Origin of the sequence: Gilvibacter sediminis (genome assembly GCF_028561565.1) — a bacterium.
Classification (GTDB): Bacteria; Bacteroidota; Bacteroidia; order Flavobacteriales; family Flavobacteriaceae; genus Gilvibacter; species Gilvibacter sediminis.
Map to the genome: position 1 here is coordinate 173,015 of NZ_JAQQTE010000001.1, position 55,580 is coordinate 228,594.

The window sequence follows — 55,580 nt, forward strand, 5'->3', positions numbered from 1 at the left end:
TTTTAAGCATCGAAATTACCGGCACAATCCCCGTGGTGATAAACATCACACAAAACAAGGCGATCATTTTGGTTTCCATCTGTTTGACTAGCGCGAAGATTATCAATACAATCCAGGCTGCAATGATTCCTATTGCAACAGATAATTTGCTTTTATTTTGATTATTCCATTTCATTTTCTTCTTCATTTAATAGTTGTAATTGAGTCTTGATTATGTCTTTTGAGTTGAAATAACTTGGATTCATACTTCTGTTGAACCTTCTAAACCCTTTTGTTTTTGATAGATAGAAAATTGCTATTCCACCTACTACCCAAAAGATCAATAAAGGCCACTTTTCTATAAGCTCACTCAGTGTCCTTCCCTTTATCCCCAGACCTAATAAGAAACCTCCGGCATAAGCAGTAGTAATGATCCAAGAAAAGTAGTTACACTGAAACGCATTAATAGCAGCATCGTATCTAATTATATCTTGCAGAGCTCCTTTTATATCTTGATTGAGATTAGGCGCTTTTAAGGTGCTCCGCGCGTAAACTAAAGAACTTATCATTGAAAGATAGCACAGAACCACCAAGCCTACTGCCAATAGCGTTATGGTATTAGGCACCATAAAATACACAACAATGAAGGCAACGAAAAATATACAGTTGAGGATAATTGCACGTTTAGAGTTGCCTAGAACACGAAGCATGGGAGCTTCAGTCTTTTTTCTGATATCGGCTTTTAATGATGAGGAGGTATAACTCAATTCTGAGCTATCCCAACTCGCATTGTCAAGCAATGTTTTTAAATCCATACTCAGCTAATTTTTTACGTAATCGACTCACTTTCACTCTCGTATTTACAGCGGAAAGTCCTATCAATTTTGAAATTTCTTTTTGGTTGTAGCCTTCTATCAAAAGCAACACAATCGATTTTTCAACAGGCTGCAATAGTCTTAAAATGGCATCCAATAATTCTTGCCCCTGTAATTTTGATATGGTCTGCTCGTTGTAATTTGTTTCTTCTAAAGGGACATAGTGTTGTTTTTTGTTTTTGCGCAGTCTTGCAAAGGCAACGTTTAACCCAATGCGATACAACCAAGTGGAAAACTTCGAACGACCTTCAAAAGACGGATAAGACTTCCAAGCTTCAACAAGGATGTCTTGTTTTAGATCTTTTTTAGATTCAGCGTCATCAGCATAGAGGTATAAAATCTTATTGATCACCCCTTGATGCTCTTGTATTAGCTGAATATAGTCTTGTTCTTGGGTCCTATCCATTTAGAGTAATCTAACACCATGTAGGTTGTAAAATAAAGCTGAAGTGTTACAGACCGAATTATTTTTTTTCAACCCGTACATATTGAATGCATCAAAATTACCCACAACAATCAATATTGACTACTTTTGCGCCCTAAATCAAGCTGTTATGGAGTTCAACACTAAAGAGATCTTTACCGCAACCATGGTTTTATTTGCGGTTATTGATATTATTGGAAACATCCCCATTGTCATCTCCTTAAGAGAACGTGCGGGACATATTCATTCAGAAAAAGCCTCTATCATTGCCGCTGCAGTGATGGTGCTGTTTTTATTCTTGGGTGAAAGCATTTTAAAGCTCATTGGGATCAACGTAAACGAATTTGCTGTTGCTGGTGCTTTTATCCTTTTCTTTATTGCTTTGGAGATGATCTTGGGCGTTACCCTTTTTAAAGATGACGGGAGTACGCCAGAACTAGCCTCCATATTCCCACTGGCTTTCCCAATGTTGGCCGGACCTGGAAGTTTGACCACTTTACTATCATTACGCGCCGAATATCATATAGAGAATATCATCATTGCCATTGTTATTAATGTCATTGTGATCTATGCGGTTTTAAAAACCTCTGCCCGTCTCCAACGCTTCTTAGGAAAAAACGGAATTGGTATTATAAGAAAGGTTTTTGGCGTAATTTTGCTAGCGATTGCGGTGAAGCTATTCACCTCTAACATTCAAGAATTATTTGCGTAAAGCACAAGCAATGAAAATACTGATCTACATCTTAATGGCTGGCGCACTGGTGCTGATGATCTACAACGCGACTCAACTCAATTTTGACGCCTTGTTGGAAGGAGAAAGCAAAACTGCCATTTCCTTGATCTTGGCAGGATTGAGCTGTATTATTTTACTGCTGATATTACTTCTCTCTAAAAAGATCGAAGAGAAGAAAAAAGACTCCTAGTTCTCTACAGGGGTTAAATCTGCACGCTCTATATCTAAGACGCGCTGAATCATGGCGTCTTCTGAATTCGCCACCTGTCTTGCCTGATTGCTGCCGTATAGCTGATCTGCAAGCGTTTGCTTGATGGCCAACTTGAGGATGTCAAAGTGAGAGGCCAAATCAAGGTTCGGTGATTTGAAGCGTTCGTTATAGTTGATAAAGGCATTGGCCAATTCATCAGACACCTCGTATTCATTCATAAAGGTGTCAAAATCCATCTGGTCAAAATCCGCTCGCGAATTTTCCAGTTGCTCAAAGACAAAGTAGTTCATATATCCGGTGGACATGACATATTCCAAGGTTTCATTGGCTATACTGGTGTCTTTTGGCACAAAGACATCCGGAGTAATTCCACCGCCTCCGTAAACTACACGTCCTTCTGGAGTGACAAACTTAAGCGAATCAGAAACCTTTATACTGTCTGCAGAGCGCAACTCGCCGTTTCTGTATCGGTTTTGGTATTCGCTAAAATAATCGTCCAAGCCTTTGGCGTATGAACGTTGAATGGAGCGACCCGTTGGGGTGTAATAACGCGCAATGGTCAAACGAACAGCACTACCATCTCCCAGAGCCATTTCTCGTTGCACTAAGCCCTTTCCGTAAGAACGGCGCCCAACAATGGTTCCGTGATCATTGTCTTGCAAGGCTCCTGCAACGATCTCTGAAGCCGAGGCTGAATTCTCATTCATCAAAACATAGACCTTGCCCTTTTCAAAATCTCCTCTGCCAGTGGCAAAGGTTAGGTCTTCATCACCTTTTTTGTTCTTGGTGATGAGCATGAGTTTGTCGTCCTCTAAAAACTCATCCAATATCTTATTGGCAGCATTGATATAGCCGCCCGGGTTGTTTCTCAGATCGAGGATCAAAGTCTCCATGCCTTCATCCAAGAGATCATCCATAGCCTCTTTAAACTCGTCATAAGTAGTATCGGCAAAACGGTTTATTTTGACGTAACCGGTAACCTCATCGATCAAATAAGAAGCTTCTACACTTACTAGTGGCACTTCTTTACGTCTCACGTTGAACTCTAAGAGCTCGGGTTCGCCACGGCGGTAAATGCTGAGTTTTACTTTGGAATTTCTATTTCCTTTTAAAAAGGAAACAATGCTGTCTCTGGAGATCTCAGCTCCGTCCAACACTTGATCATCTGCAGCTACGATGCGATCGCCTCCGCGAATTCCTGCTTCATAGGCAGGACCTCCTTCTATAGGATTTATAATGGCGATAGTATCGTTGTAGACGTAAAAATTCACCCCAATACCCACAAAATTTCCGCGCATATCGTTAGCAGCATCTTCATAGGCATCCACAGGAATGTAAACCGAATGTGGATCCAGGTTTTCTAGTATTCCGTTTACCGTGACATCAACAATACTGTCCGTATTGACTTGGTCCACGTATTCGTAGTCTATATAATCAATAAGTCTGTTGAGCTTATCCTTTTTAGAATTCTTAGCAAAGATCTGTTCGCCTCCATCCTGAAAATTCAGTTTGGCGCCAATAAAAGTACCCACAGCCAAACAGCTGCCAATGATAAGCGGTAAATAGATCTTTATACGATTCATGAAAGTTCGTCTAATGAAGAAACCTGCGAAATGTCAACACCGGCACGCTCTAAAAACTCCAAACCGCTGGTATCTTTATAAGCGTGGTGGTATACCAAACGCGTAATTCCAGCCTGATGGATGAGCTTGCTGCATTCCTTACAAGGCGAAAGGGTAATGTACAAGGTAGCTCCCTTGCAGCTCTGCGTGCTCCCGGCAACCTTAGAGATGGCGTTAGCCTCAGCGTGCAAGACATACCATTTGGTGTAGCCTTCCTCATCCTCGCAAAAGTTTTCAAAACCTGTTGGGGTTCCGTTGTAACCGTCTGAGATGATCATCTTGTCTTTGACAATCAAGGCCCCAACCTGCTTGCGCTTGCAATACGACAGCTTGGCCCATTCATAGGCCATGCGCAAATAAGCGACATCGTACTTGTGTTGTTTTGCAGATTTATTCATAGTCAAGGCAATATAGCCAATTCAAAACGAAGATAATTGAACTCCGCTCCTCTATTAAACTGTAGCTTGTTAATCTTATTACAAAGTTTGTCAAAAAAGTGCCAAATCAGCTTTAGAAAGGCCACGTATCTGCAAGCATAGGCAAGAGCAATCCAATGGCGATACAACAAAGCGCAATGGTCCAATCTCTGGCGCTCGCTTTGAGTATGTTCTTAGCGACAAAACCAACGATCAAGGCGATCAGCACAATCACCAACTGCGCCAATTCAATTCCCAAGGCAAATTCAAAGAGTGGCAGGGCCGCGCTTTCATCCAAACTTCTAAAGAAATTGGCAAAGCCAAGTCCGTGTATCAATCCGAAGAAAAGCGTCATGAGATAAGTCCCATAGACAGACAACTCCTTAGCGCCCTTGCGCGTATTTAATAGGTGATAAATAGCCGTAGCCAAAATGGTCACAGGGATCAAAAACTCCACCGCTGTTGGTGACACCGTTACCCAGCCAAAGGTGGCGGCAACCAAAGAGATCATATGCCCAAGAGTGAAGGTGGTGACCAAGCCCACTACCTTTTTCCAATCTGTAAATTCATAGACGGAAACCAAAACTACCAGAAACAAGAGGTGGTCAGGGCCTCCCCAGTCCAATACGTGATTGAAACCCAGATTCAGATATAGCCAAAAATCAGACATGGATGACGTTTTTGGTAAAGTTACCACAAATGCGCCAAGCTACCCTGTACATTATACCTTCTTTAAGACAAAAACAACACTAACATAAAGCTTGTAGAACACGCTGGGCAAGAGGACAATATCGCTTGAATCATAAATGATTAATTTTTAGTAACTTAGGTTAAAATCAACTATGAAACTAAAACTACTCTTCTTTTTGGGCCTAATGGGCCTGTCTCAAATGCAGGCTCAAGATCCTATCCTTTTTGAATACGATTGGTATTTACTATCTACCCGAGTGGATGGAGAAACTTATTTTCCACCCAGCAATAGCGAAGTGAATTTTGTGCCTTTTTACCTAAATGATACGGCAGACCCAAGCGATATGCTGACCTATGTTTGTAATGCATTAGTGGCTGATAGCGTCACCTATACCGATCCTTACGATATTACTTTCAATTCTCTGGCCATGACCTTGATTGATTGTACCATACCGGAGAATGGGATCTTTGAATTCAACTATTTCAATTTCTTCTTTCAAAATGAAGGAGTATCCCTAGAATATGCGATTGGGATCATTGATTTTCCTGCTGACGACGAACTTTGGACCCTCACCATCTATAATGATGATGGAGATTATGTGGATTATCTATCCAAAATTTTAAGTGTGGATGATTTTACCTTGGATGCGGTAAGCTTATACCCGGTGCCTGCAAAAGAAACGCTGTATGTTACCAATCCAAAGGGCTTGGAGCTATCTATTGAAGTCTATGACGTGACTGGAAAGCGGATTCAATCTGGGCGTTTTACAAACAACAGTTTCCAAATTGATGAATTAGCGGCTGGCGTCTATTTTGCAACGCTAAGCGATGGACAAGCCACCACGGTAAAGCGCTTCATCAAACAATAATTAGAAGTACTGCTGTAACTCCTTTTTAAAATAAGCAGCGCTTGATGCTGCACTGGTTGTGGAATTTAAGGTAAAGTTGCCGCCTTGTTCTATATAGAAATATTCCAGGCCAGAAGCCACAGGATCGGGAAGAATTTCATGATAGTTGATAGAGCCATTGCCCAGTTCTGTATAATCTCTGCTTACTTTGTGCATGTCTTTTAAATGCCACATCACGTAGCGGCCCGGATATTTGGCCACCAACTCTTTGGGTGTGGTCTTGCCTTGATGCATCACCCAGTACATGTCCATTTGGAATTTTACTTGCTCGGGATCGGTTCTATCGGCAATAATATCATAACCTGTTTCTCCGTTGCCCAGATCGGCAAATTCATAGCCGTGGTTGTGAAAGGCAAAGCCCATGGAGGTTTCACTGATCTGTTGCCCAATAACTTTTAGCTTTTTAGCCAGCAAACTGTAGCCGTCTCTGTTGCGATAAGCCTCCTCAATAAAAGGCCAAGTAATGTATTTATTGTCCATAACAGAGGCGGCACTAATGCAGGCATCAACATAACGGCGTAGGGCATCATCAGGAGCTTCCATAAAGGCAGAAAGCCCATAATGACCGCTGCTTACGGTCAAATCCAGATCATTTAGAATCGCTTTGAAATCCTGAGGCGAGTAGCCGTAGATCTTGTTGGCATCCGCATCAAAACCATAAGTCTCAAAGTCTTCATATCCCATGACCTTGAGCGCTTGAAGCGTTTCAATGGGTTTGTCTACCATTTGATCTCGAATAGAATAGACCTGATACCCGAGTTTGTATTTGTGCTGATCACCAAAACCTGCACAACTCCATGGCAGCATAGCAGCAGCACTCGCTGTGGCACTGAGTTTTATAAATTCTTTGCGATTCATGTTTTAAAGTTAGTTGAATTTTAAACAACTCACACAATGACAGAATTGCTTTCCAAAAGCACTTCATAAAACTTCGGAATCAAAGAATAAAAAGAACAATAGAGGTGTGTTTAGAGCGTATTAGACCTCTTCCAAGAGTGCGACGGCATCTTGTTTACCTTCTAAGTAATGAGCCAGATGATATTGATCCAAGCGTTCTAGGATACGGGTTAAAGAAGTACTTTCTGTTTCTGAGAGCGGTTTGCTTAAAAGTGTCGCGGCAGGCGCAACCATGCCGTAGGCCTTGAAAGTCTCTCCCAAACCGAAAGGTGTTAATTCTAAAAGGGTGCTTCTTCCGTCCGTGGGATGCGGTTTTTGTTCAATAAGACCATTGCGCAACAAACGTCTTATGACCTCCATGCCAAACGACTTCTCGCAGACCATTTCTCTGATCAAATCCATTTTAGACAAAGGACCTCTTCTGTGGAGTGCTGCCGAAAAAGCAAAATCCATATCCGTAGTGAATTTGGAATCCTGAAGCGCGTTTTTCAGATAACCGTGGGTATATCTATATATGCGACAGACATGTATAAGCGTATTCTCTGCAGAATTACGTCCGTAGGTGATCTTGCCTTGTTCTTGTGTAGCTGCCTCGTGATTTTTTTTGAGTTCGTCCAGAAACAATCCAAAGTCGAGATCATCGGTTTTTGACTCCAATTTAAAGGCAATGGCTTGGTCTACCAAGTGCTTGATTAATGCTTCAATAGTCATATTTAAGTTTAGTTTAACACTACTTAATTCAAATATAGAACAAAATCACACTAATTTCGTAAAAATTTTGCTAAATAAACCAATCAATATCCTATGAAAAAGAAATTGATCTTACTGCTTTTACTGTTGCCTACAGCACTATTTGCACAAACCAGTGGAGAAGTATTTGGAACTGTAATTGATGAGAAAAACATCCCCATCCTCGGTGCATCGGTATTGCTGGAAGGAACCAGTCAAGGAGCACAAACCGATATAGATGGCAAATATCGGATCACAGACATTACACCAGGAAGCTACAACCTTGTGGTAAGCTACCTTGGATTTGAGACTCAAACACGGTACAATATTTTAGTCAAATCCAAAGGAAATCAGGCCTATGATTTTAAGCTCGTTGAGGCTGCAGAGTCTTTAGAAACCGTAGTGATCTCTAATGACAACCGAATAAGTCGTCCCAGAGAAACGCCTTTGAGCACCCAAACGCTATCGGCAGTTGAAATTGCAACCTATCCCGGAAGTAACAATGATGTGGTACAAGTAGCTCAAACCCTCCCTGGGGTCTCCCCTTCTATTGGCGGCTTTAGAAATGACCTTATTATTCGCGGAGGGGCTCCTAATGAAACGGTTTATTATTTAGACGGAATGGAAATCCCCAACATCAACCACTTCAGTACCCAAGGAAGTGCAGGTGGGCCCGTAGGCATGGTGAACGTTTCCTTTATAAGTGATGTGACCCTTTCCACCTCAGCTTTTGCCGCTCAATATGACAATCCGCTATCTGGAGTTTTACAATTCAACCAGCGTAACGGAAATTCAAGAGACTTTAGTGGGAACTTTCGCGTGAGTGCAAGTGAAGCTGCACTTACGCTTGAAGGACCTTTGTTCAGCGGTGAAAATGAAGAATCGAACACCACGTTCATAGCCTCTGTTAGACGTTCCTATTTGGAATTCTTATTTGAAGTGATTGGATTGCCTTTTAGACCCAATTATTGGGATTATCAGTACAAACTGAATCATAAAATAGACGCCTACAACTCCATAAGCCTTTTAGGATTGGGGTCCATTGATGATTTTTCTGTGGAAGCACCTGAGGAGTTTGATGAAGCACAGCAAGCAGCCCTTGAGCAAGCGCCTTTCATCAATCAACGCACCAATGCCATCGGTATCACTTGGAAGAACAGACTCAAGAACGGCAGCGGATTTATGCAAACCACCCTGAGCAATAACACCCTCAATAACGAGTTCACGCGTTTTGAAGATCCTGAGAATGAATCTGGGGTGCTCTTTAATAACGACGCCATTGAAAGCGAGACCAAATTGCGGTATGAGCTTACTAAGTTCTACGGAGATTGGAAGATCAAAACAGGAGCCAATGTCCAATATTCGCGTTATGAGAACAACACGATAAATCAGTTAGACAACAATATATTCAGTACGGAGATCGACTTTGCCAAATACGGCTTTTTTGCCAATGCGACCCGCTCTTTTTTGAATGACAAGCTTGATCTCTCCTTTGGTTTTAGAATGGATGATGACAGTTTTACTACAGAAGAAAGTCTGCTGTCTACCTTCTCCCCACGCCTTTCTCTGTCTTATGAATTTACAGACAACTGGAAGATCAACGCCACCGCTGGACGCTACTATAAATTACCTCCCTACACCATCTTGGGTTTTAGAGATAATGAAGGGAATTTACTCAACCAAAATGTTGATTATACCCAAAGTGATCATTTCGTACTTGGGCTTCAGCATTATTTATCGCCATCTGCCAATATTTCTTTAGAAGGTTTCTACAAGCGCTATGAGGATTATCCTGTGTCTGTTCTTGATGGTGTTTCCTTAGCCAACAAGGGAGGAGATTTTGAAGTTTTGGGAAATGAAGAAATAGCTACGGTAGGTAGAGGTCGTGCTTACGGATTGGAGCTGCAATTCCAACAGAAATTGTCTAATAACTTCTACGGAATCTTTGCCTACACCTTCTTTTACAGCGAGTTTACCGGCTTTGATCGCGATGAATTCTTACCCTCCGTTTGGGACAGTCGTCACCTTATTTCCTTTACGGGAGGTTATAAGTTGGCTCGTAATTGGGAGATCAGTGCGCGGTATCGTTTTGCCGGCCGAACGCCTTTTGTACCCGTGGATCAAGCGGCTACTTTGGATGCATATCCTGAGGTTGTGTTAGACTATTCCCGCTTGGGTGAGGAAAAATTAGAGATCTTCAGCCAACTCGATATTCGCATAGACAAGAAATGGAACTTTGAAAAATTCTCATTCAATGTCTTTGCCGAAGTACAGAATGCTTTGGGACAAGACATTCCGCAACCCACAGAATTTGGTTTGGCTAGAGATGCCGATGGAAATATTCAAAACCCAAGACAGTTGTCTGCTATAGAACAAAACACAGGGCAACTCATTCCCAGTATTGGAATTGTTTTGGACTTTTAATCAATCCATACTCGGACAAATAGCCTCGGTCCAAATGGCGTATCCCTTTGGGTTCATATGCAGACTGTCTCCAATGAATATCTGCGGTTTGGGTCTGCCTGCATCGTTGAGCATCGAATTCCAAACATCGATATAACCTACCTGCTCCTGCTGCTCAGCGTAATCAGAAAGCAGCTTGTTTACCGCCAGATATCCTGTTTCAAATTGCCAGCGAGCAGGACTTGGTTTGGTACCAATGATGTAGATCTCAGTTTCAGGCAAGCTGCTTCGGATCTTCCCCACAATCTGACTCATGGTCTTTAAAATGGTCTCTGGCGTCTTTCCGGAATTGATGTCGTTATCGCCTTCATAGATGAACACCTTTACGGGTTTGAATCGCAGAACAGCAGCATCTAAGTGATAGAGCAAATCACTGGCTTCAGAGCCTCCAAAACCGGTGTTAATGATCTTTTCATCGGCGCAATCTTTTTGCACCGTCCCCCAAAAACGCACGCTGGAACTTCCGGTAATGACAATCAGATCTCCATCAGGGATCTCCATTTTACTAAAGCCGTTGATCACAAATTGAAAGCGGTTTGGATCTTGGGCCTTGAGGTCAATCAATGCGCTAAAAAGCAGCATTAAGGTAAACAGCCATTTTAAACTTTTCATAAGACTAGTCTTGTTTTATAAATACCACATTTTTTACGCGTCCAGATTCTAATTTAAAGGCAGTTATGTTGGGTGAACCTTGAAAGACCACCGTTGCTCCTGAACCACTAAAGGTATGGTTGTCAATTTGTTTTAAAGAGATGGGGTCATTGTCACCAATGCTAACTTGTAAGGCATCATCTACCGCAGTTACCGCGTAGCGAACATCCAATTCTTCACTGTAGTAGCTACCCTTGTAGGCGGTAAGATCTACTCCAGAAAAGTCCTTAACCACCTTTCGCTTGGTAATGGTCAACTCACCGGGTTGCTGCACCTCAAGCGTATTGGTCTTTCCATCTTTCAAGTCTTTGAAAGTGAACTTGAAGTTATCGTTACCCGGAATTCCATAAGAGTTCCCGCTGGTCTTGGCAATATTATATGAGGCGCCGTTCCACTTTTGTGTGAGGTTTAAGGAATCATTTTTAATAGCGATCTCTAATTCCACTCCAGCCTCTATTTCATAAGTACCTACCATTTGCTCCATTTCAAAGATCACCGCTGGGATCGCCGTTTCTACCTCTGCAACAGCATCGGGTTCGGGTTCTTTCAAAACATCTTTTAAGAGGATATCCGCAACGGCATCTGCCATGCTCCAAGGACTGGCATCGGCTCGGTTTGCAAATACGGCAATGGACAAATTGTGCTCCGGGAACCGGACCAATTCGGCTCTAAAACCTACAAAAGCGCCACCGTGACGAATCGCTTTAACCCCTTTGTAATCCTCAATAAAAACACCGAGAGCATAATCAATGGTCTCGCCATTGTTTAGCACGCCTTGGGTGGTCATTTTCTCCCAAAAGTCAGCAGGCAAAACGGCCGCGTTGTAGTATTCGTCGTCCCACTTTTTAATATCATTGATAGAAGTAAAGATTCCGCCATCACCGATCATATCCAAAGTGGTCATGCTGATCATAAATGCTCCACTGGAATGCGGGGCATAACCAGAGGCCCTGTTTTTCACGACCCTGTTGTGATAATTATGAAAGTGGGTATCGCGCATTTCCAAAGGCCTGAAAATGTTGTTTCTGGCGTAGTCTGCCATATTGCTCCCGGATGCCTTCTCCACGATCTGTCCCAACAACCAATAGCCAGAATTGCTGTATAAATACTCCTCTCCCGGCTCAAAATTAAGACTGGTCTGCCTTACAAGCCATTGCATAATATCGGCGTCGGTATAATGGGTGTCGTCATCATATCCTTTTAGATAGGCCAGCTGTAAGTAGTCTCTAATTCCGCTGGTGTGATTTAGCAGATGACGCACGGTGATCCTTTGAGCACATTCGGGAAATTCTGGATAGAATTTAGACAGTGGGTCATCAAAACTGAGCTTGCCTTCACTTTCCAAAAGCACTATACAGGCAGCGGTAAATTGTTTGGATGTGGACCCGATCCGAAACACCGAATTGGCATCGTTGGGAATATTGTATTCCAAATTGGCCATTCCGTAACCTTTGCTGTATAGGATCTTCCCATCTCTAAATATTCCCAAAGATGCTCCGGGCACTTCTCTATTCCCCCAGGCTTTGAATACGGCATCGATTTGATCCGCTTCTGGAATTTGGGCAAAAGCTATACTTGTCATCATAAGAGACAAAGCAAAACACAGTTTCTTCATAGTGGTTGTAATTTTAGCTGCAAAAGTTAAAGTGTCTTTAAAGGTAATTGAGTTCTGTCAATTGTCCTAGCAAAGCGGATTATTGATGATCGCTACAGCGGCAAAATCTATGTTAATGTTTTTACAAAATCATTTATTTTGTTTAATGTTTACTTATTTTCGTTAAACGATTAATTACCAGCTTTAACCAATAATACCATGAAGACACTAAAATTCGCTGTAGTTACGCTTGTTTTCGCAATTCTTGTTTCTTTTAAACCTGCCACAGATGACTTCCAAGGACAGGCCTTCTATTTCTCAAAATCTACAATGGATCTCGGAAACTGGGGAGCTCGCTTAAGTGAGGCAGAGAAAAAACAAGTTTACGCACGCCTAAAAAATCGTTTAGAAAAAACCTATATCCTCGATTTCAATAAAGAAGAGTCTATTTTCAATGAGGAAGATCAGATAGATGCCATGTCTGGAGCCACAGACACTTGGGGGAGCAACTTTGCTCGCGGCGAGCAATACAAGAATGTTAAACAAAACATGCTTATCCAAGCGCAAGAATTCTACGGAAAGAAGTTCTTGGTAAAAGATAAGTTGGCAGATATTGAGTGGAATATGGCTGGCGATTCTAAAATGATCGGGCAATACATGTGCTTTAAAGCCACTGCCACGGTGCCAACCAAAGAACTCACTTGGTACAACTTTGAGTGGAGTGATCTTCGTGCCGAGGAAGAAAAAGATGCCGATGGCAATCCTATAATTCCCACTACAGACATTGAGGCGTGGTATACGCTACAAATCCCAGTAAGCCATGGACCTGCCGAGTACTGGGGGCTTCCAGGACTTATTTTGGAAGTAAGTGCAGGAAATACCACCATGCTTTGTTCTAAAGTAGTATTGAATCCTGACGAGACCGTTGCTATTAAAGCCCCAGACAAGGGCAAAGAGATCAACAAAGCCGATTACGCCATGACCATCCGCAAGAAGATGATGGAGATGCGTGATAACCGAGGCAGAAGAAGAAACTAAATCTCGAGCCTGGTTTAAGGTCCGCATTACGATGAAAAAATTACTCCTTTTCGCCCTGCTGCTCGGCAGCATAGGCACAACCCTTGCCCAGATCCAAATGCAAGGAGTGGTCAAAGACAGTTTGGATATTCCCTTGGAATTGGCCAATGTAGTTGCCATAAACGACTCCACCAATGCCTTGGAATCTTACGGCATCACCAATGAAGCCGGTAAGTACAAACTCGAACTTGAAGCCAATACCAGTTATAAACTCCAAGTGAGCTATATCGGTTTTAAAACCTATGAAGAGCAACTCCAAACCGGAGAGGCTGATCTCAACAGAGACTTTAAACTAGCCCCAGACAACGCACTAGATGCCGTTGAGTTGGTTTATGAAATGCCCGTGACAGTTAAGGGTGATACGCTAGTTTACAACGCAGACTCCTTCAATACGGGAACGGAGCGCAAACTGGGTGATGTTTTGGAAAACCTGCCTGGCGTGGAGATCAATGAAGACGGGCAGATCGAAGTAGAAGGAAAAGTGGTCAATAAACTCATGGTAAACGGCAAGGACTTCTTTGACGGAGACACCAAGCTGGCCACAGAGAACATTCCATCCAACGCTGTTTCTAAAGTTCAAGTACTCAGAAACTACGCAGAAGTTGGTCAATTGAGCGGCGTTCGCAACAACCAGGACAATGTGGCCATTAACATCAAACTCAAAGAAGGGAAAGAGAACTTCTGGTTCGGAAGTGTTACTGCAGGAGGAGGATCCTCACCGGAGGACGAACTTTATTTATTGCAACCCAAGCTCTTTTACTACAGCCCAAAATACAGCTTGAACTTTATTGGTGACCTTAATAACACTGGAGAAGTTGCCTTGACGCGAAGAGATATCCGCGGTTTTGGAGGAGGATTTCAAGCGCCGAGTCGCAGCAGTGGTACGGACATTAATTTGGGAGACAACAGCTTGAATTTCTTGACCAGTCAAGGAAACGCTTTAGAGATTGAGAGTCAATTAGGTTCTATGAACTTTAGTTATTCTCCCAAGACCACACTAGATTTTAGTGGGTTTGCCATTTTCAATTCGAGTAGAATTCTATCCAGAGAGTCGAGTTTTGTGCAGTATACAGATCCTGAGTTGGGCATTCCGGATGAAGCAACGGAACAGCGCAGCCGCGAACGTTCTGATCAAGGCTTGGTGAAATTCAGTGTGAAATATCAGCCTAACCTCAACAATCAAATGGATTATGATGTGTTGGGAAGAATTTCAAGAGATACACAAGATCAAAATCAGTTCTCTTCTGTGATTGGAAACACCGATCAATTTGACGAGGTGACTCCGTACAGCATCAATCAGAATCTAAACTACTACTATACGCTTAACGAGCGCAACATCTTTGCCTTTGAGGCCACTCACCTCTTGCGCAATGAAGACCCATTTTACAATGCAGTTTTAGTCAACGACCCGGACAGTCCGGACGCTTTTGACAATACTGCGGAGGCCCTCGGTCTGAATACCAGTCTAGATTTTTACAATATTGGCCAAGACCGAAGAATTAAATCCAATCAATTAGACGCTAAGTTGGACCACTATTTTGTGATCAATCAGCGCAGTAATTTGAACTTTACCTTGGGGACCATTTTGAGCAATCAGCAATTCAATTCCAATATCTTTCAATTTTTAGAAGATGGAAGCCGATTTGACCCAACCCCAACCATTAATGACGGCTTGGACACCAACGATACCGAATACAACTTCAGCGATATTTATCTCGGTGTGCACTACCGAGCCAAATGGGGGAAATTTACCGTAACCCCAGGATTCTCGCTGCACGCTTATGGGAACCGCAACATTCAATCCGGAGAAGAATTTAAAGACAACTTCTTTAGACTGCTACCGGACTTTGAAACGCGCATTCAATTCAAGAAGAGCGAGCAGTTGACCTTCCGCTATGAGATGCGCAACCAGTTCACAGACGTGACGCGTTTGGCGCAAGGCTTGGTCTTTAATAGCATTAATAACATTTCTTTTGGAGAGCCGGAATTGCAGAATGCTTTGGCTCATAATGTGAGCTTGTTTTACAGCAGTTTTAATTTATTCAACTACACCAACGTATTTGCCAGAGCTGCTTATACCAAGAATATTGATCAGATCAGAAGTTTGACCAACTTTGACAACGTAATTAGAACCAGTACGTTTTTTAACTCTGCCTTTGCCGATGAGACGGCGAGTTTATTCGGAAGAGTGCAACGCACCTTTGGAAAGGTTCGTGCGAGCATCAATGTGCGATACAATTACAGCAAGATCAACCAGTTTATCCAAGGGCAGCGCTCCATCAATGAAGGCTTTACACAAAGCTATACGCCCGGTTTAAGAACCAACTTTAAAGTGGCACCAAACATCTCTTTGAGTTATAGATATGTGGTGACCAACAACAACCAAGGGGATAGAGAGACTACTTTCATCACCAACGCACCGACCTTTGAATTTGACGCTTATATCTGGAAATCGGTCACTTTTAGAACCGATTATGCCTATACCATTCAGGAGTTGGACAACGGAGAAACACAGTCCTTCCAAAACTGGAATGCCCGTTTATCGTATAGAAAGAATCGGGATTCTAAATGGGAGTATGAGATCAGAGCAACCAACATTCTCAACATAGATTCTCAGGTGAGAAACAGTGCCAATAATGTGTCAGTTTTTAATTCGGAGACGTTTATTCAGCCAAGATTTATTACCTTCCGCTTTATCTATACACTATAAATCTAACTTAATACAGCCACCACAGCATGAAGAAATTAGTTCTTTTGGCCTTTTTTATTGGGTTTGCCACCCTTACCCAAGCGCAGGATTACACCGATATTGTAAAGTTTCAATACAATCGAGCTACGCTAGGAAATATTGACAATGATGATGAAACGGAGGTTGGAAACGCGAACTTGGAAACCTATTTCGTGATCCCCGCCACGGCAAAAACGATCTTTATTGCCGGTTTTACTTATGAAAACACACGCTTGAGCGTTGCTCACGACGACGATTTTAGAACCAATCTGGTAATGACACGTCTTAACCTGGGTGTTAAACTGGACCACGGAAACGGATGGAGCGGAACGTATGTTTTACTTCCTAAATACGCTTCTGATTTCAACGATCTAGGCGGAGATGCTTTCCAATTTGGAGGTTTAGCATTATTTGAAAAGAAGATCTCTGGTCGTAAAGGCTGGAAGTTTGGTAGTTATGTGTCTTCAGAAAACTTCGGAACCATCATCACTCCGCTTGTGGGTATGTGGTACAAATCCCCTAACCGCAAGTTTTACGTAAACGCGGTATTCCCGATTCGTTCTGAGGCTAACTACGCCATCTCTGATGTTTTTAGCGTTGGAGCCAACCTTTTGACTTCTGTTAAGGCTTACGATCTTTCTGGAAATGCAGACGGATTCTACGTACAAGAGGAGTCTATCCGCTTCAATCTTTATGCAGGAGTGAGCTTGTTTGACGGGACGCTCTTAGCACGCGCTAAGATCGGATACGATACCACGGATTATGGTCTTTACATGCAAGGAGATAAAGTAGGTGCACAAGTTTTGACCTTCCAAGTTGGAGGTGATGACAGAAACCGCTTGAACAGTGAATTTGATGCTGCTCCCTTTATGGGTGTTGACCTTATTCTTCGCGCAGGAATTTAATCCCCAAGAAATAATCTAGTCTAAAGGCTGCTTCAGGATCTGGAGCAGCTTTTTTAGTTGCTGATCTTCTGAGTCAAATGGATTGTTGGCAATTTCAATATCTGGAAGCACGCCACGTGCAGATCGATCCCCACTCACCCTTACAATTTCACCCTTAGAGACTACTACAGGAATCCCAGTATTTGGCAAACTAAAGTTGAATACTGATGCGTAGAGCGAAGGATACTCCGCAGTCTCTTCACCCACTATAGTCGCCCAACCATAATCCTTTAATTGGGCTGCGGTCACTGCAGCTTGAGAATAGGAATGTCTGTTAACCAACACATAGACTTCACCTTGGTATCTGCGCGATGCTGGCTTTGGCTCATATTTCGGAAAATCATAACTAAAAACTTCTCCGTTGGCTTTAGAAAAAATTGCATTCTGATAAGCAGAGGTGGTATCGCGATTTGCAGCTAGCGCATCTTTAAGCTGCCTGCTGGATCTCAGCTTGAACTCGGAGCACCATTTAAAAGGCTTGTCTGCAATATAACTGGTCAAATAATCAGCAAAGCTATCGTCACCGCCGCCATTTCCCCGAAGATCAATGATTAAATTCGGAAGGTTTCTTTTTTTAATTTCCACAAATGAGGAGTCTATAAACGCCTTGTAAAGATTCAGATCGTCTTTAAAACTACCCGGATTTAAAACGGCGGCATTAGCGGTGAATTCCAGATTCATCTCGGCATTTACAGCATCCGTTCTTATGTACTCAAAATCATCCAGTGCGGCTACGGCGGAGAGTTCCAGTTCTTGAACTGACCCTGAAAGTTCCACACCTACTTGGAACGACTCCTGAGGCCCATACACTTGCCAATACAGTCGTGGCAATGTGAAAAATTCCGCCTTTGTTTGAATATAGTAAGGGCGTTCTCCTGCAAGCTGACGATACAGTTTTTCAAATACGTCTTGGATTGGTTCGCCATTGATGCTGAGCAGTTTGGTCCCCGGTTGGATCCGTTTGTCCTCAGACCAATTGGCGGTCACTTTATAATCGCCTTGATGAAAAATAGCCTCTAAAGGAAACAACTTGCCTCCTTGTGAAGCATATTCTATATACTGTGGAATCGGAAAAACAACTTCCGTATGCCCATTTTTCAATTGTGCTGCAAAAGGCTGCAGTAGTTTGGTTGCCTCAAGAACATTTAACGAGTCTTGAGTGATGGCAGTGCGCGTCTGCTGATAGGCTGCTTCTAATTCCTGTGCACTCACATAGGCAAATGGAGCTATATGCGTTTGCCTAAGGGCATCGTATAAATAATCGAGATCTGCTAAAACAGCTTCTCTGGTGAAGTTGTTTGAATTTTGAGCTAGACTAAAAAGTGGAACTAAAATCCAGAGCAGTAGTATTTGATGTATGATTCGTTTCATGTTTGGCAGCCTTTTTTGGCGCCTTAAAGACGAATCAACATCTGCAGTGTTTCAAAAATTATTTGGTTGAGCTAATTATCGCTCTATACGCATGATATCTCCGGCCTTATGCATTTCTAAAACCTGTTCGCGAGAAACGCCATAAACAGGTTCCATATAATTCTCTTCCTTGTCAATCTTGTAGATTCCGGAGTATTTATCCACTTCATAAGAATTATCCATGATGTACAAACTGTCTGCATCTACGCGCACTACTTTGAACGTCGTATAACTGCTATAACCCGCTTTGTATCTATAAATATCTCCCGTTTCTGGAGCCGCCAAATATTCAAGTTCACGCTTGTCCTGTACATTGCTCGCTACAACGGCTCCCACTATGAAACACAAAAAAATGGCCAAGCCCGCCCATTGCCAAACAGGACCTCGGCTTTCACTTTTAAGCCTCAAGTAAGCCTCTTTATGCGAAGCACCAAGTTTTTTGGGTTTGAATTCGGTATTGCAATTCTCACAATGCCCGCGACCCAACTTTCCCATAGGGAACAGTGGAATCCAAAAGATGTGTGAGTGCCTTCTGTAGACATTTAAGGTGATACTTCCTGTGGCTTCACAGCTTGGACAGGTTCCTGTTTTTGGTTTGCTGCTGTTTAAGTGAATGGCTTTACTTCCGTAAATGAGCATATTGTTGTTGTTAGTGATTCAAAAAGTTGATTGTGACCTTAGCCAGTTGTTCAGGATTGTTTTTTTCTAGTGGATGGACTCCGTCTTGAATTATTTCACAACGCCCCTGCCCTAAATGCTCAGCGGCCCATTGTGATTCTTCCATTGAAACCATCCGATCCTGCGCTCCGATCATAATAAGCACAGGCGTCTTAACGTCCCGTAATTCTCGCTCAGAAAATGCCGCTCCATTCCCTAAGTCTAACATCATATCCGCAGTTTTTTCAAGTACTTGTTTCCAGTCATTGGGTTGATGCACTTGCTCTAAAAAAGTTGCGAAACGCGGCACCTTTTCCAAGATCTTCTCTGGGTTTAGTTGCTTCACCTCTTTTGCAGCACTCTCTGGTGTCCAAGCAAACTTGGTGCCGTAGGTCACTATGTTTTTTATATACTGCGGATGGGTTTGTGCCAATTTCAATGCGACATAACCGCCCATGCTGTATCCGAAGAAATTCGCAGCATCCAGCTGATTTTCTTTCATAAAATCAAGCACGTTTTGTGCAAAGACTTCCATGCGAAACGCCCTATTGGATTCACGGCCTCCATGGCCTTCAAAATTCAAGCGATAAACCTCATAGGTGCCAGACAAAGCAGCTTCCATAGAAGCCAATTGATCCCTTGAACCCAAGGCACCGTGCAGTAAAATTATGGGTGGTCTTTCCAAAATATAAGCAGTCGCTTTTGCGCTTTTAAGTTTCGCTTTCAAGTACCCAAAACTGTCATCAATGTTGGCAAAAAGATCCTCTTCTGGCACTAGATCAGGGATGATATCAACAGCTTTAAGCATATCACAAGGCTGTTCTTGCAAGCCAACCAATATGACCTCAATGCCTTGTTCTCTCAGATCAAAAATGATATCCTCTAAGGCATAGAGCCCAGATTGGTCCACATAAGGCACCCGATCCATTCTTAAAATCACTGCGTCTATAGCTTCAGGCAAGGCTTTTATCTGATCTTTAAAATAAGAGGTGAAACCAAAGAACAGTGGCCCGTATAGGTGTTTAATGATAACGCGATCCTTGTACTTATCGTAAAACTCAACCTCATCTTGCCAAGGTTTAGAACCGTCTAAGTCCGCAATCTTACCTACTTCCATCCCTTGTTCCGAAAGGTCTCCAGACTTTTTCATGAACAACAGACAAGCCAAAGCAACTCCAGCTCCAACGGCGTAGATCAAGCTACCAAAAGTGGTTATGAGAAGCACCAAAATAAGCACCACGGCATCTGCACGGGGAACCTTTCTCAAGTGCTTGAGTCCTTTGAGATCTACAATTTTAAATCCAATAGGGATCAGCAATCCAGCCAAAACACAAAGTGGAATATGCGCTGCCAATTTTCCTAAGCCAAGCAGAACGGCCAATAAAAATAAACCGTGAAGCGTACCTGACATTCTGGTCTTTCCGCCGGCATTGATGTTTACCACAGTACCTTTTGTGGCTCCCGCACCAGGAATTCCACCAATGACCGCAGCCAGCATATTTCCTATACCTTGACCGATCAACTCCCTATTGGAATTGTGTTTGGTCTTGGTCATATTGTCTGCGATCACCGAGGTTAAAAGAGAATCTATACTTCCCAGCACGGCCAAGACCACAGCGTATTCTAATACAAGGCCGTAAGCCGAGGCATCTACCTCAAAGATCCCATCGATCTTAATTGAAGGCAATCCAGAAGGGATCTCCCCAATAACAGGGACCGCCATATCGCCAAAATAAGCGATCAATGTGGCTACAATTAAAGCCACAAGCGCGCTGGGAATGGCTTTGGTGATCTTGGGAAAGAGATAGTAAACGGCTATGGTAACTGCTCCAAGCATCAGTGCTTGCAAGTTTGCCTCAGCGAAGAGTCTGGGCAAATCCTGTATTACCGCTAAGGTAGATTTAGATGAACCCAATCCGGCGAAAGGAAAGATCTGCAGGATAATGATAATGAGCCCTACCCCACTCATAAAACCAGAGACTACCGGATAGGGGAAATATTTGACATAACTAGCAATATTGAGAAACCCAAAGATGATCTGAAACAAGCCTCCAAGTAAAAACGCCAAGACAACAATTGGCATGGCAGACTCGAGCGACCCCGTGATCTGAATGGCAGCAGCAACTAAGGCTGCCGAAACTACCGTCATAGGTCCTGTTGGGCCACTCGCTTGTGTGGCCGTGCCGCCAAAGAGCGCAGCAAAGATACCTACGGCTATGGCTCCGTAAAGCCCGGCGGTAGCTCCCATTCCAGATTGCACACCAAAGGCTAAAGCCAAAGGCAGGGCTACAACACCAGCTACCAAGCCACCCGTAAAATCTCCTTTAAAATTTTTAAAATCGTAAAATTTAGCGCTCATATGCTTTTGAATATCATAGTTCAGAAGCTCTAAGGTACAGTTTTTAAAGCCTTGATAAAAACTCCATGTTGTGAGATTTCATTGACCTGAGATCAAAAAAAAGCCTCAAGTCAAAACTTGAGGCCCTTATTGTATTTGTAATCAGAATTCTTAGTCAACCGCTTGCATTTCATGTAAGACAAAGGAGGCCACAGCACCTTCTGTTGCCTGTAAATATGCTCCCAGATGACTGTTGTTCATGTGATTTTGCCACAGTTCACGACTTTCCCAATTTTCATAGAACAGGAACATATTGGGGTCGCCAAGATCTTGGTGAAGGTCGTAATTGATGCAACCCTGCTCTTTGCGAGTAATTGGAATGAGCTTTTGTAATTCTGATTTGACCAGCTCTCGCTTTTCGGGTTTGGCAATGATCTGCGCAACAATGGTTAATCGTTTAGTCATGGTTTTGTTGTTTATGCAATGGTATTGATAACGGTTTCTGCCGCTAAGCGGGATTTAGGATTCTTTTTAGGCTGATTGAAATCCTCTGGATCTCGATGCCCAATTGCAACCGCAACTTGAGCAGCGTACTTAGTTTGCCCTAAGATCTTATCGTAGTTCTCTGGCTCGATTCCTTCCATAGGCGTCGCGTCTATGCCCATATTGGCGCAGGCACTTAAACATACCCCCAATGCTAGATAGAGTTGACGATCAAACCAAGACTTGATCTGATGTTCCGGCCAAGGCTTTATAAACTCCTTGTAATAGTTCACCGCTCCTTCTGGCAGGTTTTGTTCGATTTGCTCTTCAAATCCCTCTAGAGTATTGTGTCTGCTAAAAACAATAAGAGTATCACTGTCTTGAATACGCTCTTTGTTGAGCCAAGAAACTTCAGAGAGCTTTGCTTTCATCTCCGGATCTGATATAAAAGTGAATTGCCAAGGTTGACTGTTTATTGAAGAGGGCGCTAAACGCAGTATTTCTTTTAGCGCGTCGATTTTATCAGATTGGATCTTTTGGTTTGGGTCATACTTCTTTGTGGTATAACGGTTTTGCATTGCTTCTAAAAAACTCATATTTCTTTTACTATAATTTTTATAGTTGCAAAATTAAGTATAGTAATATACTTTTGCAAGAACGGTCTAAATGGATAGTATCATGGAAGCATCAGAAAAACAAAAAGGGCACATCTTTAATGGTCAAGAATATCCTTGCTGCACAAGTTTGACTATGGGGGTCATAGGCGGCAAGTGGAAAACGGTCATTCTGTATCATCTTATTGAAGGACCCTTGCGCTACAACATATTGCGCAAGACCATGCCAACGGTCACCGAGCGCACCTTAAGTCTACAACTTAAGAAATTGGAAGATGACGGTATTATTCAAAGGAAGGTATACCATAAAAAACCTCCCCTCAAGGTAGAATACTCACTTACATATTTAGGTGAAACTTTGGTCCCAATCATCAAAGCAATTGCAGATTGGGGAGATCAAGTTCAAGAATCTAATTGACTTGTAAAATAGGATTGGAGGCCTGAGGATCTACAAAGTTATCGGCTCTTTGAAAGATAGGCGGAATCACTTCTTCTCCTTTTAGATTGATATAGCCCAAACCATTATCGCGTTGTACAATGGCAAAACCGTTTTTAAAATCCATAGCATTGCCGTATTTAGGTTCCACCAACCAATTCCCCTTCAGATCTATATACCCTACTTTGCCATCTACCTGAACAGCAGCAAAACCTTGACTGAAGTTCCTCACGGCAGTGTATTGATTCTCAATCACAAACTCGTTTTCCTTATTGATAAAGCCCCATTTTCCATCTTTCTGCACAGCACAAAGCCCCTCAGAAAAGTCGGCTACGTCTTCATAGATATTTGGAATTACTTCCGTTCCATTGAGATCCATAAACCCAAAGAGATCCTCTTGCAGATAGGCAGCAAGTCCTTCGTGAAAATCATAAGTAGCCTCATAACTAGCAGGGATCACTTCCGCCCCAGTAGTATCTAAAAAACCGTATTGGTTATCCTTTTTGAAGAATGCGCGGCCCTGGTAAAAGTCACCTAAAGTATAATTCTCATCTTTTTGGATCTTCCAGTTTCCTTGAGTATCCACATAACCAATGATTCCTTGATCTAGATCTAGCGCCGTGGCGAGTCCTTCATGAAAAGGCATAATGGCATTAAAACCCTGTTTGACCAGATCACCGTTGGTATTGATGAAACCAACTTCTTGGTCACTCAACCTCACAGGAGCAAATCCTTCCAAAAATGAAGTAGGTTGCAGATAGCCTTTCCCATCAAATTGAACTTCACCGGCTGTATTGATAAATATATATTTTCCGCCCACTGCACCTTGAAACAGATCCGTACGGACGCCTTCTATATTGACACAAGCCAAACCATTTGAAAAAAGACGCGCCATAGGATACAGCGGTTCTATGAGATAATTACCCTCGGTATCAATATACCCGTACTTACCGTCCTTCATGACCATAGCAATTAACGCTGGCTCATTTGCCTTAGGGACATCCTGAGCAGATGCTGCCGGAGTGGTTTCGTTTTTACAACTCGCCAAGAACATTAGAGCCATGGCGATACAGCTTAAAAAGATCTTTTTCATTAGTGCTTTAGTCTTTGGGTTATGTCCTCTCCAAACGGATCACTCCAGCGACCATTGTCAAAAGTGATCACACCAAACTCCTTGTGAAAAAAACGGGTTTTTGATTTCATATTGAGCTCGAGTCCCACAACATAATCGGGCAGACAGGCAGTGGTACCACCGTCTTCTACGGCTGTGTAACCTTCATCACAGGGATCTGAGCTGCATGAGGTAAAAACCAATAGCATGGCCAATGCGACTGCATTAAGAACTTGCTTGCTTTTCATAGGTCTAATTAATTGCTGATGTAGTGTAAACTTAAGGATAATTGACGAAGTTTTAAATGGAGTCAATAAGCCGACTAATCCATTTTTAAATGCTTCACAATGACAGCCAACTGCCCCAAATGGTAAATGTCATGCTGTAAAATTCCGTCCAACATCCATTGATACGTATAATTTCCTTTGAAGTCGGTGTCATAATACTCTTGCTGTAAAAAAGAATCGTCTTTGTCATTCAAGAGCGCGATCAACTGTGCGTGACTGCGGTCGTATCGCAGCTTAATGGCCTGCCAGCCTTGGGCGTCCAAATCATTGTCAGGCAACCAGTTTTCGGGACAGGCATCGGTCTTACTCCCCGTACCCGTTTGTATTTTGAGAATGGCTTCTTCCCGCCATAAGGTTAAATGCGAGAGTATCGCCGCTACGCTTTTTAATTTCGCAGGGCGGATAAACATCTGATCTTCTCCCAGCCCATCTAAGACTTTTGCGTAGCTGTTGCCGATCCAAGGTTTGCCGCTTTGGATGGCCTGCATTTGAGCGATAAAATGCTGAATGAGTCTGTTGTTGGCTTGGTCCATGATTTACTTCTTTTTAAAGACCACGATGTCTTGGTATTCTTTGGCCTCTGGAGTTCCTTTCCAAAAACCATCTGCAATACGTGTTATTTCAAGTCCCGCCTTAGACATCATTTGTTCCAAATGATCTTTGTGAATTGCAATATTACCACTGGTTACCTTGCTGTTCATCAATCGAAATCCATCTCCAGCCACCGGAAAACCAAATCCTTCATCAGAAGCGATCTGCTCCTCGTTGGCCTCATCATATAAAAAGAAGGTAGACATGGCTTGCCCATCTGGAGCCAAAACCCGGTTGATCTCGGTCAAATAATGCTGAATCTCATCAACCATCATGTGGGTGAAAACCGAAAACGAATAGACCTTGTCAAATTCAGAATCGCCATAAGGAAACTTAAACTCTGTGGCCTTGCCTTTGGAATTGTTGTACAGGTCATTGAACAAAGGCACATAGGTAAAGTTGAAGTTCGGAAAATCGCGACCGATCTTTTTGTTGCACCAATCCACTCCGCTCTTGACCACATCAAAACCCTCATATCGCGCCTCAGGCGTCAAATATTCTACAAGTGAGATCGCCGTACGCCCAATACCGCTACCAATATCCAATACACGATCTGCAGGCTGTAAGTTTACTTCTGATTTAAGCAGAGCTAGTTGATGCTTACTACTGGCCAAGAACTTGTCCGCTCCTGAAGCGGAGCCGGTATAAATTGCCCCTCTTGGTGGAATATACTTATTGCGATTGCCCTTGATTTTATCTTTGAGGTCTGCGGGTAAATAATAGAGGTATCTTACCCAAAATCGCTGCTTTGCAGATAAGGAATACCAAAGCTTGCGGAAGTACTTTTTGTTCATTTAGAATTGGTCACAGATTTTTTGCGTAGCTAAAGATAGCAATAGTGCGTCAATCCTGGTTTTTATTCTTGCAGCTGGGACAAATATCCTTTGAGAAGCAGTTTCATGCCCCAAGTCAATAGTTCTCGGGACTCCTTATTGTCGAGGTCACAAACATCTTTGGCCACAATGATTGGCTCTAGGCCCATGAATAAGGTAATAATATTGGCGAGCTTCTTTTTGTCTTCGGTTGGGAACTGTTCTTGAGCCAAAGTAAAATTTAAGGCCTTAGTACGTCGAGCTCCTCGTTTGAACTGTTCTGCCGATGATTCAATCACCACACTCAAATACTTTCTAAACGCAGCTTCGTGGTCTAGGGTTAAGGTGTTGAAATACTCTTGAATTTGAAGCAATCGGTCTTCTAAATCCTGATCTTGAACCTGCTCGGCCAGATCTTTAGGGGGAATTGTAGCAATCGCCAAGCTCGTTTCTGCGGCCAGAATCTCTACACTTGAAAAATAGCGGTAAATGGTAGCGCGAGAAACCTTGACGTGCTTGGCCACATCTTCCAATTTAAACTCTTTGCCAGAACTCAGGAAATGCTGCGCAGCTTCTAGGATCTTAGCTCGTGTTTCAAGTTTCTGATTGGTGCGTCCAGAAGAGACGTAATTCTTTTTCATGAGACAAATATCTCATAAAGTTTGGTAATATCAAAGCTAAATCCTACTTTCGTGAGACTAAATCTCATAAAAATGCAACCAAACAAAACAAAATGGGTTCTGGGCCACAAGGTAACACCTCACGACACTTCTGGCGATTATGACCTCATGATGGCGGAGACACCACCACAAGTGCCTGGTCCGCCACCGCACCTGCACCACTCCTATAAGGAATCCTTCCTTATCGTTGAAGGTGAAATGGAGTTCTTTGTCAATGGAGAAACAAAGGTCTTACGCGCCGGCGAGTCCATAGACATTCCGCCAGGAACACTGCATACATTTGGCAATAAAAGCGATCAAGTCTGCAAATGGATCAACATTCACAGTCCTAAAGGCTTTCGGGATTTCTTTGAAACTTTAGGGGTCGATGCGGATCAGCAGAACGCCGTGGAACAGTCTGTTGCACCAGAAGTCATTCAGCAAGTGATTCAGACCGCTGCAGATTACGACATGATCATCAAGGCGTGATAGTAATAATGAGCAGTGAAGCTGAGTTAAAAAGACTGGAATATCCAAGGGGAGATGTTTTTGCATTTATCTACTAGACCTTATACTATAGAGCATAAACCTTCGACTTTCTAGAATATCCCAGTCTTTAAAACAGGTTTTTTACAGTCAAAAAGAGAAAACCGCTGCGGGAAACACAGCGGCCCTCTCATTGACATTCGGAAAATAATTTTCATTGCCTTGAGGCTTTAAAAACTTCTTTGACTTTTGCCGCTGAATCAAATGATCAAGAAGATCCAAACAGGATGGAACTTGCGTTATTCTTGTCCAATCTTTTGATTCTTATTCACAACAAGCCAAAAATGGTGGTTACCTAGCAAAAAGTTGCTCAAGGAACTCTGCAATTGCCCCAGGGAAGAAGGACTTTTACAAAGAATTAAAATGAAACTTTCCTTTTGGATTGATTATGTAATGAGTCAGAATGACACAATAAATGTACAATTATTTTAATTACTTTCACGTTTCTGTTTTCGCAAAATGAAATTTGACTATAAAGAATTACTTGATAATTGCATACCAGGACTCTCCATTGACTGCGTAGTGTTCGGGTACAAAGACAAGAAGCTGCACGTTCTTTTAGTGCGTTTTATAGATTCTCATGTTTGGGCCTTGCCGGGAGGATTCATTCCCAAAGATCAAGACATGGACGCTGTAGCCAACCAAGTTCTATTTCAGCGAACAGGTCTACAAGAAGTTTTCTTACAACAATCTCATATTTTTAGCTCCCTCAATAGGCACTTTGACATAAATACCCGTAGCCGCTTGGTTATGGACACCATCAAGAAAACCTGGATGGAAGATCAAAAAGAAGCATTGGAGGCCTGGTTTAGTGAACGATTTATCTCTACTGCTTATATGGCCTTAGTAGATGCTGAGAAAGTTCACCCGCAGACCGATGTGCTGAGTGATGCCTGTGATTGGATTCCTTTGGACGAGTTACCGGACTTACTCTTGGATCACCGCGAAATGATTGATGAAGCGCACAGGCAACTGCGAATGAAGATCCGATTGCTGCCTATTGGAAAATCGCTGCTGCCTGAACGATTTACCATGTCTGACCTTCAAAGTTTGTATGAAGCCATCCTCGATCAGAAATTGGACCGCGGAAACTTCCAGCGAAAAATGATTCGTCTCGGCTTTTTGAATCGACATGAAAAATTAATGACTGGCGCTCAGAACAAAGCACCCTATTTGTACAGCATTAATGACGAGGCCTACGATCAGTTGCTAAAACACGGAATCAACTTTATATAACTAGAGGTATTCCACCAACTGAATGTTGTTCCCGCAAGTATCGTTAAAAACCGCAATCTTCACCGTTCCCATATCCGTAGGTGCAACGCTAAATTCTACATCCAACCCCATTAAACGGTCGTATTCTTCCTGCACACTTTCAACATCGAATTGCGTATAGGGAAATCCTGCTTCCATCAAGGCGTCTTGAAATACGCGACTGGGTTCAAAATGTAAAGGAGCAGGCTCCAAAACCAATTGAACACCGTCTTGATCTTCTGGGGAGACCAGAGTCAACCAGCGGTCGGTCTCATTGATGGGAATGTCTAGTTTTTTTAGGAAGCCTAGTTTTTTGGTGTAAAAATCCAAGGCGTGCTGCTGATCTCTAACAGGAATACTGATTACGGTTACTTTCATGTTTAGTTGTGTTTGATGCTTTGCAAGTTGCCAAATCGCAATGGAGATTACTTCTTTAAAGTTGCTCTTTTTTGGAATCCTTTGGGCGAGATGTTGTTTCTGCGTTTGAACAAGGCGCTAAAAGAACCCAAGGATTTAAATCCAACAGCATAACAGGTCTCCGTTACTGAGGCTCCACTTTTGAGCAGTTCCTTTGCTTTTTCCAGACGTTTATCTGTCAAATATTGACTGGGAGTTTGTCCGTGATATTTTTTAAAAAGGCGCAACATGTGAAACTTAGAGACAAATCCTTCTGTAGACAGCACATCTAAATTGAGCTCCTCTTGATAGTGATCATCAATGTGATGCTTTACGGCCATAATGGTCTCCAACTGTCCTTGGTTGGCAAATTTCTTGGCCTTGTAGTTTTCCAGATGTTGTTGGTAAATCGACATAGCTACAAGGTATGAAAATAGACCGGGTCTTCAAATTAGAGCGAAAGACGAAATAAAAAAGCGACCCTATTTCAGGGTCGCTTTGGGCTAATTCAAATAGTGTCTATTTGAAGTTCAGTTCACCATTACTTAACTAAAAACTATGATGCATACTGAATTGTAATTGGCCTTTCTGCCAATTCACTGTCGTTTGTTCCATCCATCCCAACTGAAACCTAATCTTGTCCGTCAAGGCGTAACCCAGACCTAAATAGGTTCGGTTTCTGTCAAAGAATTGCACCTGCCTTCCATTACCTATCTCACGTTCACCATTGATGAAAAGCTCATTGTAGAATGCAATGTAGGGTGTACCTTTTTTGAGCTCGTAACCTTTCAGCGGTACGTTTATAAACAACATATACCTGTAGCGAGTTCTAAAATCTTGGTCTTCCACCCAACGCTGTTCATAGCGCATTCTGTGAGTGAGTAGCAATCGCTTGAGCAAAGTATTTGAGAACAAAGCCTCCTGATAAATACGATTCTCATTGAACGGATTGTCTATCTCAGTTCCAAATTGACCGGTAGTGATATTGGCGTAACCCAGGGTAAACTTTACTCCTGAATTTTCAGGCTGATAGGTGACTCCAGTGCGTAACAAAAGCTGCTCTCTATCACCAAGACCCCGCCAATCACGATACTGATAATCTCCTTGAAGCCCCCAATTAGATTCCTTAAAAGTGGTATTCCAAAAGTACATATACCAAGCCCCGAGTTGATCTTCGTCCGGGCCTTGCGCATGCAAAGCAGAACTCACAGTAAAGATGGAGATTCCAAGCAGAATAACTTTCTTCAATTGTTTAAGCATACGACCTAATTTTAATTAGCAAACTTAGGTAGGCTTTTGATGGTCTCGTCAATGAACTCCACCTTACCCGTGCGTAAATTGTAAACCGCTCCAACAATAAGAACCTCTCCAGAAGCCGATTTTCTAGACAATAAGGGCTCCAGATTTCTAAGCAGATTCACCTGCTCTATAACGTTGGCACGCACGGCAAGATCCAATTCTTCCTTTTCCTCCAAATTTGCGGCCTTGGCAAATAAGGCTGCGGGCTTAATAGCATTGATCAAAGTTACTACGTGTCCTGGCGGATTTTCCGGCAATTTCATAGCAGCACTAACCGCCCCACAGCTCTCATGACCCAACACAACAATCAGTCTTGTGTTTAAGACGGCCGTAGCGTATTCAATGGTTCCGTATGAAGCTTCTGCCATTACCTGTCCAGCGGTACGGGTAATGAACAAGTCCCCTACACCTTGGTCAAAGATGATCTCATTGGGTACACGACTATCCGCACAACCAATAATAGTGGCAAACGGTTTTTGACCCAGCTCATTATTTTTGAGGTCGGCATCAGTTTGGCGTGGTTTGATACTCTTGTTCTCCGCAAAACGTTTGTTACCGTAAATGAGTTTTTTGAGTCCGTAGTACGGATCTGCATACGCACTGTCTCTATCGGCAAAATATGCGTTGTCTTGAAGATTCAGCATGTTTTTAACCTCAGCAGACTGCCCGTAGATAGAGCCACCCATAATCGTAAGGAAACAAAAGAAGAATAATTTTTTCATAGCGTTTATAATTTTTGTTTTTCAGTTACAAATTTACCGAGACTTTCAATCGCTGATACACAACTTAACAAATATTTAATAGTATTACTTTTATATATAGGTGTTTTACTTTCTTTTTTGTGATTATTACTTTTTTTGCATGATTTATAGGCCTTTAGGCAATATATTTTTAGTGAAATTCTAAACTAATTTTATTAAGTATTACAAATTTGAATGTTAAAAGGCAGATATACACAAGCATTTTAATAGTAATACTTTAATGCATTTTGACTCAATGTTAACCCGAATGCGAATTGCTTAAACTCAAAAGTAATTACCCGCTATTGGGTATTTCTAAGCCTCATTACGATGCATAGTTTTGGATCAAACAAAAGTTTAGAAATCATGAAACTGCGCCATCTAAAATTTTCGACTCTACTGAGCTTGGTTTTCAGCATGAACTCCTGTTTGTTTCCCATCTGCGACGATGAGTTTTATGAAGACTTTCCAAGTACGGTATATAATGAAGATTCCTTTGTTGAAATTTCTTTGATTAACGGATCAGCAGTTGAGACCGTCTCATTCACAGATGGAGTGGTCAGTGCAGAAAATGTAGTGGATGCCTCGAGCTTTGGATCGGAAGAGCTAGTAAGTTTTGAGACAGGAATTGCAGCGCCAATTGACACCACGGTAAGCATTGAAGCAGATCTGCAAATGGCGACCATCAACTTAGAAGACGGCACGCAAATACCTCCATTCTTCGCAGGAGTAGGTTCCTCAGGAATTATAGTAGCAGACGATGAAATAGAAAGAGAGGATTTCAGATACAATTTCACCTATCCATCAGACGCAACACCAATACCAATAGACAGCATCAGTAGCATTGTCTTGATCTACAGCTTGAACTACTTCTCCTTTGATGGTCTCTTACATACCAAGATATTTACCCATACCGTAGTATTTAACTAATTGTGGTGAAGCCGGTGTGTTTTCTCATGAACACAACCTGCTCCTAGAGCCTCGGTCCTGCCGGGGCTTTTGGGTTTTAATCTAAAGTGAAGCCGTTATCTCTTAGTATGCTGGCATACCAGCTATATGAAATATCACCGCGCTTATAATATTGCTTAACCTCTTCTATACTGCCTTTGTCTCCGTAGTCTTTGCGGTAGTCTACAGTACCATCAGTTTTGTAAAAGGTCCACTGCCCAACGCGAATACGCCAATCCTTATAGGTTCCAACGGCTAGGAGCGTACCATCTTGATTGTATTTCTTAATAGGGCCTTCTACTCTATTTTGATTGTAAGTACCCTCTTCTTTTTTGTTTCCGTTCTCGTAGTAATTTACCCAGCTGCCTTGGCCTAGACCATCAACATATTCTTGCCTAGAGGAAAGCTGACCATTTTCATACCTCCCAAATAAAATACCCGTAAATGGTTCTTTTTCTCCTTTGGCATAATATCTATACACGCCAGAGCTGGAATTGCCATAAGTAGCGCTCATAGAAAGTTCCCGTTTACTAGTCACCTCACTCATGGAGAGTTCTCTTTGCGCTAAGCTCAAAGTGGGTAGACAAAACAGCAACCCTAACACTAAATATTTCATAACAAATTGATTTTCAATAAAGATACCGCCCTTTGGCGTTAAGGTTTTGCCATCTGCTGGTAAAGTTCTGTTAATAGTTTCTCTAAATATAGCGAGCACTTAGCGGTGTTCTTTATAGAAGGTTTTTCCTGAAATTTCATCCCGTGAGAACATAACTAACTAATTTTCTTACCTTTATTGCACCTCATAAGCCGCTTACCTACCGACTAAATATCCAAACGATGAAGAAAAAGTTGATTCCTATTTTTGGGATAACTCTAATGTCATTTTGGTTTAGTGTCGCCCAAGTAGGTATAGGCACTATTGCACCAGAGGCCAGCGCAGCCTTAGACGTATCTAGCGCGAATAGTGGTTTCCTCGCCCCACGCGTGAGTCTGTCCGATGTGTCAGACGGAACCAGTCCCATAGACACACCAGCCACAGGACTCCTAATTTTCAACACCAACGCTTCAGTTACTGGAGGCAGTGGCACTGGCTATTATTATTGGTCTGGCTCTCAATGGAGTCAATTAATCACCAATGCCTCTGTAGGACAATGGGGTACCAGCGGGAACACGGGAACGGACCCGAGTACTGATTTTATTGGCACTACAGACGCCCAAGATTTAGCCATTCGAACCAACAATGTACAACGCATGGTTGTTGACGCCAATGGAAATGTAGGTATTGGTGAGGCTAATCCAAGCAATACCTTAGATGTGGCAGGAAGCATACTCTTTGACGGTGACTTTGTAAATCAACAGGCGCTTGCCGTTCATGGCGATGCAGTTCAAAATGTTCCGTTTACCAACAGCCAGTTTACACCCCTTACTGGCACAACAGTGTCCATTACTATTACCGACGGTAGTGGTGTTAACAACTCCGCGGTATTTATTTCTGGTTTTGCACGAGTCTTTGGAGGGAGTTTAAATGGCACCAATAGCTCCGTAGGAGGTTATTTTATGGTACTCCAACGTGATACAGATCCAAGTTTTGCCACAGCTGTTAATCTCACCTACACAGCAGGAGTATGTTATTTGGAAACTCCCAATGGTTTGACAAGTGCGGCAGTTCCCTTTGGTGGTGGAGGTCATATTTCTTATTTGGAAACTGGACTTACTGCGGGTACAACGTATTACTACCGCCTCAACTTTTACACTAACGGAGTAGGTATCACAAGTGGGACGTATGACATTTATCAGCGTGATCTGAACGTGATACAAATTAAGCAGTAATATATTTAGGGCGCCCCGTAAAGTGAACCATGTCTACTTTACGGCCGCGCTATCCGTTACAACTCCTCACTCGCTTGCCAACTTCGCCAAGACTCTGTTGGCCGCAGCGTTGCGGGGTTTTCACTACTATCGCTGGCGCGGGGTGGTTACCGGTCATCGAGTGATTTGGGGAGCAAATAGTATTGAGATGACTGGTTGGGGGAAGTCTTGTGGGGTTTTGGGTGATATGAAAACTTCAAAATATCTCTTCACGAAGTAAAGTCAACAATTCAAGTTCAATTGTTGATAACAATTTTCAAATAAACTCTGAAATCCTCTAACAGAATGCGCCTTTTTTAGTTATACGATTAGAAGCACAATTAAGTGGGTCTGATAAAATTAATGTAATGAAAAAAGAGGTCTTAGCCTGTCAACTGTTATCTGAACGCTACCCATACGAAGGATATGGAGGAATGATTGGAATTGCAAAACATGAATTTGGTGTTGTAAATGAATTTTTCACGGAAAAGGCGGTTGATCTTTTACGCGAAGCAAATCTTGTTATTTCACGCAACCAAAAGGATGGAAAATACGATGTGAGAATAACTTCATGTGGACGAGAATTAATCGACAAATATGGAAGTCTTACCAATATGCTCAAAAAACAGAGGAAACAAAGGAAAATTAAGCACTTCCAAAAAGTATCTAAAATGTTTATTGATGGTATAAAGTGGTTAGCTGAAAACATCAAATACTGGTGGCCAATTATTATTGCTTTCTTTATTTAGTAAACCAAAATTCACTTGTGGGATTCATTCGCTTCGCGAATGTTCCAAACAACAGCACCGTTCAGTGGGATTCATTCGCTCCGCGAATGTTCCCTTCACGGGTAATCACTAAACAAAAAAGCGCCCTTTTTGTGATGGTGGGATTCTTTGGCTGCGCCAAAGTTCCCTTCACGCTCCGCGTGAAAATCACAAAAAGATTCACTTCGCATTACTCCAAAAAAGAAGCGAGCTTCTTTTTTGAAGCTCGCTCGTGAATCACTTTTTTTGTGACTTATTGTACCTTGGGTGGGAATCGAACCCACACTCCCGAAAGAACTGGATTTTGAATCCAGCGCGTCTACCAATTCCGCCACCAAGGCTTATCGGGACGGCAAAAATACATAAAATGTTGAATTTTACACTAAATATTAGAACTAAAAATATTCGGGCTGAACTTGGGATTTTTTTACATTTGTAGCTTCCAACTAAAACACCACAAGAAAGATGCCTGGAGCCGTTCCTCAACCCAAGATATTTGCTTGTAAACAAAGCCAAGAACTTGCCGAAAAGATTGCAAAACAATTCGGTGTCCCGCTGGGGAACGTAATCACCTCTACTTATTCAGACGGAGAGTTTCAACCTTCTTTTGAAGAGTCGGTTCGCGGAGCCCGTGTCTTTATCATCGGTTCTACTTTCCCTCCAAGTGATCACTTAATGGAAATGCTATTGATGTGTGATGCTGCAAAGCGCGCTTCTGCCAGACACATTACTGCTGTATTGCCCTATTTTGGTTGGGCACGTCAAGATCGCAAGGACAAACCAAGAGTTCCGATCGCGGCTAAAATGGTTGCCAAGATGCTAGAAGCCGCAGGTGCTACGCGTATCATTACTATGGACCTTCACGCCGATCAGATTCAAGGTTTCTTTGAAAAACCAGTAGATCACCTTTTTGCCTCTACCGTCTTCTTACCTTATTTGAGAAAATTAAACTTGGATGAGCTTACCATTGCCTCTCCAGATATGGGAGGTTCAAAAAGAGCTTATGCCTATTCTAAAGCGCTAGAAAGTGACGTGGTAATCTGTTACAAGCAACGCGCCAAAGCCAATGTGATCTCTCATATGGAACTCATTGGTAATGTAGAAGGCAAGAACGTTGTGTTGGTAGACGATATGGTGGACACCGCCGGAACCCTTACCAAAGCTGCAGACCTAATGATGGAACGCGGGGCCAAGAGTGTTCGCGCCATCTGTACCCACCCTATCCTTTCTGGACAGGCCTATGAGCGTTTGGAGAACTCGCAATTGGAAGAACTTATCGTTACGGATACCATCCCGTTGAGACAGGAATCTCCAAAATTACGCGTACTTAGTTGTGCACCACTTTTTGCTTCTGTGATGCAAAGTGTGAACACCAACAGTTCCATCAGTTCTAAATTCTTGATGTAATCCGCAGAAAACAAGCCTTTAAGGCCTTGTAAAAAAAGTCGTATTTACTTTCAGCTACCAAATAATTTTGGGATATTTGCAGCCGTTTTCCACTTAAGGTGGTTAACATCATGCAAAACAAATGCAAATGAAATGAGCGCAGAAACTTTTTGCGAAGTTCATTTCAGGAGCACAAAATTTTTAAGTAAATGAAATCAATTACGATCAACGGATCTCAAAGAGAAAGCGTGGGCAAGGTATCTACCAAAGCCTTACGTAATGCTGGAAAGGTTCCCTGCGTAGTATACGGAGGAGAAACACCGATTCACTTTTCAGCGCCAGAATTAGCGTTCAAGAACTTGGTGTACACTCCAGACGTACACACAGTTGTAATTGAGCTAGAAGACGGCACAAGCATCAATGCTATTTTGCAAGACATTCAGTTCCACCCGGTAACTGACCGTATCCTGCACATCGACTTTTACCAAATCTTTGACGACAAGGAAATCACTATGAACATTCCTGTACGTCTAGTAGGTAATTCTCGTGGTGTACGTAACGGAGGGGTGCTGCGTTTTGTAAACCGTAAGCTACGTGTAAAAGCAGTTCCAGCGAACTTGCCAGATTATATCGAGGCAGACATCACTGAATTGCGTATTGGTAACAAACTTTACGTTACTACCCTTACCAACGATGCTTACACCATCATGCACCCAGACAACACTGTTGTTGTGCAGGTGAGAACTTCTCGCAACGCTGTTGATGAGGCAGATGACGAAGAAGATGATGATGCAGAAGAAGGTGCAGAAGCAGCTGCTCCAGCAGAAGCTCCTGCTGAGGAATAGATCTTCTAGCATACCGAACATAGAAAAGAGTCCGCTTGATTATCAATTTAAGCGGACTCTTTTTATTTTTACAAAAAAAAGGATGCTCGCATTTATAAAGCGACTTTTTGGTTTAGACGCTCCTAGCGAGCCCGAGCAAGATCCCATGAAGAAATTTCTAATTGTGGGTTTGGGCAATATTGGACCCAAATACGACAACACCAGACATAATATTGGATTTGATGTGGTTAGCACCTTGGCAGAAGAGCACGAGGCCACTTTTGAATCCAAAAAACTCGGGGACATTGCCAAACTGCGCATTAAGGGCCGTCAATTGATTCTGCTCAAACCGAGCACCTTTATGAACCTCAGCGGCAAGGCCGTGAACTACTGGCTCAAACAAGAGAAAGTTTCGCTTGAGAATATGTTGGTCATCACCGATGATCTCAACCTACCCTTTGGCAGCATCCGCTTAAAGAAAAAAGGATCTGACGGAGGTCATAACGGTTTAAAGGACATTCAGGCTACACTCAATACAACTGCCTACAATCGTTTTAGATTTGGAATCAGCGATCAATTTGCCAAAGGCAGACAAGTAGATTATGTGTTGAGTCCATGGACCGATGAAGAACAAACGGCCCTTAAGGAACGACTCAAAACCAGTGCTGAAGCCGTGGAGTCATTTGCCTTGGCAGGTATGGATCACACCATGAACAACTTTAACGGAAAATAAAATGCAAACCTACGCCTCATCGGCTCAATACAAAGGCACTCAACCCACGGTGGTTACCATCGGGACCTTTGATGGCGTGCATGCAGGACACCGAGTGCTGTTAGGCCGATTGACTGATGACGCTAAAGCCATGGGCTGTGAATCTGTGATCTTTACCATGTTTCCGCATCCGCGAATGGTCTTGCAGCCCGATGTTGACATTAAACTCATTCAAACCATAGATGAGCGCGAAGCGGTTTTGGACCGTGTGGGCATTGACCACTTGGTCATTGAACCCTTCACCAAGGAATTCTCCCGCATGAGCGCAGAAGATTTTGTACAACAATTGCTGGTCGAAAAACTCAACGCCAAAAAAGTGATCATTGGTTATGATCACCGCTTTGGGCGCAACCGCCGTGCCGATGTTTCGGATCTCAGACGCTTGGGTGAAGAGTTCGGTTTTGAGGTTGAAGAGGTCGGCGCACAAGAGGTCGATGCCATAACGGTAAGTTCCACTAAGATCAGAAAGGCCCTAATGGAAGGAGATCTAGATACAGCAAACACTTACTTAGCTGATCCTTTCACGCTAACGGGAACCATTGCCAAGGGCCGTGGTTTAGGGCGCCAACTGGGCTACCCAACGGCGAATTTAGAAATCGCAGAAAACTACAAGCTCATCCCGAAGAATGGTGTCTATATAGTAAAGAGTCAAATAGACAAAAAGTCGGTTTTTGGCGTTATGAATATTGGTAACAATCCGACTGTTGGTGGAGATAAAACCACTATTGAAACCTACTTCATGGATTTTGAGGCTGACCTTTACGGACATAAATTGCAGATAGAATTACTTTCACGGATTCGTGATGAACAGCGATTTGGATCGACTGAAGAACTGACAGCAGCCATTGCAAAAGACCAAAAAATCGCCGAGGCCTATGTTAGATCGCATCAATAAATACCTCTTTACTCGCGTTGATAATGCCGGTTTGGTGTTGTTTCGTATTGCTTTTGGGTTTTTGCTTACTGTAGAAGCCTACGGTGCCATAGCAACAGGTTGGGTGCGACGCACCTTTATGGATCCGGAATTCACCTTCAATTTTATCGGATTCGACTTTTTGCAACCCTTGCCAGGCAATGGAATGTATATCTACTTTGCGATAATGGGAGTCTTTGGAATTGCGGTCATGCTCGGTTATAAATACCGTTGGAGCATGGCAGGCTATGCCTTGATGTGGATGTGCGTTTATTTGATGCAAAAATCCTCCTACAACAACCACTATTACCTCATGATGCTGCTCACTTGGATGATGGTCTTGGTGCCCGCGGCAGGCCGCATGTCATTGGATGCCAAACTCAATCCAGAACGCAAAAGCATCTCTATGCCCCGTTGGGTACAGACCTTAGTGGTGGGGCAACTGTTGATCGTATTTACCTACGCAGCAATTGCCAAAATATATCCCGATTGGCTAGATGGGACGGTCACACGCCTGTTCATGAAAAGTAAAGCGGATTATTGGCTCATTGGTGACTTTTTACAGCTCCCATGGGTACACTGGGGGATGGCTTATTTTGGGATTCTCTTTGACCTTTTGGTGATCCCGATGTATATGTGGCGCAAGACACGCTGGCTGGCCTTTGGTCTGTCACTGTTCTTTCACCTGTTCAATTCCGCAGTATTTCATATCGGAATATTCCCCTATATGTCGATTGCGTTCGCCCTGTTCTTCTTTAGTAGTGAAACCTTGGTGAAACGCTTTATGCCAGCGGAAGAAGTTTACCGCGGGGACGAAGTGCGCATTCCCAAAACAGGCAATATTACCACCGCACTCTTGGTCGGTTATTTGTTTGTACAATTTGCACTGCCGTTAAGGCATTGGTTTATCGCAGAACCCGTTTTGTGGACAGAAGAAGGACATCGCTTGTCCTGGCGAATGATGCTGCGCACCAAATCCGGAAGGGTGATCTATTATATCGTAGACAAAGCCGATCCAAACAAAAAGAAAATTGCCTACAGTTATAAAGACCTTCTGAGCAAAAAACAGTATCGCTCTTTTAGAACCAAGCCCGATTTTATCTGGCAACTGGCCCAACGCATCCATCAGATTGAAAAAGAAAAAGGCAAAGATGTCGAGGTCTATGCTACAGTGCGCGTCAAAGTCAATGCCGGTAGCTATCATTTATTAGTTGATGAATCTGTCGATCTTGCTTCAGTGTCCTGGGATCAACTTAAACACGCCTCCTGGCTGCTTCCTGCTCCAGAGAATTTCACTAAGATCGAGAAGAAAAAAGATTCAGATTCTTCCACTCAAAATTAAAGGATCCTCTACCCCTGTGATTATTACTCTTTGAACTGTGATAACTAGGCGCTAATGTTTAAATTTGGGGCCTAATTCAAACAGGAACCATGTTACAGGTAAGTGAAATTCGCGATAACAAAGAACGTTTTGCTCAGGCTTTAGCCAAGCGCGGTTTGGATGCCATGCCTATTTTAGAAGAGGTGTTGCAGGCAGATGAACTCCGCAGAAAAACGCAAGCTCAATTGGATGAGACTTTAGCGCAATCCAACACTTTCTCCAAGGAGATCGGGCAATTGTTCAAAAGCGGAGAGGTACAAAAAGCCAACCTGTTGAAAGAGAAAACTGCCGGGCTTAAAGAGCAATCTAAAACCTTGCAAGAGGAGCTCAATGCAGCTGCAGAAAAGCTTCAAGAATTACTCTTCACTTTACCAAACATCCCAAACGCTGCCGTTCCAAAAGGAAGCAGTGATGAAGACAATGTAGAAACAGAGCGCCACGGAACCATCCCTAGTTTACACGAAGGAGCTCTTCCGCATTGGGAATTGGCCAAAAAATACAACCTCATTGACTTTGAATTAGGAAACAAGGTGACCGGAGCAGGTTTTCCAGTTTATATTGGCAAAGGAGCTCGTTTGCAACGCGCCTTGATCAGTTATTTCTTAGACAAAAATATTGACGCTGGTTACACTGAATATCAAGTGCCACATTTGGTGAATGAAGCCTCAGGTATTGGAACCGGGAGCCTTCCTGACAAGGAAGGACAGATGTACCACGTAACTGGAGACAATCTCTACTTGATCCCAACGGCAGAAGTACCCGTAACCAACCTGTTTAGAGGAGATCTGCTCAACGCCAAAGACCTACCTATTGCTTGTACTGCCTACACGCCCTGCTTTAGACGTGAGGCCGGTTCTTATGGAGCGCACGTACGCGGTTTGAACCGTTTGCACCAGTTTGATAAGGTAGAGATTGTGCGCATTGAGCAGCCCGAGCGTTCTTATGAAGCTTTAGAAGAAATGCTGGCTCACGTTAAAGTAATTTTGGGAGAGTTAGGCCTTCCCTATCGTGTGCTGCGCCTCTGCGGAGGAGATCTGACCTTTGCCAGTGCACTCACTTATGATTTTGAAGTGTTCTCAACCGCTCAAGACCGTTGGTTGGAGGTTTCCTCTGTTTCTAACTTTGAGACCTTCCAAAGCAATCGCATGAAGTTGCGCTTTAAAAATGCAGATGGCAAAAATCAATTAGCACATACCTTAAACGGTAGCGCCTTGGCCTTACCGCGCATCTTAGCAAGTATTTTAGAAAACTATCAAACCCCTGAGGGCATTAAGATCCCAGAGGTTCTAGTGCCTTACTGCGGATTCGATATGATCCAATAAGAATTCTGGCTTACTTTTTGGTTTCTCAATCACGGCTGATGGCAATAGTGCCTTTTGCAGCCCTGTAATTTATTTGAGGTACTTAACGCAGCTTTAAGAACTCAATTGATATCTTTACACAAGTGCGTAGTCTAATACTCATACTGCTGTTTTTATTGCCCTTGAATTCCATTGGGCAAAGTGACGCTTTGGCCCAAACTTACTTTGAAGAAGGCAAGTATGACAAAGCACTTAGGATCTATCAATCCATTTACGATAAGAATCCGCGCAGACTGGATATTTTCAAAGCCTTAGTGGCCACCCATCAGCAATTGGAAAACTACCAAGAGGCCGGCGTGTTACTGGAAAATAGAGCGCAGACTGTAGGTCGCTATCCGCAGCTTTCTGTCGATATTGGCTACAACTATGAACTGCAGGACCGCACCGAGGAGGCCAAAGTATTTTATCAATTGGCCATAGACGAATTAAATCAACAACCCAATTACGCGCGATTCATTGGGGACACCTTTGACAGCTACGGTTTGCTAGAATGGGCAGTGAAAGCCTATGAACGCGGAATGGAGCTCAATCCCAATGCCGACTTCTTTTTGCAACTTTCCCGCATTTATGGAGAACTGCAGAATTTTGAGAAGATGTTTGAGGCATATTTAGGCCTGATGGAATCCAAGCCAGGCTACAGCTCTTACACCAAACGCAGTTTAACCCAATTCATCACTGAAGATCCCGCCAACGAGGCCAATGTGATCTTTAGAAAGACCTTGATCAAAAGAATTCAGCAGGATCCTGATCTGCTTTACAATGAGCTTTTGAGTTGGTTGTATGTGCAGCAAAAGGAATTCCGCAAATCCTTCAGTCAGGAAAAGGCCATCTACAAGCGCAAAGGAGAAACCTTAGAACACATTTCTCAATTGGCCAGCATCACCGTAGAAGAAGGTGAGTATGCCATCGCGCTAGAGATCTTTGAATATATCATTGACAACAGCAGCATTTTAGAGGAGCAACTCGATGCAGAAGAAAGACGATTAGACGTCATTGCCAAGACCGAATCAGACCTCAAAAAAGTCGAAGCAGAATTTGACCAAGTCTTTGAAAAATACGGCCTAAGCACGCGCACCTACGCCCTGCAGATCGCTTACAATGATTTCATCGCCTTTAAGAAAAAACAACCCGATACTGCCATCTTAAACCTGAAAGTGTTGACCGATACAGATCTGAATCGTTTTGAGAAAGCTCGGGTAAAGATGAAGCTCGCGGACATTTTGGTCTATACCCAAAAATTCAACCAAGCGCTGATCTTTTATTCGCAGATTCAAAAGAAGGTACAGGGGAATATTTTAGCGCAAGAAGCGCGTTTTAAAGTAGCGCGCACCAGTTATTTCAAAGGCGATTTCAAATGGTCTCAGATTCAACTGGACGTGCTAAAAAAATCTACCTCCCAACTTATTGCAAATGACGCCATGGAGCTCAGTTTACTGATCAGTGACAATTCTGTAGAGGATACTACACAAACGGCGCTGCGTAAGTTTGCCAAGGCAGATCTGCTCAGCTTACAAAACAAACCCAATGAAGCTGTTTCCCTGCTCACTGAGATCTTAGAAACACACAAGGGAGAATCTATAGAAGACGAAGCCCTTTTGCGCCGAGCAAAATTGTATACGCAGCTTGGAGTCTTTGAGAAAGCTGAGGTGGACTACAAGACCATCATTGAGCTTTACAAAGAAGATATTTTGGCAGACGACGCCTACTTTAATCTAGCCCAACTGTATGAAAAACAGTTGGCCCTCCCAGAACGCGCTCAGGAATTTTACGAGCAAATTGTCTTTAATTTCCCGGATAGTATTTACTTTGTAGATGCACGCAAGCGTTACCGCAGTCTTCGCGGGGACACCATCAATTAAAGTCAAATGGCAAAATCTAAAAAGATAGATTGGCTCAACCACGGTTTAGAGTTTGTGGTTGTTATTGTTGGAATTTTACTGGCTTTTCAGTTGGATTCCTGCCGGGAAGACCGAAAGAACGAGGTTTTACTGCGACAGCATTTGTCCAACATCATTGAGGAGACCGAATTCAACCTTAGAATGGTAGACAGTGCGCTTATCAAGGGACAAGAAGCTGAAAAGAATCTAAATCAACTCTTACAGCTCATAGCCCGCGAACAGCAATTTGAAACCATCAACGCGCTGAGCATGCAACAATTGGCTTTTGTAAATGTTTACATTAAAAGAAATGCCTATCAATCACTCATCCAATCTGGAGATGTTCGCCTTATAGACGATTTTGAGCTGAAGAATGACATTATCAATCTCTACGAATATTACAATTGGACGGAATTTTATGACGAGGTAAACGGAGAGGTCTTTACCGCCTATTTTTTGCCTTATGTTATGAAAGAATTCGATCTGTTTCAACTCCGCACCCAAGAGCCAGAGGTTTACACAGATCAACGATTTAAAAATGCTTTGGGCACCATGAGTTATCAGTTTACCGCGCGTCTGGAGAAGTATCGTGAAACCCAAGAACGCATAAGAGCCTTTTTAGAAAAATACGAAGAGCTATGATCATCTACAACGTCACCATAAACATTGAAGAATCCATTCACGACACTTGGGTGGATTGGATGAAGAACGAACATATTCCAGATATGCTCGCCACTAAAAAATTTACCAAAGCCTTAATGACACGAGTCTTGGTGGAGGAAGAAATGGGCGGCATTACTTATTCGGTGCAATACACGGCTCCCAATGCAGATACACTCAAGCGTTATTACGCTGAAGACGCTCCGAGATTGCGAGGAGAAAGCAAGCGCTTTGAAGGCAAATTTGTGGCCTTTAGAACAGAACTGGAAATTGTAAGCGAACAATAATGGCTTCCCCAGTACGCGCCAAAAAGCATTTGGGTCAACATTTTTTGGTCGACAAGAACATTGCTAGAAAGATCAGTGAAACCTTGTCTTTTGAAGGTTTTGAGCAGGTGCTTGAAATTGGTCCTGGGACTGGCGTACTCACCGAGTTTCTCATTCAAACAGGCAAGCCCATTACAGCCATGGATGTAGACACCGAATCCATTGAATACCTCAATGCGACTTATCTACAATCCAATCTGACCGTTGTAGAGGCCGATTTTTTAAAGGCCGATCTGCAAGAGCGTTTTGGCAATGCCCAATTGGGAATCATTGGGAATTTCCCTTATAATATTTCCTCTCAGATCGTTTTTAAAGCTATTGAAGCCCGAGGTCAAGTACTCGAATTTGCCGGAATGTTTCAAAAAGAAGTGGCCCAACGCATCTGTCAAGGCCCAGGCAATAAGTCCTACGGAATCCTTTCTGTACTTACGCAAGCCTTCTTTGAAACGGAATATCTCTTTACTGTACCTCCAGGAGTGTTCAATCCACCACCTAAAGTAGATAGTGGCGTGATGCGCATGCGTCGAAAAGAACATTTTCAATTGCCCTGTGATGAGGACCTATTCTTTAAAGTGGTCAAAACTGCCTTTAATCAAAGGCGTAAGACCTTACGCAACAGCTTAAAATCTTTTGATTTGTCTGATAAGTTGAAAGAAGATGCTATCTTTGAGCTTCGTCCGGAACGTCTTTCGGTTTCCGGGTTTGTCGAACTCACTCAAAAAATAGCGCAAGATGGCCTTTCAGATCACAGATGAGTTAATCGACCAGGTTCAACAGCACATCGCGTCAACCGAGGATACCCAGCTCAAAGCATTAATGGGTGACTACCACTATGCGGACATTGCTGAGATCTTGGATGAGCTCAATCTGGAAGATGCTACCTATCTGCTTCGCCTTTTAGATTCCGAAACCACTTCTGACGCCTTAATGGAGTTAGATGATGATCTGCGTGAAGACCTTTTAGACAATCTTTCTCCTAAGGAAATTGCAGAGGAGCTCGACGAGATGGATACTGATGACGCGGCCGATGTGATCGCAGAATTGGATGATGCCATTGTTGAGGAAGTGATCGACGAGATCAAGGATGAGAAACACGCTCAAGAGATCCGTGAACTGCTCACCTATGATGAAAACAGTGCCGGTGGACTTATGGCGAAAGAATTGGTCCGCGTTAAAGACACTTGGACCATTGCCGGCTGCGTTCGAGAAATGCGCAGACAGGCCAAAAATGTGACACGTGTGCATTCTATTTATGTAGTGGACAAGGATGAAAAACTCATCGGCCGCCTGTCTTTAAAAGACTTACTGACCGCTCCTGAAAAGGCCAAGATCAGCGACATTTATATTCCTCGCGTAGACTTTGTCTTTGTGGATCGCACCGGAGAAGAAGTAGCCCGAATCATGAATAAATATGACTTGGAAGCCATTCCTGTGGTGGATGAGCATCACAAACTCCTCGGAAGAATTACCATTGATGATATTGTAGATTTCATCAAACTGGAGGCTGAAAAAGACTACCAGTTGGCTGCAGGTATTACTCAAGAAGTAGAAGCCGATGACTCCATCTTTGAACTCACCAAAGCCCGATTGCCTTGGTTGGTTTTAGGCCTCTTTGGTGGTTTGGCATCCGTTTTTATTTTAGAAGATTTTGAAGATCTCATGGCAGATCCTCAAGTGAAGGCCTTATTTTTCTTTACCCCATTGATTGCGGCTATGGCTGGGAATGTGGGCGTACAATCCAGCGCGATCATTGTACAAGGTTTGGCCAATGATGTGGTGAAAGGAAGTTTGTGGCAGCGTTTGTTAAAAGAGGTTGGATTGAGTCTGATCAACGGGATTGCCTTAGGCGGACTGGTTATGCTTTTTGGAGCTATTATGGGATACACGGTTGCCTTTAGTCTGACCATTGCTGTTTCTATGCTCTCGGTTATTATCATTGCTGCACTCATCGGGACCTTTGTACCCATCATTTTGGACAAACGCGGCATCGATCCGGCTATTGCAACCGGACCGTTTATCACTACCAGCAACGATATATTCGGGATCTTTTTATTCTTTTACCTCTCCAAGCTTATTCTTCAGTTTTGACCCCTCAGATCTTCACGCAAAGCATCACTGTTCGCGAGGAGCATATTGACGATCGCAACCACGTCAACAATCTGGTTTATCTTCAATGGTGTTTAGACGCTGCAGAAAACCACTGGACCCAAAACGCCACGACTAAACATCTACAAGACTATGTTTGGTTTGTCTTAAAGCATGAAATCGAATACAAAATGCAAGCCTTATTGGGAGAACAGTTATTGATCAAAACCTGGGTTGCAAGCAATGCTGGAGTTCGATCAGAAAGGCAGTATGAAATCTACAACGAGCAAACGGGCAAATTACTCGTCAAAGCCAAAACCCTTTGGTGTCTGTTAAAAGCAGACAGCAAGAAACCCACTTTAATTCCAGAGGAAATTTGTAATTTGTTTATCGATGAGTAAACCGATAAACATTCAGGAAAAATTTAGCCGTTTTAGCGATCACTGGCATCCGCATCAAATAGCAACAGTAGATAATATGCAAGTGCTATTAGCTAAGATCAGCGGGGAATTTGTCTGGCATGCCCACGAGGAAGAAGACGAGCTTTTCTACGTGCAAAGAGGCACGCTTTTAATGCATTTTAGAGATCGCGTGGAAACTGTCAATGAAGGCGAGATCATCGTGGTTCCTAAAGGCGTTGAACATTGCCCAAAAACCGTAGACGGTCAAGAAGTACAACTGCTGTTATTTGAGAAACTAAGTACCAAACACACCGGAGATGTGCAGCATGAAAAAACGCGCAGCTCCTACCCAAAGATCTAAACTTTGAAAATCCTCCATCTAGATAAGAATCATCCTTTACTCACCCAGCAGCTCAAGGCTGCGGGCCATCAGAATACAGAAGCTTATCAAGTATCACGAGCAGAAGCCTTAGAAATACTTCCCGAATATGACGGAGTCGTTTTAAGAAGTCGAATCACCGTAGATCAAGAATTCCTAGATGCAGGCCAACGCCTGAAGTTCATCGCACGTGTTGGCGCAGGAATGGAAAGCATTGATGCCACTGTTGCCCAAGAAAAGGGAATTCAACTCTTCTCGGCTCCAGAAGGCAATCGCAATGCAGTAGGCGAACACGCCTTAGGCATGCTGCTCGGGCTGCTCAATAAATTGATGCCTGCCCATCAGCAGATCAAAAAAGGACAGTGGAACCGAGAGGCGAATCGCGGCTTGGAGTTGGATTATCGCACCGTTGGCATCATTGGTTACGGCAACATGGGAAAAGCCTTTGCGCGTAAACTTCGTGGCTTTGAATGCCGTGTACTCTGTTATGATATTTTAGCCGATGTAGGTGACGAAAATGCCCAGCAAGTGGATTTTGAAACCCTTCAAAAAGAGGCCGATGTGATCAGTCTGCACACCCCTTGGACTCCGCTTACCGATAAGATGGTTGATGGTGAATTCATCAATGGCTTTAGCAAAGCTTTCTTTTTAATTAATACTGCTCGCGGGAAATCAGTAGTCACTGCAGATTTAGTGAATGCCTTAAAATCGGGTAAAGTGCTCGGAGCAGGTTTGGATGTGCTTGAATATGAAAAGAGCTCCTTTGAATCTTTATTTGAAGCAGACAAGATGCCTCAAGCACTTGCAGAACTGTTGGAAATGGATCAAGTAATACTGAGCCCTCATATTGCGGGTTGGACCGTAGAGAGTTTAGAAAAGCTGGCCCAAACCATCGTAGACAAGATCAAAAACGCCTTTGATAATTAATAAGTATGAAGCGAATCATTCTGGTCTTTGGTGCGATTGTGATTTTGCTGATGCTGCTTTTTGAAACTAGCAAGCGCATTTGGCTCAGTAGTGACTTTCAGGCCGAATGGATCTTAGCAGTGCTCGCTTTAGTATTTTTTGGAGTCGGGATCTGGGTCTCACGTTATTCAAAAGCTAAACCCAAAGAAGCTCAGCCTTGGACCCAAGATTTGGTCATGATTGAAAAGCTCGGGATCTCCAAACGCGAGTTAGAGGTCTTAGAGGCCTTGGCCGATGGCCTTTCCAATAAAGAGATCGGGGCCCAGTTGTTTGTTTCTGAAAGCACGGTAAAAACCCACGTTTCTAATCTTTTGGTCAAGCTGGACGCAAAACGCCGAACCGAAGCGCTGAAGCGGGCTCAGGAGCTACAAATCCTACCAAAGTAGGAGTCCAAAAATTCCATAAAAATTGAATTTGGTACTTTAGTATGAGCTGCCTACAAGAGCAGCGACATACTTTTGAACTGTGCTTCTAAACTGAGAAGCTTAAGTTCAATTTTAAAATCAACTAACATGAAATCAACTATCATTAAGTACGGGATCAGATCCTTAATTGCAGGCCTGATACTCTTTGGAATTAGCCTATTGCTGTCATTGCAATTTGAAATTGGCAATAGTGAAATTTTAGGCTATGCCGGAATCATCATTGCGCTTTCTATGATCTATTTTGGCATCAAGGCCTACAGAGACCGGGTGAATGGCGGAGCAGTAAGTTTTGGAAACGCCCTTTTAGTCGGATTGGGAATTAGCGCTATGGGTTCTTTAGGGATCGCTGTAGCGGACATGATCTATACCGGCATCATTGATCCGGATTGGGCCGTTAATTACGCCGAAGAAATGAAAGCCCAAGGGGTGGAAGCAGAAGTATATAGCACACCCATGTTGGGCGTATTGATGTTCTTTATCGCCATGTTTGTGGGCATGATCATTACTTTAATCTCAGCATTAATCCTAAAACGCAAAGCATAAGATGGAAAAACGAGTAACCGGATTGGGCGGATTCTTCTTTAAGACCAAAGACCCAAAAGCAGTCAAAGATTGGTACAAGCAGCATCTAGGTTTAAACACTGATGACTACGGATGCACCTTTTGGTGGAAAGATGCCGATGGGAACGATTGCAGCACCCAATGGAGTCCTTTTAAAGAAGACACCGAGTACTTCAAACCCAGCGAAAAACAGTTCATGATGAATTTTAGAGTAGCTGATCTGGAGAGTCTTTTGAAGACCTTAAAAGAAGAGGGGGTCACAGTGGTTGGAGGGATGGAAACCTATGATTACGGCAAGTTTGGGTGGATCCTAGACAATGAAGGCAATAAGATTGAATTGTGGGAGCCTATTGACAGCGCCTTTTTGTAAAATTGCTACTTTTAGGTAAAACTTTGAGCAGCCATGAGTGGATCAGATAAAAACAAAACGGACGACATTTTTGACGGCTTTGAGAATGCCACAGAAAAGGCACGTGAAGCGGCTTCTCAGGCGGGTGATGCCGCAGAAGAAGCAGCGAGAAATATCAAGGAAAGCTGGAACGAACTGCGAGAATCTAAAGACAACAAGCGGGTATTGGCTGGTATCTTAGCCATTGTTATTGGTGGGTTCGGGCTTCATAAATTTGTTTTGGGATACAACAAAGAAGGAATTATGCTTTTAGCAGGTACTTTTATTCTGGGCATTATCACTTTTGGTCTATTTGCCTGGGCCATTTGGGTGGTGACTTTAGTAGAAGGAATCATCTACCTCACCAAGTCTGACGCTGAATTTTACCATACCTATCAAGAGAACAAGCGACCTTGGTTCTAGATCATTAAAAGCCTTTTTAACGGAAGGCTTTGTTTTTATAGTATATAATCGTAATATTGCAATATAACATTATGGGAGTATCTAAAAGACATATACATTCAGTAAAGGCCAATCAACTTGCAGACTTGGCAAAAGTGATCTCGCATCCTGCGAGGATCTCTATCTTAAACTATATCGGAGACTGTGAGGGTTGCCTTTGTAAAGACATTGCAGAAAAGATCAGGCTTTCTCAGCCTACCACTTCTCAGCATTTACAGGTAATTAAAAAATCAGGCTTGCTCAAAAGTCGCTTTGAGGGAAAGAGCCAATATTACACCATCAACAAATCCAGGCTTACGCTACTTAAAGAACTTTTCCAAGATTTCTTTGAGTCTACAGAGGCCAAATGTTGTTAAAACCTAGAACTATGAATACACAAGAATTATTCAACTTACTTGACCAACATAAAAACGCTGCCCTACTCTTTGAATACAGCCCAGGGCAACTGGTTGGGGCGAACTATCATATAACAGAAGTAAAGCATGTTGTCATTGACTCGGTAGACTGTGGAGCTCGCGCCGACGGCTGGAATGAAACGGTGATTCAACTTTGGGAAAGCCCAGATGAACTCGGAAAAACCGAATACATGACCGCTTTTAAAGCCTTAGGAATCCTTAAAAAAGTTGGGCAAATGCGTGCCTATGATATGAACTCCGTGGTCCGCTTTGAATACGGGAACTCGGTATTTCACACAGCGCAACTTTTTGTTAACGATTACGAAATCAAAGGCAATCAGATCTTGCTTAAGTTAGCTGTAGAACCAACAGACTGCAAAGCCAAAGACATTTGCGGAGTTCCTGAACCCGCGATGGCTGAAGCTTCTAACAGCTGCAGTCCTGGGAGTGGATGTTGCTAGATCATGGAAATACAACAACTCAAAAAGAAGCATTATCCAGAAGTCGCACAGATTTATAGTGACGGCTTAGACACTGGTATTGCCACTTTTGAGACTGAGGTCCCCAATTGGAAAGCCTGGAAGAAGAAGTTTATGAAGCCCTGTCGCTTTGTAGCTTTAAGAGACAACCAAGTTGTTGGATGGTGCGCTCTGAGTCCAGCGTCCAAACGCAAGGTTTACAAAGGCGTGGCAGAGAGTACAATTTACATCGCTTCGGATCACCGCGGCCAAGGCATTGGACGCAAATTGCTAAAACATCTTGTTATAGCTAGCAAAGCCGCTGGTTTTTGGACGCTCCAAGCCGGCATCTTCGCAGAGAACAAACACAGTATTTATTTGCACGAACAATGCGGATATCGCATCGTTGGAGTCCGCAAGCGCATCGCCAAGCGTGACGGCAAATGGTACGATAACGTATTAATGGAACACAGAAACGACATAACATAGCCCAAATGAAGAATATCTTGGTTTTATGCACAGGCAACAGTTGCAGGTCACAAATGGCCCATGGATTTTTAAACCAACAACTCGGTGACAAAGCAGCCATTTACAGCGCGGGAATTGAAACCCACGGCCTCAATCCAGGAGCAGTTGCTACTATGCAACGCGCTGGTTTAGATATCACTGGTCACACCTCAAATCACGTTGATGAATACGCAGGAATTGACTGGGATTTCATCATCACCGTTTGTGATCACGCCTATGAGAACTGCCCATTCATTGCAGCTCCCAACGCTCAACGTTTGCATCACAATTTTTACGACCCCTCTAAGTTTGTAGGCTCTGAAGAAGATACTCGAGCTGCTTTTGACAAGGCACGCGATGAGATTCAAGCTTATGTAACAGAATTTGCCTCAACACACTTTTAAAACTTAGCCTTATCTTCATAGGGTGAAGCGGGTTTTAATTTTATGGTTTAGTGTAATGCTGATGGGTTGCAGTGAGCAACCTAAAAAGCAATCTGCTACCGCCGTTTCGGTGCCTTCCGTAAGCCAAACTTCTTTGATTGTCTTAGGTAATTTACAAGATGCTGGCGCTCCTCAACTGGGATGTCAAAAATCCTGCTGCGCTGATAAAATAAACAATCCGAACCCTTTAGACGCTGTGGTTTCCCTGGGTTTGGTAGATTCCAACACGCAGAAGAATTATCTCTTTGAAGCCACTCCAAACATCAGCAAACAATTGGCTTGGTTGCAAAAAGCCAATCCCGGTAGCGACCCAATTCCATCAGGGATCTTTTTGACCCATGCGCATATTGGCCATTATTCGGGTTTAATGCATTTGGGCAAGGAAGCTGCTTCTACAAGGTCGGTTCCTGTTTACGCCATGCCCCGAATGGATGAATTCCTCAGAGCAAATGCACCTTGGAGTGCTTTGAGTGAAAACAATAACATCAGCTTAAGGCAGATGGATTCTACAACTTTGAATTTATCGGGCGAACTGCAAGTGACCCCTATTTTGGTGCCTCATCGCGATGAGTATTCAGAAACGGTGGGCTATCACATTATTGGCCCGAATAAATCCGCACTTTTTATACCAGATATTGACAAATGGGCCCTTTGGGAAGAATCAATAATAGATTGGATCGGGCAAGTCGATTATGCCTTTTTGGACGCTACTTTTTATAGCGGAGATGAACTCGGTGGACGCGATATGTCGCAGATTCCACATCCATCCATAGAAGAGAGCATGACACTTTTTGATTCTTTATCAGACGAGCTGAAATCACGCGTGTATTTCATTCACTTCAACCACACCAATCCAGCGCTCGACCCTTCATCCGAAGCAACAACAACCATACTTAATAAGGGGTATAATATTGCGCAGCCGTTGGAAGTCTTTGCGCTTTAGGCAGCCTATTCCTCTTCGGAACGCAGCCCATATTTTTTCTCGAGTTCTGCTTGAAACTCTTCCATTACAGGCTTAACGGTACTTTCTGGCAAATCAGCAATTCTGATATACATCAAACCGTCTACCGCGTTATTGAACAGAGGATCCACATTAAAGGCAACCACCTTGGCGTTTTGCTTGATGTACTTTTTAATAAGAACCGGCAAACGCAGACTTCCTGGTTCCACCTCATCAATAAGTTTGTCAAACTTGTTCAGATCAGCCTCGGTCTCATCAAAAATAAAGTCCTTATCTGCATCCTTAAGCTTTACCTTGTACTCCTTTTTTGGATTGATGTACTGGGCTACGTAAGGATCGTAGTAGTTTGACTTCATAAACTCGATCATCAAAGATTTAGAGAAGTCAGAGAATTTATTACTGATACTCACCCCGCCGATCAAATAACGATGCTCTGGGAAACGCAACGTGGTATGCACAATTCCTTTCCACAGCAAAAAGAGCGGCATAGGCTTTTGCTGGTATTCCTTTATGATGAAGGCGCGGCCCATTTCTATGGACTTGCTCATCATGGGGTAGAGTTCGGGTTCAAATCTAAACAGATCTTGCAGGTAGAAACCGTCTATGCCATATTCCGCAAAGATCTTAGAGCCTAGTCCCATACGGTAAGCGCCAACCAACTTGTTTTTATCGTTGTCCCAAAGGAACATATGGTGGTAATAACTATCAAACTTATCCAAGTCTGTAGAGTTGTTGGTCCCTTCCCCGATCTCTCTAAAAGTGATCTCACGCAATCGACCGATCTCTTGCAAAATGTTCGGTATGCGAGCGGCGGGAGCTAAGAACACCTCGTAGTTTTTACTTTGCAGTAGGCGTTTATCATCTGCTGTAAGGGCTTCCACTTCCTTGAGCATGGCTTCCGTTGAAGCTGGCCCAGCGATCTTCTTGGGAGCTTTTGGCAGCTTTAAGGTCTTTGGAATGCTCTCAATGAGGGTTTTCTTTTCAAAAGGATTGGCCAGTACGTATGTTTTTCTACGGAGGAATTCCGTGAAGTTCTCCAGAGTCTCGTGTTCTTGTTGATCTTTGACCGAGATCGGATTCCCGATTCGCACCTTGATCAAACGTTCTTTTTGCGTCAACAATTCTGAGGGCAGCTTAGCGGTGCGCAGGGTGTCACTCATCTTTGCCAGACGGTAAAAAAGCTTACTGTTTTTAGCGTGGAAGTAGATCGGTACCACAGGCACTTCGGCCTTTTTGATCAGCTTCATCGCAGCTACTTCCCAAGGTTTGTCAACCATAAGCTTATCATCCTTGTAGGTTGACACCTCTCCTGCAGGAAATATTCCTAAAGGATGTCCGTCGCGCAAATGACCAATGGCGTTTTTAAAACCAGTAACGCTGGACTTGATGTCCTTTCTGTCCTCAAAGGGATTTACAGGCATCACATAGGGCTTTAAAGGCTCAATACGGTGCAATAGGAAATTCGCGATGATCTTAAAATCGGGACGATCTTGCAAGAGCAGTTTGAGCAGTAGAATACCGTCAATACCACCTAAAGGGTGATTGGAAATAGTAATGAAAGGCCCGTTCTTTGGGATACGCTTTAAATCTTCCTCTGGGATCTCAAATTTGATCTCAAACTCATCCAAAAGCGAGGTGACAAATTCCAGATCATTGAGGTGCTTGTGTTTGTTGTAGATCTTGTTGAGCGTATCGATCTTTAGGATCTTCATGAGGGTCCACCCCATAAAAGTCCCAAGAATACCGAATTTTTTGAGCCCAACGGCCGTGGCTACCTCTTTTGCGTTAACTAATCCCATGAGAGTATTGCCCCCAAATATAGGGAATCTAACTTTGCCCGATAACCACCTGAACGGTTTCCTGTGCTTCCTGCTTCAGCAGCACTTCTTGGCCTTTGACTAAAGCCTTGATTTCCTCCGGTTTGGCATGACGGACAGTATAAAGAGTCACCCCTTCATAATGTGTTACACTGAACTGTTGTTTTAACTGGGTTAAAAGTTCAGGCAGGCGTTTGAACTTGTTATCCACGACCACCGAAAAACTAATGGCCGAATTCTGGATGAGTTCCACCTTCATCTTATACTGATGCAAAAGCTTGAAGACCTCCCCAATATGATCTTCCATCATAAAAGAGAAATCCAAAGAAGAAAGGGAAATAAGTACTTGGTCTTTCTTGAGGATAAAACAAGACACCATAGGGTCTAACGCCTTGCCTTTGGTCACGCAGGTTCCAGGATCTTCTGGCTTAATGAAAGAGCGCACATAAAGCGGAATTTCCTTGCGCTGCAAAGGTTGAAGCGTCTTAGGGTGAATTACAGACGCTCCGTAAAAGGCCAATTCTATCGCCTCGCGATAGGAAATATGATTCAGCAATTGCGTCTTAGAGAAATGACGCGGATCTGCGTTCAAAACTCCTGGAACATCCTTCCAAATGGTCACGCTTTCCGCATCCAAACAATAACCGAAGATCGCCGCGGTATAATCCGAACCTTCTCGTCCTAAAGTTGTGGTAAAGTTATTGTTGACTTCCGAGCCCAAAAATCCTTGAGTTATGGTAAGTCCTTTGCGATCCACCGATTTTTTAATAAGCTCTTGGGTCATTTGCCAATCCACACGGGGATCGCGATAGGTGCTGTCTGTCTTGATACAACTGCGCACATCCAACCAAGTATTCTTATGCCCATTTTCGTTGAGAAAAGTAGATACGATAGTCGTAGAGATCAACTCGCCAAAACTCACCACTTGATCGTAAACAAAGGCATGCGTCTCCGATCGGTTGTGGGCTAGAAAATCCTCCAATGACCCAAAGAAGTCTTTGATCCTTTGATGAATACTGTGGCTTTTGTTGGGAAACAAGTCCTTAAGGATCTCTAGATGGTATTGTTTGGAAGAATCTATGGCCGCTTTTACAGAATCGTCCTTTTTAAAATAGGCACTAACCACTGCCTCTAAGGCATTGGTGGTTTTACCCATGGCCGATACAACGACTACCAGTTCACTGCTGCCGGTATTCTCCAATACTCGTTTTAAGTTCCTAACCCCTGTAGCATCTTTGACAGAGGCTCCTCCGAATTTAAATATTCGCATGCTTCTCCATATAAATAGCAATAGCCTTTCGATCCATCTGAGCGATATACCAATCTTTTAAAAGATTGGCTCCAATGGACTCGTAAAGCTGAATAGCTGATTCATTCCAATCCAAAACCACCCAATCAATTCGGCCCACATCTTCCTGCTTGCCGTATTGAATCACACGATCCAAGAGTGCTTTCCCGAGACCTTTACCGCGCATGGATTGCGTGACAACAAGATCTTCCAGATAGAGTCCGCGGCCATTCCAGGTAGAGAATCGGAAGTAGACCAAAGCCATTCCAACCACTTTACCGTCTATCTCGGCCACAAAACACTTGAAAAGTGGTCGCTCTCCAAATCCTTCCCTTACTAAAGTTTGAGTGTCGATCAAAACAGCATCGGGTTCCTTTTCAAAAACCGCCAATTCTTTAATCAAAGAA

The 55,580-nt window shown here is 43.1% G+C and carries 64 protein-coding genes and 1 tRNA gene (2 of these 65 running past the window's edge); 36 read left to right on the plus strand and 29 right to left on the minus strand.

What is annotated here, in order from left to right; all coding sequences use genetic code 11:
* The 3 genes in view from POW22_RS00665 to POW22_RS00675 are tightly spaced (each overlapping or abutting the next) and all read right to left on the minus strand, a layout consistent with a single transcriptional unit that may run on beyond the window.
* Positions 1-187, minus strand: partial view of a hypothetical protein gene (locus tag POW22_RS00665; RefSeq protein WP_272830448.1) — the 5' portion only. Its footprint begins 35 nt before the window's first position; the window shows 187 of its 222 coding nt (coding positions 1-187); its start codon is at positions 185-187; the stop codon falls past the left edge of the window.
* Positions 162-794, minus strand: coding sequence for a hypothetical protein (locus POW22_RS00670; RefSeq protein WP_272830449.1), 633 nt, complete (start codon positions 792-794; stop codon positions 162-164). Before POW22_RS00670 ends, POW22_RS00665 begins: the two co-directional genes overlap by 26 nt.
* On the minus strand, positions 772-1,260 hold the full coding sequence (locus POW22_RS00675; RefSeq protein WP_272830450.1) for an RNA polymerase sigma factor: 489 nt from the start codon (positions 1,258-1,260) through the stop codon (positions 772-774). The genes POW22_RS00670 and POW22_RS00675 overlap by 23 nt, the downstream gene beginning before the upstream one ends.
* 148 nt (positions 1,261-1,408) lie before the next feature.
* Between POW22_RS00675 and POW22_RS00680 the strand changes: the two genes are divergently transcribed.
* Together POW22_RS00680 and POW22_RS00685 are read left to right on the plus strand one after the other, a co-directional pair.
* Complete coding sequence (locus POW22_RS00680; protein WP_272830451.1) at positions 1,409-1,990, plus strand: MarC family protein; 582 nt, start codon at positions 1,409-1,411, stop codon at positions 1,988-1,990.
* Between the two features lie 10 nt (positions 1,991-2,000).
* The gene (locus tag POW22_RS00685; protein WP_272830452.1) at positions 2,001-2,201 is read left to right on the plus strand and encodes a hypothetical protein; all 201 of its coding nucleotides are present in this window, start codon (positions 2,001-2,003) and stop codon (positions 2,199-2,201) included.
* Here POW22_RS00685 and POW22_RS00690 read toward each other — a convergent pair.
* The 3 genes from POW22_RS00690 to POW22_RS00700 all read right to left on the minus strand — a co-directional run bounded on the left by POW22_RS00690 (position 2,198) and on the right by POW22_RS00700 (position 4,930).
* Entirely contained in the window at positions 2,198-3,805 is a 1,608-nt protein-coding gene (locus POW22_RS00690) for a S41 family peptidase (protein WP_272830454.1), read from the minus strand. The genes POW22_RS00685 and POW22_RS00690 overlap by 4 nt on opposite strands.
* Positions 3,802-4,242, minus strand: a complete 441-nt coding sequence (locus tag POW22_RS00695; protein ID WP_272830456.1) for a deoxycytidylate deaminase — start codon at positions 4,240-4,242, stop codon at positions 3,802-3,804. The genes POW22_RS00690 and POW22_RS00695 overlap by 4 nt, the downstream gene beginning before the upstream one ends.
* 112 nt (positions 4,243-4,354) lie before the next feature.
* Complete coding sequence (locus POW22_RS00700) at positions 4,355-4,930, minus strand: HupE/UreJ family protein (protein ID WP_272830457.1); 576 nt, start codon at positions 4,928-4,930, stop codon at positions 4,355-4,357.
* 172 nt (positions 4,931-5,102) lie between these two features.
* On the opposite strand from POW22_RS00700, the gene POW22_RS00705 reads away from it, so the two are divergent.
* Positions 5,103-5,819, plus strand: coding sequence for a T9SS type A sorting domain-containing protein (locus tag POW22_RS00705; RefSeq protein WP_272830459.1), 717 nt, complete (start codon positions 5,103-5,105; stop codon positions 5,817-5,819).
* On the opposite strand, the gene POW22_RS00710 is transcribed toward POW22_RS00705, so the two are convergent.
* Complete coding sequence (locus tag POW22_RS00710; protein WP_272830461.1) at positions 5,820-6,716, minus strand: sugar phosphate isomerase/epimerase family protein; 897 nt, start codon at positions 6,714-6,716, stop codon at positions 5,820-5,822.
* Between the two features lie 120 nt (positions 6,717-6,836).
* Positions 6,837-7,466, minus strand: coding sequence for a MarR family winged helix-turn-helix transcriptional regulator (locus POW22_RS00715; RefSeq protein WP_272830463.1), 630 nt, complete (start codon positions 7,464-7,466; stop codon positions 6,837-6,839).
* Between the two features lie 93 nt (positions 7,467-7,559).
* Between POW22_RS00715 and POW22_RS00720 the strand changes: the two genes are divergently transcribed.
* Positions 7,560-9,908 carry a TonB-dependent receptor gene (locus tag POW22_RS00720; RefSeq protein WP_272830464.1) on the plus strand — a complete coding sequence of 783 codons (2,349 nt, stop codon included), beginning with the start codon at positions 7,560-7,562 and terminating at the stop codon, positions 9,906-9,908.
* Here POW22_RS00720 and POW22_RS00725 read toward each other — a convergent pair whose 3' ends face one another.
* The gene (locus POW22_RS00725) at positions 9,909-10,559 is read right to left on the minus strand and encodes a GDSL-type esterase/lipase family protein (protein ID WP_272830465.1); all 651 of its coding nucleotides are present in this window, start codon (positions 10,557-10,559) and stop codon (positions 9,909-9,911) included.
* Between the two features lie 4 nt (positions 10,560-10,563).
* A complete protein-coding gene (locus POW22_RS00730; RefSeq protein WP_272830466.1) occupies positions 10,564-12,213 on the minus strand; it encodes a serine hydrolase domain-containing protein in 1,650 nt (549 codons plus the stop codon).
* Between the two features lie 198 nt (positions 12,214-12,411).
* Here POW22_RS00730 and POW22_RS00735 point away from each other — a divergent pair, with 198 nt between their 5' ends.
* The 3 genes from POW22_RS00735 to POW22_RS00745 are packed head-to-tail and all read left to right on the plus strand — an operon-like array spanning position 12,412 to position 16,902.
* Positions 12,412-13,230 carry a GLPGLI family protein gene (locus tag POW22_RS00735; RefSeq protein WP_272830468.1) on the plus strand — a complete coding sequence of 273 codons (819 nt, stop codon included), beginning with the start codon at positions 12,412-12,414 and terminating at the stop codon, positions 13,228-13,230.
* Positions 13,231-13,261: 31 nt separating this feature from the next.
* Complete coding sequence (locus POW22_RS00740) at positions 13,262-15,979, plus strand: TonB-dependent receptor (RefSeq protein ID WP_272830469.1); 2,718 nt, start codon at positions 13,262-13,264, stop codon at positions 15,977-15,979.
* A 26-nt stretch (positions 15,980-16,005) separates the two neighbouring features.
* Positions 16,006-16,902 (plus strand): hypothetical protein, encoded by an 897-nt coding sequence (locus POW22_RS00745; RefSeq protein ID WP_272830470.1) that lies wholly within the window; start codon positions 16,006-16,008, stop codon positions 16,900-16,902.
* Between the two features lie 15 nt (positions 16,903-16,917).
* Here the strand turns inward: POW22_RS00745 and POW22_RS00750 are convergent, their stop codons facing one another.
* The 5 genes from POW22_RS00750 to POW22_RS00775 form a co-directional block, all read right to left on the minus strand.
* Positions 16,918-18,312 (minus strand): S41 family peptidase, encoded by a 1,395-nt coding sequence (locus POW22_RS00750; RefSeq protein WP_272830471.1) that lies wholly within the window; start codon positions 18,310-18,312, stop codon positions 16,918-16,920.
* 75 nt (positions 18,313-18,387) lie between these two features.
* Positions 18,388-18,990 carry a zinc ribbon domain-containing protein gene (locus tag POW22_RS00755; protein ID WP_272830473.1) on the minus strand — a complete coding sequence of 201 codons (603 nt, stop codon included), beginning with the start codon at positions 18,988-18,990 and terminating at the stop codon, positions 18,388-18,390.
* Between the two features lie 10 nt (positions 18,991-19,000).
* Positions 19,001-21,367: an alpha/beta fold hydrolase gene (locus POW22_RS00765; RefSeq protein WP_336407695.1), complete on the minus strand. Its 2,367-nt coding sequence runs from the start codon at positions 21,365-21,367 to the stop codon at positions 19,001-19,003.
* A gap of 150 nt (positions 21,368-21,517) precedes the next feature.
* Positions 21,518-21,811: a putative quinol monooxygenase gene (locus tag POW22_RS00770; protein WP_272830474.1), complete on the minus strand. Its 294-nt coding sequence runs from the start codon at positions 21,809-21,811 to the stop codon at positions 21,518-21,520.
* An 11-nt stretch (positions 21,812-21,822) separates the two neighbouring features.
* Entirely contained in the window at positions 21,823-22,425 is a 603-nt protein-coding gene (locus POW22_RS00775) for a nitroreductase family protein (protein WP_272830475.1), read from the minus strand.
* Positions 22,426-22,507: 82 nt separating this feature from the next.
* Between POW22_RS00775 and POW22_RS00780 the strand changes: the two genes are divergently transcribed.
* Positions 22,508-22,861, plus strand: coding sequence for a winged helix-turn-helix transcriptional regulator (locus tag POW22_RS00780; protein ID WP_272830477.1), 354 nt, complete (start codon positions 22,508-22,510; stop codon positions 22,859-22,861).
* Here the strand turns inward: POW22_RS00780 and POW22_RS00785 are convergent.
* The 5 genes from POW22_RS00785 to POW22_RS00805 all read right to left on the minus strand — a co-directional run bounded on the left by POW22_RS00785 (position 22,854) and on the right by POW22_RS00805 (position 26,321).
* Complete coding sequence (locus POW22_RS00785) at positions 22,854-23,972, minus strand: WG repeat-containing protein (RefSeq protein ID WP_272830478.1); 1,119 nt, start codon at positions 23,970-23,972, stop codon at positions 22,854-22,856. The two genes, POW22_RS00780 and POW22_RS00785, sit on opposite strands and share 8 nt — an antisense overlap.
* Complete coding sequence (locus POW22_RS00790) at positions 23,972-24,238, minus strand: hypothetical protein (RefSeq protein WP_272830479.1); 267 nt, start codon at positions 24,236-24,238, stop codon at positions 23,972-23,974. The genes POW22_RS00785 and POW22_RS00790 overlap by 1 nt, the downstream gene beginning before the upstream one ends.
* A gap of 74 nt (positions 24,239-24,312) precedes the next feature.
* A complete protein-coding gene (locus POW22_RS00795) occupies positions 24,313-24,810 on the minus strand; it encodes a DinB family protein (protein ID WP_272830480.1) in 498 nt (165 codons plus the stop codon).
* 3 nt (positions 24,811-24,813) lie between these two features.
* On the minus strand, positions 24,814-25,662 hold the full coding sequence (locus POW22_RS00800; protein WP_272830481.1) for a class I SAM-dependent methyltransferase: 849 nt from the start codon (positions 25,660-25,662) through the stop codon (positions 24,814-24,816).
* Between the two features lie 62 nt (positions 25,663-25,724).
* A complete protein-coding gene (locus POW22_RS00805; RefSeq protein ID WP_272830482.1) occupies positions 25,725-26,321 on the minus strand; it encodes a TetR/AcrR family transcriptional regulator in 597 nt (198 codons plus the stop codon).
* A gap of 72 nt (positions 26,322-26,393) precedes the next feature.
* Here POW22_RS00805 and POW22_RS00810 point away from each other — a divergent pair, with 72 nt between their 5' ends.
* Together POW22_RS00810 and POW22_RS00815 are read left to right on the plus strand one after the other, a co-directional pair.
* Positions 26,394-26,828 carry a cupin domain-containing protein gene (locus tag POW22_RS00810; RefSeq protein ID WP_272830483.1) on the plus strand — a complete coding sequence of 145 codons (435 nt, stop codon included), beginning with the start codon at positions 26,394-26,396 and terminating at the stop codon, positions 26,826-26,828.
* Between the two features lie 516 nt (positions 26,829-27,344).
* Entirely contained in the window at positions 27,345-28,121 is a 777-nt protein-coding gene (locus POW22_RS00815) for an NUDIX hydrolase (protein WP_272830484.1), read from the plus strand.
* On the opposite strand, the gene POW22_RS00820 is transcribed toward POW22_RS00815, so the two are convergent.
* From POW22_RS00820 to POW22_RS00835, 4 genes are all read right to left on the minus strand, one after another.
* The gene (locus POW22_RS00820; protein ID WP_272830486.1) at positions 28,122-28,517 is read right to left on the minus strand and encodes a VOC family protein; all 396 of its coding nucleotides are present in this window, start codon (positions 28,515-28,517) and stop codon (positions 28,122-28,124) included.
* A 47-nt stretch (positions 28,518-28,564) separates the two neighbouring features.
* Positions 28,565-28,951 carry a helix-turn-helix domain-containing protein gene (locus POW22_RS00825; RefSeq protein WP_272830487.1) on the minus strand — a complete coding sequence of 129 codons (387 nt, stop codon included), beginning with the start codon at positions 28,949-28,951 and terminating at the stop codon, positions 28,565-28,567.
* A gap of 133 nt (positions 28,952-29,084) precedes the next feature.
* The gene (locus POW22_RS00830) at positions 29,085-29,795 is read right to left on the minus strand and encodes a DUF2490 domain-containing protein (protein ID WP_272830489.1); all 711 of its coding nucleotides are present in this window, start codon (positions 29,793-29,795) and stop codon (positions 29,085-29,087) included.
* 11 nt (positions 29,796-29,806) lie between these two features.
* On the minus strand, positions 29,807-30,556 hold the full coding sequence (locus tag POW22_RS00835) for a carbonic anhydrase (protein WP_272830490.1): 750 nt from the start codon (positions 30,554-30,556) through the stop codon (positions 29,807-29,809).
* Positions 30,557-30,940: 384 nt separating this feature from the next.
* Here POW22_RS00835 and POW22_RS00840 point away from each other — a divergent pair, with 384 nt between their 5' ends.
* Positions 30,941-31,504: a hypothetical protein gene (locus POW22_RS00840; RefSeq protein WP_272830491.1), complete on the plus strand. Its 564-nt coding sequence runs from the start codon at positions 30,941-30,943 to the stop codon at positions 31,502-31,504.
* A 76-nt stretch (positions 31,505-31,580) separates the two neighbouring features.
* On the opposite strand, the gene POW22_RS00845 is transcribed toward POW22_RS00840, so the two are convergent.
* The gene (locus POW22_RS00845) at positions 31,581-32,138 is read right to left on the minus strand and encodes a toxin-antitoxin system YwqK family antitoxin (protein WP_272830492.1); all 558 of its coding nucleotides are present in this window, start codon (positions 32,136-32,138) and stop codon (positions 31,581-31,583) included.
* A gap of 221 nt (positions 32,139-32,359) precedes the next feature.
* Between POW22_RS00845 and POW22_RS00850 the strand changes: the two genes are divergently transcribed.
* On the plus strand, positions 32,360-33,352 hold the full coding sequence (locus POW22_RS00850) for a hypothetical protein (protein ID WP_272830493.1): 993 nt from the start codon (positions 32,360-32,362) through the stop codon (positions 33,350-33,352).
* Between the two features lie 386 nt (positions 33,353-33,738).
* The gene (locus POW22_RS00855; RefSeq protein ID WP_272830494.1) at positions 33,739-34,119 is read left to right on the plus strand and encodes a hypothetical protein; all 381 of its coding nucleotides are present in this window, start codon (positions 33,739-33,741) and stop codon (positions 34,117-34,119) included.
* 277 nt (positions 34,120-34,396) lie between these two features.
* Here POW22_RS00855 and POW22_RS00860 read toward each other — a convergent pair.
* A tRNA-Leu gene (locus tag POW22_RS00860) sits at positions 34,397-34,478 on the minus strand.
* Between the two features lie 124 nt (positions 34,479-34,602).
* Between POW22_RS00860 and POW22_RS00865 the strand changes: the two genes are divergently transcribed.
* The 23 genes from POW22_RS00865 (at position 34,603) to POW22_RS00975 (ending at position 52,050) form a co-directional block, all read left to right on the plus strand.
* On the plus strand, positions 34,603-35,544 hold the full coding sequence (locus tag POW22_RS00865) for a ribose-phosphate pyrophosphokinase (protein WP_272830497.1): 942 nt from the start codon (positions 34,603-34,605) through the stop codon (positions 35,542-35,544).
* Positions 35,545-35,732: 188 nt separating this feature from the next.
* Positions 35,733-36,368: a 50S ribosomal protein L25/general stress protein Ctc gene (locus POW22_RS00870; protein ID WP_272830499.1), complete on the plus strand. Its 636-nt coding sequence runs from the start codon at positions 35,733-35,735 to the stop codon at positions 36,366-36,368.
* An 82-nt stretch (positions 36,369-36,450) separates the two neighbouring features.
* A complete protein-coding gene (gene pth, locus POW22_RS00875) occupies positions 36,451-37,080 on the plus strand; it encodes an aminoacyl-tRNA hydrolase (RefSeq protein WP_272830500.1) in 630 nt (209 codons plus the stop codon).
* 1 nt (position 37,081) lies between these two features.
* The gene (locus POW22_RS00880) at positions 37,082-38,014 is read left to right on the plus strand and encodes a bifunctional riboflavin kinase/FAD synthetase (RefSeq protein WP_272830501.1); all 933 of its coding nucleotides are present in this window, start codon (positions 37,082-37,084) and stop codon (positions 38,012-38,014) included.
* Complete coding sequence (locus POW22_RS00885; RefSeq protein ID WP_272830502.1) at positions 37,995-39,374, plus strand: HTTM domain-containing protein; 1,380 nt, start codon at positions 37,995-37,997, stop codon at positions 39,372-39,374. The genes POW22_RS00880 and POW22_RS00885 overlap by 20 nt, the downstream gene beginning before the upstream one ends.
* An 89-nt stretch (positions 39,375-39,463) precedes the next feature.
* On the plus strand, positions 39,464-40,735 hold the full coding sequence (serS, locus tag POW22_RS00890; protein WP_272830503.1) for a serine--tRNA ligase: 1,272 nt from the start codon (positions 39,464-39,466) through the stop codon (positions 40,733-40,735).
* Between the two features lie 122 nt (positions 40,736-40,857).
* Positions 40,858-42,633 (plus strand): tetratricopeptide repeat protein, encoded by a 1,776-nt coding sequence (locus POW22_RS00895; protein ID WP_272830504.1) that lies wholly within the window; start codon positions 40,858-40,860, stop codon positions 42,631-42,633.
* 6 nt (positions 42,634-42,639) lie between these two features.
* The gene (locus tag POW22_RS00900; RefSeq protein ID WP_272830505.1) at positions 42,640-43,293 is read left to right on the plus strand and encodes a DUF6090 family protein; all 654 of its coding nucleotides are present in this window, start codon (positions 42,640-42,642) and stop codon (positions 43,291-43,293) included.
* Positions 43,290-43,598: a DUF4286 family protein gene (locus POW22_RS00905; RefSeq protein ID WP_272830507.1), complete on the plus strand. Its 309-nt coding sequence runs from the start codon at positions 43,290-43,292 to the stop codon at positions 43,596-43,598. The genes POW22_RS00900 and POW22_RS00905 overlap by 4 nt, the downstream gene beginning before the upstream one ends.
* Positions 43,598-44,392: a 16S rRNA (adenine(1518)-N(6)/adenine(1519)-N(6))-dimethyltransferase RsmA gene (rsmA, locus tag POW22_RS00910; RefSeq protein WP_272830508.1), complete on the plus strand. Its 795-nt coding sequence runs from the start codon at positions 43,598-43,600 to the stop codon at positions 44,390-44,392. Before POW22_RS00905 ends, rsmA begins: the two co-directional genes overlap by 1 nt.
* Positions 44,370-45,725 carry a magnesium transporter gene (mgtE, locus tag POW22_RS00915; protein ID WP_272830510.1) on the plus strand — a complete coding sequence of 452 codons (1,356 nt, stop codon included), beginning with the start codon at positions 44,370-44,372 and terminating at the stop codon, positions 45,723-45,725. The genes rsmA and mgtE overlap by 23 nt, the downstream gene beginning before the upstream one ends.
* A complete protein-coding gene (locus POW22_RS00920; RefSeq protein WP_272830512.1) occupies positions 45,722-46,123 on the plus strand; it encodes an acyl-CoA thioesterase in 402 nt (133 codons plus the stop codon). Before mgtE ends, POW22_RS00920 begins: the two co-directional genes overlap by 4 nt.
* Positions 46,116-46,484: a cupin domain-containing protein gene (locus tag POW22_RS00925; RefSeq protein ID WP_272830513.1), complete on the plus strand. Its 369-nt coding sequence runs from the start codon at positions 46,116-46,118 to the stop codon at positions 46,482-46,484. The genes POW22_RS00920 and POW22_RS00925 overlap by 8 nt, the downstream gene beginning before the upstream one ends.
* 3 nt (positions 46,485-46,487) lie before the next feature.
* Positions 46,488-47,429, plus strand: coding sequence for a 2-hydroxyacid dehydrogenase (locus tag POW22_RS00930; RefSeq protein ID WP_272830514.1), 942 nt, complete (start codon positions 46,488-46,490; stop codon positions 47,427-47,429).
* A 5-nt stretch (positions 47,430-47,434) separates the two neighbouring features.
* Positions 47,435-47,854 carry a response regulator transcription factor gene (locus tag POW22_RS00935; protein ID WP_272830515.1) on the plus strand — a complete coding sequence of 140 codons (420 nt, stop codon included), beginning with the start codon at positions 47,435-47,437 and terminating at the stop codon, positions 47,852-47,854.
* Positions 47,855-47,980: 126 nt separating this feature from the next.
* Positions 47,981-48,436 (plus strand): DUF4199 domain-containing protein, encoded by a 456-nt coding sequence (locus POW22_RS00940; protein WP_272830516.1) that lies wholly within the window; start codon positions 47,981-47,983, stop codon positions 48,434-48,436.
* A 1-nt stretch (position 48,437) separates the two neighbouring features.
* Complete coding sequence (locus tag POW22_RS00945) at positions 48,438-48,824, plus strand: VOC family protein (RefSeq protein WP_272830517.1); 387 nt, start codon at positions 48,438-48,440, stop codon at positions 48,822-48,824.
* A gap of 33 nt (positions 48,825-48,857) precedes the next feature.
* Positions 48,858-49,265 (plus strand): TM2 domain-containing protein, encoded by a 408-nt coding sequence (locus POW22_RS00950; RefSeq protein WP_272830518.1) that lies wholly within the window; start codon positions 48,858-48,860, stop codon positions 49,263-49,265.
* A 71-nt stretch (positions 49,266-49,336) separates the two neighbouring features.
* Positions 49,337-49,660 (plus strand): ArsR/SmtB family transcription factor, encoded by a 324-nt coding sequence (locus tag POW22_RS00955; RefSeq protein WP_272830519.1) that lies wholly within the window; start codon positions 49,337-49,339, stop codon positions 49,658-49,660.
* A gap of 11 nt (positions 49,661-49,671) precedes the next feature.
* Positions 49,672-50,160, plus strand: a complete 489-nt coding sequence (locus POW22_RS00960; RefSeq protein WP_272830520.1) for a DUF6428 family protein — start codon at positions 49,672-49,674, stop codon at positions 50,158-50,160.
* A 3-nt stretch (positions 50,161-50,163) separates the two neighbouring features.
* Positions 50,164-50,646, plus strand: coding sequence for a GNAT family N-acetyltransferase (locus tag POW22_RS00965; protein ID WP_272830522.1), 483 nt, complete (start codon positions 50,164-50,166; stop codon positions 50,644-50,646).
* 5 nt (positions 50,647-50,651) lie between these two features.
* Complete coding sequence (locus POW22_RS00970) at positions 50,652-51,068, plus strand: arsenate reductase ArsC (RefSeq protein WP_272830523.1); 417 nt, start codon at positions 50,652-50,654, stop codon at positions 51,066-51,068.
* 22 nt (positions 51,069-51,090) lie between these two features.
* A complete protein-coding gene (locus POW22_RS00975; protein ID WP_272830525.1) occupies positions 51,091-52,050 on the plus strand; it encodes an MBL fold metallo-hydrolase in 960 nt (319 codons plus the stop codon).
* Positions 52,051-52,055: 5 nt separating this feature from the next.
* Here POW22_RS00975 and POW22_RS00980 read toward each other — a convergent pair whose 3' ends face one another.
* The 3 genes in view from POW22_RS00980 to POW22_RS00990 are tightly spaced (at most 28 nt apart) and all read right to left on the minus strand, a layout consistent with a single transcriptional unit that may run on beyond the window.
* A complete protein-coding gene (locus POW22_RS00980; protein WP_272830526.1) occupies positions 52,056-53,867 on the minus strand; it encodes a lysophospholipid acyltransferase family protein in 1,812 nt (603 codons plus the stop codon).
* Between the two features lie 28 nt (positions 53,868-53,895).
* Positions 53,896-55,155 carry an aspartate kinase gene (locus POW22_RS00985; protein ID WP_272830527.1) on the minus strand — a complete coding sequence of 420 codons (1,260 nt, stop codon included), beginning with the start codon at positions 55,153-55,155 and terminating at the stop codon, positions 53,896-53,898.
* Positions 55,142-55,580, minus strand: partial view of a GNAT family N-acetyltransferase gene (locus POW22_RS00990; RefSeq protein ID WP_272830528.1) — the 3' portion only. The gene runs 41 nt beyond the window's last position; 439 of the gene's 480 nt are visible here — the last part of the coding sequence; its start codon lies beyond the right edge, outside the window — the gene reads right to left on this strand; it ends in the stop codon at positions 55,142-55,144. The genes POW22_RS00985 and POW22_RS00990 overlap by 14 nt, the downstream gene beginning before the upstream one ends.

What these genes read in the sequence shown, in the direction of transcription:
- POW22_RS00690 (WP_272830454.1), bottom strand. Translation starts at nt 3,805, where the DNA reads ATGAATCGTATAAAGATCTATTTACCGCTTATCATTGGCAGCTGTTTG.
- POW22_RS00670 (WP_272830449.1), bottom strand. Translation starts at nt 794, where the DNA reads ATGGATTTAAAAACATTGCTTGACAATGCGAGTTGGGATAGCTCAGAA.
- POW22_RS00935 (WP_272830515.1), top strand. Translation starts at nt 47,435, where the DNA reads ATGAAGCGAATCATTCTGGTCTTTGGTGCGATTGTGATTTTGCTGATG.
- POW22_RS00985 (WP_272830527.1), bottom strand. Translation starts at nt 55,155, where the DNA reads ATGCGAATATTTAAATTCGGAGGAGCCTCTGTCAAAGATGCTACAGGG.
- POW22_RS00790 (WP_272830479.1), bottom strand. Translation starts at nt 24,238, where the DNA reads ATGAAAAGCAAGCAAGTTCTTAATGCAGTCGCATTGGCCATGCTATTG.
- POW22_RS00900 (WP_272830505.1), top strand. Translation starts at nt 42,640, where the DNA reads ATGGCAAAATCTAAAAAGATAGATTGGCTCAACCACGGTTTAGAGTTT.
- POW22_RS00780 (WP_272830477.1), top strand. Translation starts at nt 22,508, where the DNA reads ATGGAAGCATCAGAAAAACAAAAAGGGCACATCTTTAATGGTCAAGAA.
- POW22_RS00855 (WP_272830494.1), top strand. Translation starts at nt 33,739, where the DNA reads ATGAAAAAAGAGGTCTTAGCCTGTCAACTGTTATCTGAACGCTACCCA.
- POW22_RS00755 (WP_272830473.1), bottom strand. Translation starts at nt 18,990, where the DNA reads ATGCTCATTTACGGAAGTAAAGCCATTCACTTAAACAGCAGCAAACCA.
- POW22_RS00710 (WP_272830461.1), bottom strand. Translation starts at nt 6,716, where the DNA reads ATGAATCGCAAAGAATTTATAAAACTCAGTGCCACAGCGAGTGCTGCT.
- POW22_RS00695 (WP_272830456.1), bottom strand. Translation starts at nt 4,242, where the DNA reads ATGAATAAATCTGCAAAACAACACAAGTACGATGTCGCTTATTTGCGC.
- POW22_RS00830 (WP_272830489.1), bottom strand. Translation starts at nt 29,795, where the DNA reads ATGCTTAAACAATTGAAGAAAGTTATTCTGCTTGGAATCTCCATCTTT.
- serS (WP_272830503.1), top strand. Translation starts at nt 39,464, where the DNA reads ATGTTACAGGTAAGTGAAATTCGCGATAACAAAGAACGTTTTGCTCAG.
- POW22_RS00785 (WP_272830478.1), bottom strand. Translation starts at nt 23,972, where the DNA reads ATGAAAAAGATCTTTTTAAGCTGTATCGCCATGGCTCTAATGTTCTTG.
- POW22_RS00955 (WP_272830519.1), top strand. Translation starts at nt 49,337, where the DNA reads ATGGGAGTATCTAAAAGACATATACATTCAGTAAAGGCCAATCAACTT.
- POW22_RS00815 (WP_272830484.1), top strand. Translation starts at nt 27,345, where the DNA reads ATGAAATTTGACTATAAAGAATTACTTGATAATTGCATACCAGGACTC.
- POW22_RS00750 (WP_272830471.1), bottom strand. Translation starts at nt 18,312, where the DNA reads ATGAAACGAATCATACATCAAATACTACTGCTCTGGATTTTAGTTCCA.
- POW22_RS00720 (WP_272830464.1), top strand. Translation starts at nt 7,560, where the DNA reads ATGAAAAAGAAATTGATCTTACTGCTTTTACTGTTGCCTACAGCACTA.
- POW22_RS00700 (WP_272830457.1), bottom strand. Translation starts at nt 4,930, where the DNA reads ATGTCTGATTTTTGGCTATATCTGAATCTGGGTTTCAATCACGTATTG.
- rsmA (WP_272830508.1), top strand. Translation starts at nt 43,598, where the DNA reads ATGGCTTCCCCAGTACGCGCCAAAAAGCATTTGGGTCAACATTTTTTG.
- POW22_RS00870 (WP_272830499.1), top strand. Translation starts at nt 35,733, where the DNA reads ATGAAATCAATTACGATCAACGGATCTCAAAGAGAAAGCGTGGGCAAG.
- POW22_RS00960 (WP_272830520.1), top strand. Translation starts at nt 49,672, where the DNA reads ATGAATACACAAGAATTATTCAACTTACTTGACCAACATAAAAACGCT.
- POW22_RS00810 (WP_272830483.1), top strand. Translation starts at nt 26,394, where the DNA reads ATGCAACCAAACAAAACAAAATGGGTTCTGGGCCACAAGGTAACACCT.
- POW22_RS00805 (WP_272830482.1), bottom strand. Translation starts at nt 26,321, where the DNA reads ATGAAAAAGAATTACGTCTCTTCTGGACGCACCAATCAGAAACTTGAA.
- POW22_RS00775 (WP_272830475.1), bottom strand. Translation starts at nt 22,425, where the DNA reads ATGAGTTTTTTAGAAGCAATGCAAAACCGTTATACCACAAAGAAGTAT.
- POW22_RS00800 (WP_272830481.1), bottom strand. Translation starts at nt 25,662, where the DNA reads ATGAACAAAAAGTACTTCCGCAAGCTTTGGTATTCCTTATCTGCAAAG.
- POW22_RS00945 (WP_272830517.1), top strand. Translation starts at nt 48,438, where the DNA reads ATGGAAAAACGAGTAACCGGATTGGGCGGATTCTTCTTTAAGACCAAA.
- POW22_RS00835 (WP_272830490.1), bottom strand. Translation starts at nt 30,556, where the DNA reads ATGAAAAAATTATTCTTCTTTTGTTTCCTTACGATTATGGGTGGCTCT.
- POW22_RS00680 (WP_272830451.1), top strand. Translation starts at nt 1,409, where the DNA reads ATGGAGTTCAACACTAAAGAGATCTTTACCGCAACCATGGTTTTATTT.
- POW22_RS00950 (WP_272830518.1), top strand. Translation starts at nt 48,858, where the DNA reads ATGAGTGGATCAGATAAAAACAAAACGGACGACATTTTTGACGGCTTT.
- POW22_RS00795 (WP_272830480.1), bottom strand. Translation starts at nt 24,810, where the DNA reads ATGGACCAAGCCAACAACAGACTCATTCAGCATTTTATCGCTCAAATG.
- POW22_RS00730 (WP_272830466.1), bottom strand. Translation starts at nt 12,213, where the DNA reads ATGAAGAAACTGTGTTTTGCTTTGTCTCTTATGATGACAAGTATAGCT.
- POW22_RS00825 (WP_272830487.1), bottom strand. Translation starts at nt 28,951, where the DNA reads ATGTCGATTTACCAACAACATCTGGAAAACTACAAGGCCAAGAAATTT.
- POW22_RS00965 (WP_272830522.1), top strand. Translation starts at nt 50,164, where the DNA reads ATGGAAATACAACAACTCAAAAAGAAGCATTATCCAGAAGTCGCACAG.
- POW22_RS00940 (WP_272830516.1), top strand. Translation starts at nt 47,981, where the DNA reads ATGAAATCAACTATCATTAAGTACGGGATCAGATCCTTAATTGCAGGC.
- POW22_RS00770 (WP_272830474.1), bottom strand. Translation starts at nt 21,811, where the DNA reads ATGACTAAACGATTAACCATTGTTGCGCAGATCATTGCCAAACCCGAA.
- POW22_RS00705 (WP_272830459.1), top strand. Translation starts at nt 5,103, where the DNA reads ATGAAACTAAAACTACTCTTCTTTTTGGGCCTAATGGGCCTGTCTCAA.
- POW22_RS00845 (WP_272830492.1), bottom strand. Translation starts at nt 32,138, where the DNA reads ATGAAATATTTAGTGTTAGGGTTGCTGTTTTGTCTACCCACTTTGAGC.
- POW22_RS00970 (WP_272830523.1), top strand. Translation starts at nt 50,652, where the DNA reads ATGAAGAATATCTTGGTTTTATGCACAGGCAACAGTTGCAGGTCACAA.
- POW22_RS00980 (WP_272830526.1), bottom strand. Translation starts at nt 53,867, where the DNA reads ATGGGATTAGTTAACGCAAAAGAGGTAGCCACGGCCGTTGGGCTCAAA.
- POW22_RS00715 (WP_272830463.1), bottom strand. Translation starts at nt 7,466, where the DNA reads ATGACTATTGAAGCATTAATCAAGCACTTGGTAGACCAAGCCATTGCC.
- POW22_RS00905 (WP_272830507.1), top strand. Translation starts at nt 43,290, where the DNA reads ATGATCATCTACAACGTCACCATAAACATTGAAGAATCCATTCACGAC.
- POW22_RS00725 (WP_272830465.1), bottom strand. Translation starts at nt 10,559, where the DNA reads ATGAAAAGTTTAAAATGGCTGTTTACCTTAATGCTGCTTTTTAGCGCA.
- POW22_RS00765 (WP_336407695.1), bottom strand. Translation starts at nt 21,367, where the DNA reads ATGAGCGCTAAATTTTACGATTTTAAAAATTTTAAAGGAGATTTTACG.
- pth (WP_272830500.1), top strand. Translation starts at nt 36,451, where the DNA reads ATGCTCGCATTTATAAAGCGACTTTTTGGTTTAGACGCTCCTAGCGAG.
- POW22_RS00885 (WP_272830502.1), top strand. Translation starts at nt 37,995, where the DNA reads ATGTTAGATCGCATCAATAAATACCTCTTTACTCGCGTTGATAATGCC.
- POW22_RS00675 (WP_272830450.1), bottom strand. Translation starts at nt 1,260, where the DNA reads ATGGATAGGACCCAAGAACAAGACTATATTCAGCTAATACAAGAGCAT.
- POW22_RS00925 (WP_272830513.1), top strand. Translation starts at nt 46,116, where the DNA reads ATGAGTAAACCGATAAACATTCAGGAAAAATTTAGCCGTTTTAGCGAT.
- POW22_RS00880 (WP_272830501.1), top strand. Translation starts at nt 37,082, where the DNA reads ATGCAAACCTACGCCTCATCGGCTCAATACAAAGGCACTCAACCCACG.
- POW22_RS00685 (WP_272830452.1), top strand. Translation starts at nt 2,001, where the DNA reads ATGAAAATACTGATCTACATCTTAATGGCTGGCGCACTGGTGCTGATG.
- POW22_RS00740 (WP_272830469.1), top strand. Translation starts at nt 13,262, where the DNA reads ATGAAAAAATTACTCCTTTTCGCCCTGCTGCTCGGCAGCATAGGCACA.
- POW22_RS00820 (WP_272830486.1), bottom strand. Translation starts at nt 28,517, where the DNA reads ATGAAAGTAACCGTAATCAGTATTCCTGTTAGAGATCAGCAGCACGCC.
- POW22_RS00865 (WP_272830497.1), top strand. Translation starts at nt 34,603, where the DNA reads ATGCCTGGAGCCGTTCCTCAACCCAAGATATTTGCTTGTAAACAAAGC.
- POW22_RS00840 (WP_272830491.1), top strand. Translation starts at nt 30,941, where the DNA reads ATGAAACTGCGCCATCTAAAATTTTCGACTCTACTGAGCTTGGTTTTC.
- POW22_RS00745 (WP_272830470.1), top strand. Translation starts at nt 16,006, where the DNA reads ATGAAGAAATTAGTTCTTTTGGCCTTTTTTATTGGGTTTGCCACCCTT.
- mgtE (WP_272830510.1), top strand. Translation starts at nt 44,370, where the DNA reads ATGGCCTTTCAGATCACAGATGAGTTAATCGACCAGGTTCAACAGCAC.
- POW22_RS00735 (WP_272830468.1), top strand. Translation starts at nt 12,412, where the DNA reads ATGAAGACACTAAAATTCGCTGTAGTTACGCTTGTTTTCGCAATTCTT.
- POW22_RS00850 (WP_272830493.1), top strand. Translation starts at nt 32,360, where the DNA reads ATGAAGAAAAAGTTGATTCCTATTTTTGGGATAACTCTAATGTCATTT.